This is a genomic window from Streptomyces sp. DvalAA-43, assembly GCF_900091725.1.
In the GTDB taxonomy this organism is placed as follows: domain Bacteria; phylum Actinomycetota; class Actinomycetes; order Streptomycetales; family Streptomycetaceae; genus Streptomyces; species Streptomyces pulveraceus.
The window spans coordinates 229638-286543 of sequence record NZ_FMBW01000030.1 but is presented as its reverse complement, the minus strand read 5'-3'; the positions used below and the strand labels follow the sequence as shown (position 1 = coordinate 286543).

Below are 56906 nucleotides of genomic sequence, written 5' to 3'. Positions count from 1 at the left end.
CATGAGCGACGAGACGCGGAGCGACACCTACGCCGAACTGGCCGCGCTGGGGCCGTACGGCGTCCATCCCGGCCATGCGCTGATCACCATGGTGGAACCGCACCCGGGCCATGAGTACGCGTACAACCGCTGGTACGAGGACGACCACTACTACGCGGGCGCGATGGCGATGCCCTGGATGTTCGCCGGGCGGCGCTGGGTGGCCACCCGGGAGCTCCAGGAGCTGCGCTACCCGGAGGCGTCCGCCGTCGCGCGGCCTGTCACGGCCGGCTGCTACCTGTCGACGTACTGGGTGACGGACGGGCGCTACGACGACCACATGAGGTGGACCGTCGGCATCAACAAGCGGCTCAACCGGGACGGCCGGGTCCACCAGGCCCGCACCCATGTGTTCACCGCGTTCCAGGACCACGAGGCGACGGTCTACCGGGACGGTGCCGCGGGGCCCCGGGACTTCCATGCCCTTGACCACCCCTACCGGGGGCTGGTCCTCGAAGTGATCGACGCCGAGGGGGCGGGGGCGCGGCCCGAACTGCTGGAGTGGCTGCGCTCGCGGCACCTGCCGAAGCGGCTGGCCGGTTCACCGGCGGCGATGGTGACCCTCTTCCGTCCCACGCCGCTGCCCGGTGACCGGATGAGCTATGTGAAGCAGGTCGAGGGCGTCGACACCCGGCTGACCCTGCTGTGGTTCCTCCAGGAGGACCCGAGGGAGTGCTGGGCCGAGCACTTCACCGGGCTCGACGCGGCGGTCGCGGAATCCGGCCTGGGGCGGGTGGAGCTGGTGGCGCCGTTCATTCCGACGGTGCCGGGTACCGATCTGTACGTCGATCAGCTGCGCTGAGCGCGCCGCTGTCCGCCGGATTCGGGCACCGAGCCCCCTCGGCCAGGACGGCGGACCAGTCGAGAGGGCTGACGACGGCACTGGAATCGGCACCGCGATGCGAGCGGGAAAACGTCGGTCAGGCGCTGACGGCGTCCTGGCCGACATCGCGTACGAATGCGTTCCATGCGGCGGGGACGAAGGTGATCGAAGGGCCCTCGGGAGCCTTCGAGTCACGCACCGCAATTGCCTGCGCAAGAGGGGACTTGACTTCGACGCAGGCGCCGTTGCCCCCGGAATACGAGGACTTCGTCCACTTGTCCGTAGCACCCTGACGAATGGCCATGTTCACTCCGGTTCAAAGAGTCGCGTGAATGACACCAACAGCGTTCCGGTTGGCGTGATCGACGCTACTCGTCAAGTCCCTTGAGCGAAGGGGGCGTTCACTCGACCGAGTGGCATATACCAATCTGATCTTCCGCTTGGGGCAGACGGCGGTGTACCTTACCGCCGCCTGCCTTGTGACATCACTTCATTTTCCACAATCCGGACTTTGCGGACCGGGCCGCGTGGGGTGCTCGGCCGGCGCTCAGCCGAAGCTCGGTCCGTGCTCAGCCGTTGCTGAGCCGGGTGTATTCCTTCACGATCTCGGTGATGAACTGCCGGGTCTGCTCCACATTCAGCGCCTGTGCCCGCAGGTGCTCGTACATGACGCTGTACCGCTGCACATCGTGGGCTTTCTCCAGATAGAGGTCGCTGGTGACGCCCTCGATATAGACGACGCTGGAGTCGGCGGCGTCCGGGAATTCCAGAATGGCGTACTGCCCGTTGATACCGGGGTGCGCGCCCATCTCGAACGGCAGCACCTGCACGGTCACATGCGGCAGGAGGGACAGCTCGACCAACTGCTCCAGCTGTTCGATCATCACCTGCTTGCTGCCGACCATCCGGCGCAGCGCCGACTCGTCGATGACCGCCCACAGCCGTAGCGGATGCTCCGGATCGGTGATCCGGTCCTGGCGGCGGGCCCGGACGCTGACGCGCTTGTCGATGTCGCCCGGCGGGGCCTCCGGCAGCGCTCCGTTGATCAGGGCCTCGGCGTAGCTCCGGGTCTGCAGCAGGCCGGGGACCACCTGGGGTTCGTACACCCGCAGCGATTCGGCATCCGTCTCCAGCCCGATGTAGACGCTGTACGGGATGTCGCCGAAGGCGTGCCACCAGCCCTGCTGGCGCGAGTCCTTGGCCATCTGCATCAGTGAGTCGACGATCCGGTGATCCTCGACCTCGTACACCCCGCAGAGATCGCGGACGTCGCGCTGGCTGATGGACCGGCGGCCGTTCTCCAGGCGGCTGATCTTCGACTGCGAGACGAGCAGTCGCTCCGCCACCTCCTCGGCCGTCATGCCCTTGAGCTCGCGCAGGCGGCGCAATTCCTGGCCCAACCGGCGTCGTCTGACGGTGGGATTGACGTTGGTCGGCACGGAAACGGCACCTCCGGCTATGTAGCTGTGCGTATCTACTGCTGAGCAGATTGCCACCCCTGACCCCGGCCGCGCTGGAAAATGACCACACACGAGCGCGCGGGGCAGCCGTGGTTGACGGCTGCCCCGCGCGTGGTGCGGCTCCCGAACCGGGTCCTGGGGACGACGGTGCGGCGGTATTCGGTTGGTGCTGACGAGCTGCGGTGCTGTCGCATCGAGATGCTGGGGGTGCTGAGATGCTGCGGTGCTGGGGTGGTGCGTGCGGCCCCGGGCGTGGTGCGTGGTGCGCCTAGTGGGCCGCGGTGTGCGCCATGCTGCCGCGGCGTGATTGCGACTGCACTTGCGGTTGCAACGGAACTCCGGCCGCCTGATTGCGGCGCGGCTGTGCGACCGCCCCGTTCTGGACGTCCATCACGGCGTGCGCCACGAGTCCGCCCATCGGGTCGTGTCTGATCAGGTCCCGGAGCCGGGAGCGTGATGAACGCCCCTCGTTCCCGGGATACAGGTGCTTGCCGAGTCCGACCGCGTGGGCCAGCGCGGCGAGCGCCGCGGTCCGCGGGTCCGGCGGTACGCCGGTGCGGATCGCACTGTCCAGCCTGGTTCTGATGTCCCGGCTGATTGCCGTGTCCGTCGCCTGGTAGCGAGTCGTCGGCAGCACTCCGCACATCTGGCCCGCCACGGCATGCACCATGCCGCACCGCTCCAGGTGAGCGAGGTAGATCTGACGCAGCCCCAGTCGGGGCCCGCCGATCCAGTGGACCGCCCGAACCGGGCTGCCGCGTCGGCGCAGCAGTTCCAGTGCGGAGTCCAGAGTCGGATCTCCTGTCGGCCGTGGCATCACCACGGCGATACGATCCCCGTCAGGGGCTATCCGTCCTGCCAGAGCCAGCTCCACTAGCTGAGCTCCGGCGAGGCCGAGGTCGAGCGACTGCGGCTGCGCTGTGGTACCCGTGGTCGGGTCCAGAGCGAGCAGCAGAAGCTCCTCCGGAATTGTTCTGCGGCTCCTGCCCATCCATGCCTCCCCGCGTGGATGAATGACAGGGTGACCCCTCTCACATTGGTCTGTCGAGAGTGCCTGGGTGCTTTGTATGGGAACCAGTAGGTATGTCGTTCTCGTCTAGCAGCCGGGCCGGTGGTTCACACAGGACACTGGTAGATGGTTCGGACAGCGCGGGGGTGTCCCCCGTGCCGCATGGAGGAGGCATCGGTGGCGGGCGAGTCCCCCGACAAGTCGGAGCAGCAGAAGTCGTCGGGTACGGCTCGGAGCGAGAGTGATCCGCGGCTTGCCGTCTTCCGTGAACCGCCCGCCGATGACGCGGCCGACACCAAGACGGACACGGCCACGGCCGTCTTCCGCACGGCGCCGGCCACGACGGACGACGAGGGCATCAAGACGGACACGGCCACGGCTGTCTTCCGCACGATGCCGTCCGGCGACGGCGAGGGCGGCGAGGGTGGTGACGACGCCGAGGGTGGTGACGACGCGCGGCCGTCGGCGGAGACCGAGGGCTCTGGTGGCGCTGTGAGCGCCGAGGAGGCCGCGGAGACCGAGGGGGCCGGGAAGGGCTCCGGGCGTCCGGAGAAGGCACCTGAGGCCGCTGTGAGCGCCGATGCGCCCGACGCCGCGGATGCCGCAGCGGATGAGGAGGAGCCGGCGGAGCCCGCCGGGCCTGCTGAGGCTGCCGAAGGTGCCGGGGACGGCACCGGGGAAGGCGACGCGCGGTTGCGTGCGGCCGTTGCCGCCTGGGTGTCGAAGGACGACGACGCGGACGGTGACGACGCGGCGGACGATGCGAAGTCCGACGACGCGGAGAAGGCCGCCGACGCGGACGAGGACGCGGAAAAGGCTGCGGACGCAGCCGAGGACACGGACAAGCCGTCCGAAGACGAGCCGTCCGGCGACAAGGCCTCCTCCGACGAGAAGAAGGCCGAGAAGGCCGGGAAGGCCGGGAAGGCCGAGAAGTCCGACGAGGCCAAGGCCGCCGCAGGCGAGTCCGAGGACGCCAAGTCCGAGGACGCCAAGGCAAAGGAAGCCGAAGACGACGACGCCGCCGACGAGGCTGGCGACGCCGTTGACGATGACAAGCAGGGCATCGATCAGCCGACCGCCATCTTCAGGGCGCCCGCCGCCCGGGTCGACCAGCCGACGACCGCGCTGAAGATCACCCCGCCCGCCTCGAAGTCCAAGCCCGAATCAACGCCCAAGTCCACGGCAGAATCCGCGCCCGAGTCCGCCGCCGAACGGACCAGCAAGTTCGTACCGTTGCGCAGCGACGACGTACGGCCCGCGTCGGCTCCCGCGCCCCGTAAGCCCGAGACGCCCGCTGCCCCGGCCGCCTCCGCCCCGCTGTACACCGCCGAGCGGACCACGCAGCAGCCGATGCCGCCCAGGCCGCCGCTCGACCTGCTGGCCGAGCTGACGAACACCCCCCCGCCGCCGGAGACGCCGGTCCGCACCGCCGTCCGCAGGGTCAAGATCTGGACCCCGCTGGCCCTGCTCCTGCTGATCGTCTTTGCGATCGTGCAGACGGTGCGCCCGCTCCCGGACCCTGAGCTGGGGCTGTCGGTCGAGTCGGCGTACACCTTCGACGGTGACCGTCTGAACCTCTCCTGGCCGGAGCAGGGCCAGTCGGCGGTGAGCGTGGACGGCGTCGGCTCGATGGGCAGCGCGGGTGCGCAGAAGCCCGCGCCCATCGCCAGTGTCGCCAAGGTCATGACGGCGTACGTGGTCCTCAAGGACCACCCCCTCAAGGGGAAGGAAGAGGGCGAGAAGATCACCGTCGACCAGCAGGCGGAGGACGAGTCCAAGCACGAGGACGAGTCGACGGCGCCGATCAAGAAGGGGCAGCGGTTCACTCAGAAGCAGATGCTCCAACTGCTGATGATCCCCTCCGGCAACAACGCGGCGCGGCTGTTCGCCCGCTGGGACGCCCCGTCCGAGAAGGAGTTCGTGGCGAAGATGAATGCCGCGGCCAAGGACCTCGGCATGAAGAACACGACGTACACCGACCCGAGCGGTCTGGACAAGAACACCGTCTCCACCGCCGAGGACCAGCTCAAGCTGGCGCGGGCGGTCATGCAGAACGATGTGTTCCGGGAGATCGTCGACACCCCGCAGATCAAGATCCCGGGGGTCGACACGGTGATCTACAACAACAACACCATCCTGCTGGAGCCGGGGGTGAGCGGCATCAAGACCGGCTCGTCCACTCCGGCCGGCGGCAACCTGCTCTGGGCCGCGAACACCGTCGTCGACGGGCGCAAGCTGTGGATCTACGGCGCCGTCATGGGCCAGCAGGCGGGTACCGGCAAGCCGTACGACAGTCTGGTGATGTCGCTGAACAACAGCCTCAAGCTGATCAAGGATGCGCAGAAGGCCGTCACCTCCGCCCGGGTCGTGAAGAAGGGTGACGTCGTCGGGTACGTGGACGACGGGCTCGGCGGCCGGACCGCGCTGGTCGCGACCCGCGACCTGAAGGCGAAGGGCTGGCCGGGCCTGAAGGTCGAACTGTCCGTGTCGAACGACGGAAAGACGATCCCGCACGAGGCGTCGGCGGGCACCACGGTGGGTGTGGTCACCGTCGGAACCGGCCCCGGCAGGGCCAGCGCCCCGGTGGCCCTCCAGGAGGACCTGAAGGCTCCCGGATTCAGCAAGAAACTGACGCGAATCAGCTGATCAAACGGTTGGGCGACGGCTCGACGCCTGGAACGGCCTGTGCCACGCAACGCGACGAGCGTTGCGTGGCACAGGCGTTTTCGAGCGCCATCACGCCCATCGAGGCCGCGAGCGTTGCCGTACGCGCTTGCCATGTACGCATAAATACTCCCTGATCGTGTGACTAAAGGATCTTGGTGGAGTGTGGCAGTCCGCAGGAGATTCGCCCGTTCCATACGGGCATTTTCGGACAGTAAAACGGTGCGTGCTAGCGTCCCGGAGACAACGCGTGGATCCTGGAGCGCGTCTTCCGGCACATGAGGCCCGCGCGGTACGCCGTCGGTTCCGACAATGGTCCGGGTAGGGACGGGGAGATTCGCAGTGACCACTGCTGAGCCGAGACGGGCGGAGACGGCCGTGGGCCTCGTGGACTCCGAACAGGACACCGGGCGCCGGTCCGGGCCGGAGGCCGGTGGCTCCCCGGCCGGGATCAAGGACTGGTGCCGCCGCCACCCGGTCCTGCTGACGACGGCCGTGGCCGCCCTCACCCACCTGCTCTGGTTCTTCTTCTTCGCGAACAGCGGCGGCGACCTCGCGGCCCAGGACGCCTGGGCCGAGTTCGTCGGGCGGCACCCCGGTACGGCGTACAACCTCGCCTGGTACGGGGGCATGCACCCCGTCTCGTACAGCGTCGTCTCGCCGTATCTGATGTCGGTGCTCGGGGTGCGTACGACGATGATGGTCGCCGGGACCGTGTCGGCGGCGCTGACCGCGTTGATCCTGGTCCGGGTCCGGGCCGTCCGTAATCCGCTGGCCTGCTCGCTCGCCGGGGCGTTCGCGTATCTGTGCAACGCGCTGTCGGGGCGGGTGACGTTCGGGCTCGGCATGATGTTCGCGGTGGGTGCGACGGCCGCGGTGTTCTGCTGGCCCTACCTCCGGTGCGAGCACCGGCTCCACCGGAGCAGCTGTCGCTGCGCCCCCCGTAGGCGGTGGGCGAAGGCGGCCGTCGCCGCGCCGCTCGCCGGGCTCGCGACGGCGAGCAGCCCCGTGGCCGGGCTGTTCCTGGGCGTGGTCGCCGCCGCGCTGTTCCTGAACAAGCGGCGCCCCGGCGCGTACGCCATCGGGCTGGCCCCGGTCGCGGTGGTGGCGCTGTCCGCCTGGCTGTTCCCGTTCTCCGGTACGCAGCCCATGTCCATCGCGACGCTCTCGCTGCCGTTCATCTTCGCGGTCCTCGTCTTCGTCCTCGTACCGCGCGACTGGAAGACGGTCCGCACCGCGGCCGCCGTGTACGGCGTCGGGACGCTGCTGACCTATGTGATCGACTCGCAGATCGGCTCGAACATCACCCGGATGGCGATGCTGTTCGCCGGGGTGGTGCTCCTTGCCGCGCTGCCGTACACCGCACCGCGCTCCCGGCGCTGGTACGCGCTGGTCATCGCGTTCGCCGGGCTGAACTTCTGGATCGGTTTCAAGGGCGTCGACGACATCGTCCGCACCGCCCCCACCGCCTCCTGGGCGCGTGAGCTGGCCCCGCTCGTCAATGAGCTGCAACAGGTCGGCGCCGAGCGGGGCAGGGTCGAGGTCGTGCCCGCGAGCAGCCACCGGGAGGCGTCCGCGCTCGCGCCGTACGTCAACCTGGCCCGGGGCTGGAACCGGCAGGCGGACATGGAGCGCAATCCGCTCTTCTACGACGACACCCTGAACAGCGCCAACTACCGCCAGTGGCTCGACCGCTGGGCGGTGCACTACGTGGTGCTGCCCAAGGGGACGCCGGACTCCAACGGCGCGGTGCAGGAGGCGCAGCTCGTCGACGAGGGGCTGCCGTACCTGAAGCCGGTGTGGTCCGACGCCAACTGGCGGCTCTTCGAGGTGGACGGCCCGGTGCCGCTGGCCGATCCGCCGGCCACGGTGGACCGGGCCGGCGCGGGCGAGCTGACCATCCATGTGAAGACACCGGGCCGCGTCCTGATCCGCATCCCGTACTCGCGCTGGCTCGCCCTGGTCGACGCCGAGGGCAAGAGCGTCGAGCGGCCGCAGGAGACCGAGGAGTCCAAGCGGCGCACGGACGAGGACACCCCACGGACCTTCGTCAACGACAACGGCTGTCTGCTCAAGGTCGACGAGGACGCGGACGGCGACGAGTGGACGGAACTGCTCGCGCCGAGGCCGGGTGTCTACCGGCTGGCCGCCCCGTACCAGCTGTCACCCGGCACGCCGTGCCCGGAGGAACTGCGCTGACGCCACCCCGGCGGGGTCGCCTGCCGGGGTCGCTCGCCGGTGCCGGTGCCGTTCGCTGCGGGCGTCCCGCAGCGAACGGCACCGGTGCTGACGGCGTTGGCGCCGTCAGCGGTGTTACAGGCGCTTCGCGCTGCGCAGCGTCGCCGCGTAGTAGCCGTTGCCGTCGAGACGGGACGTGCCGCCCTTGTCGCCGATGGTCGGGCCATTGGCTTCCTCGCGGCTGGAGATGAAGATCTTGTGGCCGTCGGTGTCGTGCCCGAGGAACATGCCGACGTGGTCGAGACGCTCCTTGGTGCGCTGGTCGAGCTTGAAGAAGACCAGGTCACCGGGTTGCAGCACATCGATGTTCTTCGGCCGGTCGGCCGGTGTGATGCCCTTGAGGGCGATCACGTCCGTGCCGCGGTGCGAGCGGGCCATCCCGTTGGCGGTACGCGGCAGGCCGTCGCCGGACGCGTCGGTGGCCATGAGCGGGTAGCGGGCCCGGTAGCCGAACACCGTGCGGATGAAGCCCGAGCAGTCCATGGAGCGGGCGCGCTCGGTACGGGGCTGCATCGTCGTGCCGTTGCGGAAGGTGTACGGGATGCCGAGGTAGTCGAAGAAGTCGGACTCCTCCAGCCGCAGGTCGTTGCCCTCGCTGCCGTTCGGGTTGAGCGGACCGAAGTTGGCGTCACCGGCGTAGGAGACCCCCTCGTCGTCCTTCTTGACCGGGGCGTCGGCGACGTACTGGAAGGCGGTGGCGAAGAGGTCGTCCTCCTCGCTGCCGAAGAACTCCTTGAACCAGTCCTTGAACCACTTCTCGTTCTCGGAGCCCTTCTTCCACTGGTACGGCATCAGCCGCACCCAGTCCTCGGTGACGACCTTGGACGCGGTGGTGCTGGGCTCGGTGAAGGTGCGGCTGGGGCCGGTGAGGGTGGCGGTGCGGGCGCCGTCGGTGAAGCTGGCGAGGATCTCGCCGTCGGTGCCGCGCAGCAGGGTGCGGGACGGGTTGCGCAGCCGCTCCCAGCGCTGTTTGCCGCTCTTCAGGTTCGACGACTTCAGCGCCGGGTTGTCGGTGACGGCCTGCACGGCGGGGGCCTTCGCCTGTTCGTCCTTGCGCAGCTCGACGGTGAGGTAGGCGCTGCCCGCGAGCAGAGCGGTCACCGTGACGGCGTGCAGCGCCTGACGGGGGCGGCGCTTGGTCTTGGGACTCATGAGTCAGTCAGCTCCGGAGGGTCGGGTCAGACGGTCGGCAGCGCGCCGAGCAGGATGCCTGCGGTGAGAACGACATAGGCCATGAGCGTCACCGAGCCGGTCGCCAGCAGGGTCGCGCCCTTGGGCTGGCGGACGAGCTGGTACGCGATCAGGCCGGGGACGATGAAGCCCAGGGTCTGGTTGGTGTACATCAGCGGGAACTCGATCGACAGCACGATCATCAGCGTCGCCTGGAAGATGACACCGGTGAGGACGACCGTGGAGAACAGCCGCTTGCCGTAGAGGATCACGACCTTCTGGAGGCCGAGCACCGCCACGTACGTCAGAACGGTCACGCCGACCACCATGGCCGCGCGCTGGAGGTCCTCGACGAGGGTGAGCGCCAGCCAGCCCGGGGTGATCATCCCGCCGGGGGAGAGGTTGGTCGTCAGATAGCAGACCAGCGAGAACATCAGCCCCAGGGCGATGCCAATGGCGGCAATCTCAGGGGTGAGGACGGAGGGGATCAACGGGGTTCTCCTGGGTATTCCTGCTGGGCCGGGGCGGGCGGCCGGACCGGCTCGAACATGCCGCGGACATGGGGTGCGGGCGGTTCGGCCGGGTCTTCCGGACTCTGGTGCTGCGGGGTCTGCTGCCGCGGGGGCGCCTGGTGATCCTGCGGCTGTGGGTGCCCGTGCTGGGGCTGGGGCGAGTGAGGCTGCTGGTGTGACTGCGGCTGCACGGGGGCGGCCAGGTGCGCGGTCTGCTGGTACCGCGCCTCGTACGCCTCGGGGTAGGGCTGGTACGGGTCGAGGCGCGGGGTGTAGCGGGGGAGCGCCAGGGTCTCGTCGTGCCGCGGCTGCTGCTGCTGGGCCGGGACCAGCGGGAGGGCAGCGGTGGCCGGGCCGTCGTCGGCCGGGTTGCCGGCCGGGGCGTCGGTGTGTACGGGCGCCTGCGAGGTGGCCTGCGCGGGAGCACCGGTCGACGCCCCGCCCGACGGGCCGTCCGGGATCTCGTCCGGCGTCTCGTCGGCGGGCAGTTCGGCGAGGTGCTCCAGGAGCAGTTCGCCCTGCCCGTGGATGTTGCCGATCGCGACCAGCGAGGACTCCGGCCCGAGGTGCCCGAGCAGCTCGTTCATGAACTCCTCGGGGTCGCGCTTGTCGCCGCCGAGGTCGACCGCGGTGTGGCGCCACTCCGAGGGGATCGCGTCGATGGCGCTCTTCGCCGGGTGACCGATCACGAACACCTTCTCCGGCTGGAGATCGGGGATGATCTGCCCCATCTGGCCGTTGCGCTCGACCCGGTCCGGGCGGCAGTTGATCACGACGTTCAGCGGGCGCTCGATCGCGCCGAGGTCGAGCAGCTGGTTGATGTTCATCAGCGTCGACTCGGGGTCGTTCGCCGCGAAGACGTTGGCGAAGCGCAGCCGCTTGTCGTCGTGGGTGCGGTACCGCTCGACCGAGAGGACACCCGGGTCCGGCGGGGCGTCGTACATGCCCTGGAGCGCGGTCTCCCGGTCCACGCCGAGGAGCTCGGCGACCGTCAGCGCGATCGCCACGTTCTCCTTGAAGGTGAACCAGCTGAAGCCGCGCAGCTCCTCGTCGCTCACCGTCTCCGGGTCGGCGTAGATCAGCTTGCAGTCCCGGGCGTCGGCCTCCTCCTGGAGGATGTGGAAGCGGTCCTGCTCGGCGGTGACACAGATGCCGCCCTCCGGCATGGAGCGGCACAGCGAGCGGGCCACGTCGTCGAGCGTGGGGCCCATCTCGGCGAGGTGGTCCTCACGTACGTTGCACAGCACGCCGATCGTCGACCGGATCAGCTTGGACTGGTTGATCTCCTGGAGCGCCGGCATGACCGCCATGCACTCGATGACCAGCGCGTCCGGGTTGTAGGAGGCCGCGCGCCGCACGATGCCGATCTGCTCGACGACGTTGGCGATGCCGAACTTGCGGTAGACCGGCTCCTCGGTGGCGTCGGGGTGGATGAAGCGGGCCGCGGTGCCGGTCGTCTTGGCCACGGTGACCAGGTCGCCGCCGCGCAGGGCGCCCGCGCAGAGGCGGGTGATGGAGCTCTTGCCGCGGATGCCGTTGATCAGCACCCGGGTGGGTATGCGCTCCAGATTGGTGAAGTGGCGCCGCTGTTCGACGATGCCGGAGACCAGGAGGATCACACAGCACACGACGAGCACGCCGTAGAGGAAGAGCACGGCCGTTCAGTTCCTTCCGACCAGGGGAGCGCTGTCGCGTTTGCGCTGCTCCTGGAGCTGCTGCCGGACAATTTCCAGACTGCGGGTGACCGCGCCGACCTCGTCGTGGTGGTGCGGGAAGAGCACGGTGCGCCGGTCGCCGTCGGCCAGCGATTCGGCCTGACCGGCCAGTTCGCGCAGCGGACGTACGACGACGATGTACAGCCAGCCGAGGCAGGCCACGGCGGCGGTGATGCCGAGCAGACCGGCGAGCACGGTGCGGTTCTGCAGGCTGTACTCGGGGATGGCGAGGCCGGAGGCGGGCTGCCAGCTGACCACCGTCCAGCGGAGCTGCTTCGCGGCGCCGCCACCGGCGAAGGGCGAGGCGGCGGAGATCTGCACGCCGTCGCCGTCGCGGTAGACGACCGAGCCCGCGGGGGCGTTCATGCCGACCCGCTGGTTCGTGCCGGAGACCAGCTCGTCCAGCCGCTTCGGCAGGGAGTCGAAGGCGAGGTAGCCGGAGTTGCCGCCGATGACCCGGTGCTCGCTGTCGACCACCCGGATCTGGCCGAGCCCGGGGCGCTTGAGCAGCCCGTTGATGAAGTCGATCCGGAACTCGCCGATCACCATGGCGCCGTTCCGGCCCGGGATCTCCGCGTACCCGGCGACGGAGGGCTCCTTGCCGGACTTGTTCAGCACGGTGATGGGCTGGGTGAGCGGCTTGTCCTTGGAGCCGCCGGGCAGCGCGTGCGGCTTCTCGCCGGAGCGGGCCTGGACGGTGCCGTCGGCGGAGCGTACGTAGATCGAGCGGTAGCGCTGGTGCTCGATGCGGGTGCGCTCCAGGACCTTCTCCATGTCGTCGGGGGAGGTGCGGTTGCCGATCAGCGAGGCGACGGACACCAGGTCGGCGTGGCCCTCGTTGAGCGCGCGCCGGACCCGGTCGGAGATGGTGTGGGTGCGCTCGCGCTGGTCGCTGACGACCTGCTCGGGTACGGCCACGGTCGAGTCGGCGCGGTTGAAGAGCAGCAGCATCGGTGCGGACCAGGCCAGCAGGAGGACGCCGCAGATGACGATGAGCGCGCGGCTGCCGAGCCGGCTCCGGCGCCCCGGGCGCCCGGCGTCGGACGCGGCGGCCCCGGCATCGGCCGGTTCGCCGAGGAGCTGGCGGCGCAGACGCTCCAGGGCGCGCCCGATGCGGGCCGTCTCACCGAATCTGGGGACGGAGACCGGGCGGGTCAGATCGCCCCGGGTCAGCCGCCGGCTCTCCAGGAACAGCTTCAGGAGCGGCCGCTGCACGGTGCCGAGCAGCAGCGCCACCGCGAGTGCGCCGATGAGCAGCAGGGCGGCGGCGGAGACCAGGCCGAAGAAGGGGCCCGCGACGCGGGTGGGGTCCTCGGCGACGTCGACCATGGCGACGACGGTGAGCCCGAGGGAGGTGGCGACGGTGCCTTCGCCGGGCTGCGGGCCGGCGAGCGCGGCGTACCCGGCGACGGCGCGGTCACCGCGGAAGGTGTTGCCGCGCAGGCTGCCGCTGACCCCGGGGAAGCCGCCGGAGCCGGGCTCCTTGGCCTTGAGCGGGTGCTGTGCGGTCTTGGTCGCGGCCGTCTTGGCGAAGGCGGTCAGCTGCTTGGCGGAGCGCTTGGCGTCCTCGCGCTGCTTGTCGGTCTTGACCTGCTCCGGCTCCTGGACGCCGTCGCGGCTGAGGATGTGCCCCGTGGTGTCGACGACGGCGATCGAGCGGAACTGGCCGCGGCTGACGCCGGGGAAGCGGAGGCTGTTGGAGGCGATCAGCAACTGCTGCGGCCGGTCCGGCCAGGACAGCAGGGCGAAGGCGAGCAGCCTGCTCTCGCCGTTCTGGAGCCGCACGATGCGCGGGCTGAGCCCGTCCTTCTCGGCGAGCTTGCCGGTGTCGATGGCGGTGACGGGGACGTTCTCGCCGCGGGCGGCGAGCATCCGGCCGGACTCGATCTCGACCACGGCGGTGCCCGTCCACTTCTGGTAGACGCTGCCGATCTTGTCGAGTACGGCGTCGGGCGTGGCCGGGTCACCCGCGTTGAAGAGGCCCGCGGTGCGGGTCAGGTCGGTGACGCTCTCGTCGATCGAGGCGCGCATCGTGACGGCGCCGTCCTCGGCGAAGTGCTGCTGAGAGGTCAGCACCGCCTTCGGTACGGAGTCCTGGCTCGCCTTGCCCAGCCCGAGGGCGGTGATGCCCGCCAGGGAGAGCAGGAGCGCGGAGAGCACCGCGATGGGGGGACGTATGCCACCCAGAAGCGACATATCGGCCCGCCGGCGGACCTTGTGCCGGCGCTTCGAGGACGAAGCGGCCATCGTGTTCCCCTTTGACTGTCTGCTCGGTTCCGGCGTGCTGAACGAGGCACAGCCGTTTGCTGGACATAAAAGCTTTGCGGAAGGTTGTACGGAGCGTGGTGAGTGTGAGCTTTCCGACTTCCGGCATCCGGACGGAACCACTGCCGTCTCCGGCCCCTCCCCGAGCCGTCCGGGCAGCCCGGCAGCCGGGCGTCCCGGCCGGGCCGGAGGTGGTGGAAGCGGTGGAGGTGGCGGTGCGGGCGCCGTCGGTGAAGCGGGCGGAGTGTGCGGCTCGGGCGGAGAGTGCGGTCGGGTCCGGCAGGTCGCCGGTCCGCAGGGGTCAGCCGATGGGACCCGGCCCCGTAGCCGCTCCCGTACGCGCTTCCGTACTCACTCCCGTGCACACCCCGGGACCGGGGTTCACTCCCGGTCTTGATCCCGGTCTGGTCCCCGGCCCTGATCCCGGACCCGATCCCGGTCTGGTTCCCGGGCTCACTCCGGCAGGCCCTTCAGGGGTTTCAGTCCGTCCTTGACGGCGCCCCGGTTGAGCAGCGTGCCCTGGGTCCGCTCGAAGGCCATCCGGTATCTGGCCCGTTCCGTGGGCGGCAGCTTGTCGGCGTCCTCCAGCGAGGTCGCCAGGTCCACCAGCCGGTGGTCCTTCACCGCCGCATCGGGATCCTGTGTGCCGTTGCCGTCGGCATCCGGCGGAATCGTCAGCAGCGTCGGTACGTACCGGGCGTCCACGTCCCAGGTGTCACCGCGTTTGTGGAACTCGAACCAGCCGATGACGCCTTCCTCGGTCAGTCCCGAGGGCACGTCGTGCCGCGCCACCTGATTGCCCAGGCCGTACGCGATCCACGTGTTGCCGATCTTCTCCATCGGCTGCACCACATGGGCGTGGTGGCCGATCACCAGGTTGATCCCGGTCTCCCGTGCCAGCCTGCGGGCCAGCTTCAGCTGCCCGTTGCTCGGGTCCGGATGGTGCTCGCGGCCCCAGTGGATGCTGAGGATCACCACCTCGGCACCGGCCTTGCGGGCGGCCTTCTCTGCGGCGGCGATCCGCTTGAAGTCGGTCTCGTTGGTCAGCCACGGCTTGTCGGCCGGGACCTTCCGCCCGTTGAAGCCGAAGGCGTAGGACAGCTGGGCGACCTTCACGCCCTTGACGTCCATGATCAGCGGCTTGGCGGCCTCGGCGCTGCTGCGCGCGGACCCGGTGTGCTTGAGCCCGGCCCCGTCGAGTGCGTCGAGCGTGTTCCGTACGCCGGAGGCGCCGTGGTCGAGGGTGTGGTTCGAGGCCGTCGAGCAGGTGTCGTAGCCGACGTCCTTGAGCGCCGTGGTGATCTGCGGCGGCACGATGAAGTCGGGGAAGCCCTCGAACGGTCCCTGCGGCTTGCCCGCGACCGGCTCGAAGTGGCAGATCGCCAGATCGGCCTTGCTGATCACGGGCTTGACCCCGGCCATCAGCGCATGGAAGTCGATCTTCTTCCCGGTCTTGTCCCCGGCCGCCGCGGCGTCCTTGCGTCCCTGCTCGGTCAGCTGGGGGTGGATCAGGACGTCGCCTGCCGCGGCGACGGTGAAGGAAGGCCCCTCCTTCGCATCCGCGGAGTCGCTGCCACCACCCGTGACCGAGCAGCCGGTGAGGGCCGCGAGGAGGAGCACGGGCGCGGTGGCGCGAGCGACGGAGACGGAAGATGAATGGCGGGACACCCCTGATATTTTTATATGTCTATGGCAGGGAATTCGACCTCGAAGGTAACGATCAAGCGAACACTGATCGGTATCGCCGTGATGGTCATCACTCTCGGGGCACTCGTGGCCCTTTTTGTACCGTTCGGGGGCCGAGGGCCGGGTGCGGGGGACGACCGCCCCGGAGGTTCCGTGGCGGGTGGCCGCGACGGCGTGGATCTGGCCCGCCGCATCACCGACTTCACCCACGACACGGTCGCGCGCAGCGACTACCTACCACCCCTGCGAGCCCAGCGCCGTACCGCCGCCGAAGCCGTGGGCCTCTTCCTCGACGGCCGGCGGGCCGAGGCCGGGCGCCGCCTCGACGGCATCGACTTCGGCATCAGCACCTTCACCGACACGGTGACCGGCCGCCGGTTCGCGGAGATCTCCGACCGGGCGGCGGAGGGCCACCGGGGCTGGGGCCGGATCTACATCGACCTGAGCGCCACGACCCGCTGGTCGGTCCAGGTGCCGCACCCGGTGGCCGACTCCGGCAGCGAGCAGCTCGGCATCGGAGTGCTGCGGGCCCGGCGGGGCGGCGTACTCGTCATGGCCGGCGCCCACCGCAACGCCGACCGGAAGGGCCGCGCCGACGTGGCCCACCGCAGGGACACGGTGTTCGACGCCGTCTGCGACGAACTGGCCGCCCGCCACCTCCCCGGCCTCCAGGTCCACGGCTTCGCCGACAGCACCGAACCGGGCTACGACGTGATCGCCTCCCTTGGCTCGGCGGACAAGGGCCTGCCCACCGCCCGCCGCACCGCGACGGCACTGCGCCACGAGGGCTTCGCCGTCTGCCGCGCCTGGGCCCGCCGCTGCGCGCTGGAGGGCCGCGGCAACGTACAGGGCAGAGAGGCGGAGGACCAGGGCGTGCCGTTCCTGCACATGGAGTTCAGCCGGACCGTCCGCGACGACGCGTCCCGGGTGCGCCGCGCGGCGGCGGCGATGGCGGCGTCCCTGCCTTCCTGAGCGGGGGCCGCAACCGCCTCCGTCCGCGTGATCGCGCCGCCGGAGCCGGAATGGATCAGGATCAGGGACTGGGTATCTCCTCGATCCGTCTGCGGTCGAGCAGATACTGGGGCAGATGGGCCGGATGCGGCTGGACCGACGGGAGAGGGAACCCGTGGCCGAAGGCGAGGCACGCCATCGCCAGTGGTCCCAGGGCCAGTTGGGCGCCCGGCGCCGCCGACCCGCCCCCGCCGCAGAGGCCCAAGTGCGGTCGCCAGCCCGGCGGTTGGCGCAGGGACGGGACGGGCAGCTGCCCAGCAGACCAGCGAGCCGAGTCGCCGAATCGAATAATCAACAACGTGGTGGACCCTTGGCCAACGTCGTACGCTCCCCCTTGATCGATCAATGAAATCCGTGGGGGGATATTCATGCGTACAACCATGCGCCTCGCCGTGCTCGGCACCGGCGTCGCACTGGCCGTCGCCGCGACCGGGGTCACCGCCGCCCAGGCGGAGGACGGCGGATCGGGCGACATCACGATCGACAAGGTCGTCATCAACGGCGGCAAGCCTGTCGTGGTCGGTACCACCAACGTGGTGTCCGCCAAGGTCTCGGTGACCGCATCGGACGATTCCGGCATCGCCAAGACCACGTACATCAGCGCCTTCGGCCCGAATCCGAACTACGCGCAGATCTGGGACGACGAGATCAAGTGCGTCAAGGCGAGCGCCACCACGTCGACCTGCACGGGCACGCTGACGTTCGACCCAAAGGCATCGGTCGGCTTCGTCGGCAACAACGCGGCGGCCACCTGGAAGCTCGGCACGCTGGTCTCCGCCAATGACCTCGACTACATCCACCGCGACGCGGCCACCACGTTCAAGGTGCAGCGCTACTCGAAGCTGACGGTCAACGCCTCGCCGGAGCCGGTGAAGAAGGGCAAGACCATCACGGTCACCGGCAAGCTCTCCCGGGCCAACTGGGAGGACAACAAGTACCACGGCTACACGAACCAGTCGGTGAAGCTGCAGTTCCGCAAGAAGGGCAGCAACACCTACACCACGGTGAAGACCATCAAGTCCAACTCGACGGGCGACCTCAAGTCGACCGTCACCGCCACCACCGACGGCTACTTCCGCTACAGCTTCGCGGGCACGGCCACGACCCCGGCAGTCAACGCGGCGGGCGACTTCGTCGACGTCCGATAGCCACTGGCCACCGGCCACGCACGGAGCCTCCTCACCGGGGCGGCGTCTCTGCCGGAGAACCGGAGCCGCCCCTTCGAGGGAATGCGGCCTCCATGGGGACTGGATGTGGACTCCATGGGCTTCCGGCAGCGAAGAGCCCTCCCGTCCGAAGGAACGGGAGGGCTCTCGACACCTCTGACCTACTGCGTGGTCAGAGCCCCCGGCAGGATTCGGGCCTCTTGCGGTGGGCGACATGCTGCCTACGGCTCAATGGCGGGTTGCCGCGTCGCAGTCGCTCAGCATGTGCGTGCAGGTGTCCGAGTGCCTTGGTGATGGTGGAAAGAGGTCCCGGTGGCCGGAATGCGCGTGGTGATCGTCGGCGGTGGTATCGGCGGTCTGGCCGCGGCGGTGGCGCTGCGGGCCAAGGGCGTCCATGCGGATGTGTACGAACAGGCCCACCGGCTCGGCGAGGTCGGGGCGGGTTTCATGCTCGCGCCCAACAGCCTGCGGGTGCTTGAGCGGCTCGGTCTCTACGACAAGGTCACCCGGATCGGGGCTTCCATCACCGGATTCGCGGTCTGCGATGCGGACGGCACGGAGGTGTCCTCGTTGTCGCTCGGTGGAGACGACGGGTACACCATGTTCGGCATGCACCGCGCGGACATGGTGGACCTGCTGGTCTCCAGCCTTCCGGGCGACGCATTGCACATCAATCACCGGTGTGTGGCGTTCAGACAGGACGACGACCGCGCCGTGGTGACGTTCGAGAACGGGGAGAGCGCCGAGGGCGATGTCGTGGTCGGCGCCGACGGCATCCATTCGGTGCTGCAGCAGTATGTCGTGGAGCCACGCGACCCGGTGTTCTCCGGCCTTACGGCATACCGCGGCGTGATGCCCGCGGAGCGGGTGCCCGACTGGCCCGATGGTGCCGTGCGGTTCTGGAACGACGGCACCAAGAATCTGCTGGTCTACCCCGTGCGCAGGGGTGAGCTGCTGAATTTCGTGGCATTTACCGCGGCCGATGAGCAGACGCGTGAGTCCTGGTCGGCGCCGGGCGACCCACAGCGGTTGGCCGTCGATTTCGGCGACGGCTGGGATCTGCTGGCACGCAAGGTCGTCTCGCAGGTCGACGCGACCTTCCGGTGGGGTATCTACGACCGGGAAACACTGCGGCAATGGTCGCAGGGGCGGCTGGCGCTGCTCGGCGACGCGGCCCATTCGATGCTGCCCTACATGGGGCAGGGCGCCAACCAGGCCATCGAGGACGGGATGGGGCTGGCCACGCTGCTGGAAGGGGTGAGCACCGCCGACGTGCCCCATGTCCTGGTCCGCTACCAGACGCTGCGGCGCGATCGTGCGGCCCGGTTCCAGCAGGGCTCCCGGTTCAACGTTGAACTCATGGCCGCGGACAAAGCCCCGATCCTCGGCACGCCCTGGATGTACGACTACGACGTCGAGGCCGAGGCCCGCACCCTGCGCTGAGGGCGGAGCAGGTGAGACGGGCCGGCACTTCGCCGGACGGGGGCTTCGGGCCGCGCTCGCCCCGACTGGTTGGTGGTGAGGTGGTATTCGGACTTCACGCTGATTGAGGTGCGCCTCGCAAGTGCCGCGGTGGCGCTGGGCGGGGTGGCCGGCCGGGAGGGTGCAGAGGCCCATCGCAGGTTCAGGTCAGCGCTGCGCGGCGGCCGTACCTGTCGGAGCCGAGTAGGTCGTACTGGGCAAGGGAGTTGGCGATGGCGGTACGGAGGTTCGCAGTGTTCTGGGCATGCAAGACAACAACTGCGTCTCATCAGACCGGATTTGAAGGTCGGCAGACAATGCCGAGCCGACTCCATGCGCCCGTTCATGGCCGAACCAACCTGTGGTGTCCGAGCCTGGGCTTCTTTGGCCACCAGATACCTTGAAGGGTTCCGATGCCTCGACCCGTAGCTGTTGTGGACGTGAGAGTCGGCTCGAACCGCTGCTCATGCGCCTCGGCGATGATCTCCCGAGCGGGCCTGCGCGGGGTGGTTGCGTGCCGCTCGGCAAGATCGGCTAGTGCTGCGTCGTGGCGAGCCTCGCGTTCCTCGTCCAGTGCGGCTTTCATCGGCCCGAAGCCATCGGCGAGCACCCACAGGAAGTCGGGCAGGTCGCCCTCGACTCCTTCGGTGATGAGCGGGATGGCGTTGTCGCGGCCGACCTTGCAGATCGGTGCCATCCCTCCGCGGATCGACATGGAAGAACGTGTGGCCGGCGTTGCAGCTCCGCAACGGCTCGCGGTCGGCGAGATGGTCGGGTGCCTGGGAGGCGAGGGCGCGGCACCGCCGTAGATCGTGGGTGACATGTGGGTGTACTCGCGGGACGGCAGTCCGTAGCGGTCGGCGGAGGCCCGCATCTGGTCGGCCTCGTGGGCGTTGTGCCGCGTGATGATCAGCGCCAGGCCAAGGGGGAGGTCGGCTTCGTGGGCGGCGGTCAGGCCCTGGAGGAACATCCGGTACGCGCCCTTGCGGCGGGTCGGTCCGTCGTAGGACTTGGCGGTGGCGCCGTACAGGCTGAGGGTGATCCGGCTCGGGCGCCGACGTGTGAGCGGGGCCAGGTGCTTCGGGGCGGCGAGGCGGGAGCCGTTGGTGAGGATCTCGACGAGCACGCCGAGGTCGTGGGCCATCCGGTACGCATCCGGGAATAGCTTGTCAATCACCGGCCGCCGGAAGCCCTCCCGCCCACTCGGGCGGAAGGGCTTCTGACCTGGTGCTTTGCTGTGCCCCCGGCAGGATTCGAACCTGCGACACCCGCTTTAGGAGAGCGGTGCTCTATCCCCTGAGCTACGAAGGCGGGGATCTGTCGATAAGCGTGTCTAAAACGGTGCCGCGCACGGAGCGGTTTCTTGACGTGCTTTGGACAGATTGGTGATCGACCGATGAGGGCCTGCTCGCCGCCGCCAGTGTAGCGGGTGGCGCGCTCGATGTACGGGGGGTAGGGGGCGCTGAGGGCTTCGTGGGCGAGGCGCTGGAGAACTGGTGCGGGTGTGACCTGCTGTCCTGGGCTGACGCGACGATCGGCGCCATGGCCTCGGCCGCGTTGTCCGTACGGAACGCGTGGCGGGGAAGGAGGGTGGTCATGTGCGCCTTACGTGGGGAACTCACCGCACCAGTTGCGTCCCAGGAGGGTGGCAGGCAGGTACTCGGACTCGACTTCGATAGGGATGCCCGCGTCGTGGGCGAAGCAGGCCATGGCGAGCGGCGCGAGCGCGACGAGGCCCGAGATCAGGCCGGCCCGGGTCTCATCGGTCCAGTACTCCTTGTGCCACTGGAGGGCGGCGGCGAGAGCGCGGTTGAAGCCGGCGTGGTCGTTGCGGATGACCCGGTGGAACATCTCCATCGGCGGGTAGAGGAGCTTGCCCACCGTCTCCTGGTCGGCGATGGTGTCCGAGTCCGCGCCGTCGACCGCGGCCACCAGCTTCGAGCCGAGGCCGTCGCCGCCGAGCCAGTAGGTCTGGAGGGCGTCGATCCAGGCGTACTCGAACTCGTCGTAGTGTGGACCGTTCTCCCGCAGCAGAGACAGGGGCACTCGGCACAGGGCCGTGATCCTTTCCCGTTCCCGGCACACCACGGCGAGGTAGAAGGCCGTGAGCCAGGTGCCCGGGGTCACGTACTGCTGCGTACCGGTGGCTTGGAGAGTGCGGTCTTTGTGCGCGATGCGGCACTGGACGTGGCTCTCGGTCGTGGTCGCGACGGCGAAGACGGCGGAGCCGATCTGCATCGAGTTCACCCAGGCGTCCCAGGTGGGGAAGATCGATCCTCGCGGGTCCAGCAGGCAGTGCCCTTTGGCCAGCATGAGCGAGGTGTCGAAGGCCTCGCCCAGACCTGTGGAGTCCGCCTCCAGACCGTCGATCCACCCGTCGACGCTCTCCTGGAGAACAGCGAGGCCCGCTTCCGCGTTCCCCGTGGGAAAGGGGTGGCGGGGAATGATCGAGACCAACGCGTTTCTCCTTAGAAGAGTTTGAAGTAATGGAGCACGGCCCCAGCATACTGACCGGTGTTCTCAGAGGCCTGGACGAGGACGTAACGCAGGGTCTTGTACTTGATGGCGTTTTCGAGCTCGATGATGTATTTGGCCTCCCCCGGTGAAGTCATGACGCGATCCTTCATATCGGCAACGATCGTGCGGACGTACTCAAGGGATCCCTGCTTCACCATGAAGTCGCGGTCGAGTCGACCGTTGCCGCGGCGCCACTCCAGCGTCCCATTGGGGCTCTTCGCCTCAACGATGATGAGGTTGCCGTTCTTGTCACGCCAGAGCTGGTCGAACCTCTTCGAACCGTTGGCCGTCTCAGGGAGGTCGGTGATCTCATGGGCACCTTCGAACTCATTCTGCAGAAGCATGTGGTGCCTCGCGGCGTCTTCTCCGAGGTCCTCACCCAGCTTGGAGTTGTTGGCGATGCCCTCGCCGACCGTCTGGTTGTAGTGCTCCTGTGCGTGGGCCAGGTCGTACGCGTTCTCAAGGCTCGGATTCTTCTCAAAGACCTTCTCGGCCGCGCTCAGGTCCATGCCTGCCATGCGCTTGGCCGCAACCTTGTCGAGGTGCGTGAGTTCGTCGGGGACGACAGTGGCCCTGTCCCTCTCCAAGGGGGTGAGGTGGAACCCGCCCGGGTGTGCGTGCGGGATGTCGGATGCAGCGATCCACGTGCCGGGAACCTTCTCGGTCAGCTTCGGCAGGGGTTGGCCGTCGACCAGCGCGTCGGCATTGTTGCGATAGCCGGGACCCCACTTGTCGTAATGCTCCGCCCGCCAGACCGGGTCCTCGTTGGCCAGCCGGACGTGCTCGCGGGTGATGGCCATGCTTTCCTCAGGCGTTCGGTCCTTGACCGGAACCTCACGCGCAGCCTCGTACTCCGCGCGGTGGGCCGCGCGGGTCACCTCGTCAGGGGCTGCCGAGGCCGGAGGTGCGTGGTGGCCGACGCCCGTGCCGCCCGGTCCGTCCGGCTGGTGGCCGCCCGCGGGCGGGGGCTCGTGGTGGCCGCCACCGGTGGGTGGGCCGTCCGTGTGACCGGTGCCGCCCAGGCCATCTGTGTGGCCAACGGTCGATGGGGTGTTCGTGTGGCTGCCCGTGGAGGGGGTGTCGCCGTGGCCGCCCCGGGGAGCGTTGAGGTCGTTGGAGGGCCCGTGCCCCGCGTGGCCGCCATCGGTGGTGTCCGGGCGGGCGCCCGGTGTCTGGTCACCCACGCGGACCGGGTCGGAGATGTCGCTGCCCAGCCGGATCGCGCCGCCGCCGCGCCCGCCGACGCCTGCCAACTCGTGCTCCGGGGCCTTGACCGTGGCCGGGGAGTCCACCTTCGGGGCGTCGACGCGCGGGATGTCCGCGCCCGCGTCCGGCTTGCCCGTCGGGGCGTCCTTCGCGTGCTGGGTGATCGCGCCGTCTGCGTCGTAGATATTGCCTTTGGGGTCCATGAACCGCGACGGACCGTCCACCGGAAGCTTCACCGTGTCCGGCGGAAGAGCGGTGGTGCCCTCGGGGAGCTTGATGTTGCCGTCGGGGAGCTTGATCGCCCCGTCCGGAATCGCCGAGCCCGACGGGAGGTGGATTGCCCCGTCGGGGAGGTGGACGGCACCTTCGGGGAGAGCGATCGCACCGTCCACGTTGATGCTCGGGGTCTCGAACCTGCCCAGGCCCTTCAGCCCGGCCATCACGTCGCTGATCTTCGAGAGTCCCGCGCCCGCGCCCTTGAAGACGTAGGTCATGGGGTCGACGATCCGGCCAGCCTTGCCTGCGAAGGAGAGGGCCTTGGCCGCCATGCCGGCCTTGCCCGCGCCTGCCGCTGCGCCGCCGGTGCCGCCGGTGAAGACAGTGGTCAGGACGTTGAAGGTGACCGCCCCGGCAGCCCTGGAGGGGTTGCTGCCCCATTGGTCCCAGGCAATCAGTGCCTTGCCGGTCTCCTTCATCGCGGTGCGTGAGTCCCTTACCCAGGAAGGGAGTTTGTCGTCGGGGAGTGCCCAGAAGGCGGCGTTCACACCGGGGATGATCGCGATCGCTATTCCGGTGGCGAGTTTGGCCAGGCCGGTCCACGCCTGTTTCGCGGCGTCCCAGCCGTCGACGCCGACCAGGGTGCCCAGGCCCTTGATGGTGCCCCAGACGCCGTCGACGACAAAGCCCTTGCCGAAGTCGTAGGCGTGCTCCCACACCTGCCACCATGGGGTCGATTCCTCGACCGCGTCTCCCCAGGGCAGGCTCTTCGCCTGTTTGAGGGCTTCGGCGTCGTAGCCGTACATGCCCTCCTTGGTGGAACCGTCGTTCGTCTTGAGTGCCTTGCCTCCGACCAGGGCGACGATCTTGGCGTGGCAGGTCCGTTCCACCTCCTGGAAGGCGGCCCAGACCTCGGCTATCTCATTGCGACGGTGGTTGTTCTCCTCGACCAGGTCGCCGTCCTCGCGCCACTTGTCGTCGCCGTCGACCTTGACGCGGAAGGCGACGGCGTCCCGCTTGAGTTCCTTGAGCTTCTCGACCAATGGGTAGGCGTCGTCCGAGTAGGTGCCCAGGGCGCCGGCGATGACGCACAGGTCCGAGCTCAGATCGAGTCCGGTGTCCGCGACCGGCTTGGTCGTGGCGAACAGTTGCTCCGCTTCGGGGGCTTTGTAGAAGGAACGCAGTCCGCCGAAGCTGGTGTGTACGTCACCTGCGGCCGTCGCGATCTCCGCGCCGTCGGTGGACAATGCCGTCACTTTTGTGTCGAGCAGGGCCAGGTCACCGGTGAAGACCGGTATCCCGACCGGGTCGACCGGAGCGTTGCCGCTCATCTGTGTCCCCCGGTGTCCTTGAGGAGGTCCAGGCGTATGGCCTTTGCCGCGTTCTGCGCGTGCTCGGCGGCTTCCAGGTCGCCTTCGCAGTACGCGTTCGTGGCTTCGACCGCTCCCAGGACGGCCGCCTCGATGCGCTCGGCCATCGCCTTGAAATCCTTCTGGCGCTCTCCCAGGTACTCGCCCAGCGCCGCGGCCACCGGCCCCGTCGCCTTTTGCGACAACGGCGCCTGTCCCGGTGCCACCGGGCCCTGCAGAGGTGTGGTGGCCTGTGCCCCCGGCACGGCCGTACCTGCCGCCTGCGCAGCCTCCGACATGGTCGCCATCAGCGCGGTCAGGGCCTTCTCCAAGTCTCCGGCATGCGTGCCGGTGACCTTCAACTGGCCCTGCACCCCCTGCGGTCTGATGTCCCATGCCACCATGCGAGAGCCCCCTCCGCGCGCCGATCCGTCTCAGCGTTGTCACTCAGCCGGTACCGGTGCCGCAGCCTCCGGCTCAGACCACCCCGGCAGGTTGAACAACCGTTCGCATGTTCATCTTTATCAACCCGAGCGTCGCTGGTGCAATCAGTAAATTCCGATCGGCCACACCCGAGGCCGCGAAGTCGACGGGACCCCTGGTGGACGAAGGCGTTCCGCCAAGATCAAGCCGGCCCACCGAGCGAATCCCACTGAGCCTTCAGCCCGCCATCACCACGATCACGCGTTCCCTCATGGTTGCCTTCGGGCTGTTCGCCCCAGGGCCACCTCGGCGAACTGACGCCGTATGTCACCCTCAAACGGTTCGCGCGGTTCTGGAGGAGACCGGCCGCCTCCAGCGGCGGCTGCGGGCACTGCCCGCCCGAGTCGCCGTCTGCTTCGTCCTCGCACTTGTGTTGCTTCCCGAGCTCTCCCACGCCACCTGGCGTCAGCCCACCGCTTCCCTGGGCCCGGCGAGGCCGCCGAGAGTCTCCGAGGCCGCTCCGCAGCACCTGCGCCGCCGCCTGTCCCCAGCTTCGTTCCAGCTCCTGTTCCACACCGTTTGGAGAATCGGAAACCCGTTTCGAGCCCCTGAGAGGGAGTCGCCCTGATCTGGGGAGTCATCGTTCTGGACACATCCCGCGAAGACGGGGACTTGAGGAGCACCCTGGCAAAACCAGTGAGTGGATCTTCGACGGGATGCACAAGCCCGCTGGGCGGGCGTGGTGCCCTGCACTCTGCGATCTCGCTCGGGCGGACAGCGGGAAGAACGGATGACCGACCAGGGGCGGTTGAGCGGATGCGGATCGATGGAGGGGCTGCCATAGTGCGGTAGCCGCGTGAAACGGCCACAGTACCGCCCTGACCTGCTGCTTGTGCGTGCAGGGTCTGTGAGCGCTGGACTGGCCGAGGGGTGGGCTACGGGGCCTGCTGCACGTCTTAAGATCCACTTCAGCTCATGACCGGAAAGGGTCTGCGAGGGATGGGGTCAGGGATGTCGGACCGGACCGGTCAGTTACGAGGTGCCGTGGCGGCCGGCAGCCGTCGGATCGTGGATTCCGCGACATTCGGGGCCGTGGTCTTCTGCCTCATCGTGGGCAACGCCACCCTGCTCGGCGTCGAGACCTATGCCGGTGCCGTGCACGACTGGCACGCCCCGCTCAAGACGGCGGAGCACCTGTTCCTTGCGGTGTTCACCGTGGAGATCCTGCTTCGCGCCGCGGCGTACGCCGACCGGCCCGGAGACTTCTTCCGTGACCCGTGGAACGTATTCGACCTCGCGGTGGTCGCGCTGGCGTTCATGCCCTTCGCGCGCGAGAACGCCACCATTCTGCGCCTGCTGCGCCTGGCGCGTGTGGTGCGCGCGGCCCGCTTTCTGCCCCAGCTGAGGATCGTCATCGTGGCCGTGGGCAAGAGCCTGCCGGGCACCGTGAGTTTCGTTCTGGTCGGGGCACTCCTGCTCTACATCTACGCCATGATCGGCTGGGTGTTCTTCTCATCGGCCGACCCGGAGCACTACGGCTCACTCGGCCGGGCGGCTCTCACCCTCTTCCTCCTGATCACCCTCGACGGCCTCGGCGACGCGGTACGGGCCGGTCTGGAGATCTCCCGCTGGACCATCGTATATTTCGCCTCCTTCGTTCTGTTCGGCTCGTTCCTTCTGGTGAACCTACTGATCGGGGTGGTCATCAACTCGCTCCAGGAGGCCCGGGAGTTGGAGACCGGGCGGAGCGGCGAGGTCCCGGCGCCCCGCACCGCGTCGGCGAGCGCGGAGGCCGAACTGCGTGAGCAGTTGGCCGCTGCGCGCCGGGCTCTGGACGACATCGAAGCGGGGCTCGCGCGTAACAGCCGCATGTAGCGGCAGGGCCGGGGGCCGGGGTCGGGAAGGCGTAGTCGGTCAGTCCCGGGAGTTGCCGAACAGCAGGCGGTACCCGATGAGCAGCACGAGGGAGCCGCCGATGGCCGCGCCCCAGGTGGGCAGGTCGAAGAACTGCTTCGCCACCGGGCGGTCCAGGAACCGGGCGGAGATCCAGCCGCCCACGAAGGCGCCCGTGATGCCGATGAGCGTCGTACCGATCAAGCCTCCCGGGTCGCGGCCGGGAAGCAGGATCTTGGCGATCGCGCCCGCGAGGAGGCCGAGGATGATCCAGCTGACGATGCCCATGTCGTTGTCTCCTTGTGCGGCCGTGTCCGGGAGCGTCTCCCGTTCGGCCGGCCGTCGTATGTTGCTCGGTTGCGCAAGCTATGGATATTTCTAGGACGCGGGCGCGGTGTCGGTGGTTGCGTGTTCCCCGGGGTGGGGGCGGTGACGGAATCTTCATTTAAGATATTGCGCAACTGTGGAACTCAAGGTCTCCGGACCGCGTTTGAGTACGACGAGCGCCGAACGGCGTACGCCGGAGCGACTGCGGAGGAAGTTCATGGGTGTGCCCCTGACCAAGGGCGGAAACGTCTCATTGAGCAAACAGGCTCCCGGCCTGGCTGCCGTGACGGTCGGGCTGGGATGGCAGGTGGGGGCCGGCTGCGAGCTGGACGCCAGCGCGCTGCTGTGCAACCGGGCGGGGAAGGTCCTGTCCGACCAGCACTTCGTCTTCTTCAACAACCTGAGCAGTCCGGACGGGTCGGTCCGCCATTCCGGAAGCGGAAGCAGTGGTGTTGTCGGGGATCAGGAACAGGTTCTTGTCGATCTCGCCAGGGTTCCGGGCGATGTCGCCAAGATCGTCTTTCCGGTGTCCATCTACGAGGGTGCGGCCCGCGGCCAGAACTTCGGGCAGTTGCGCGGTGCTCACATCCGTGTGACCGACCAGGAAGGGGGCGCCGAGCTCGCGCGCTACGACCTGGTGGCCGGGAGTCTGTCGGTGGAAACCGCGATGGTCTTCGGTGAGTTGTACCGGCGCGGTGCGGAGTGGAAGTTCCGCGCGGTGGGGCAGGGGTATGTCTCCGGGCTCGCGGGCATCGCCACCGACTACGGCGTCGACGTCCTGCGCGAGGCGCCGGGGGCGAAGTCCCCTGCTCCGGCCTCCGTTGTCGCGGATGGCGGGGGCGTTAATACGTACGCGCCGACTGTGCCTCCGGTACCGACTGCGCCTCCGGTACCGAGCGCGCCTCCTGTGCCGACGCCGACCGTTGTCGTTCCGCAGTCGCCGATGGGTGCCAATTCATCACAACCGACAGGGAGTTCTCCCATGACCTGCTTCTTCGATCCCAGCCATGGCCCCGGTACGACGCCCGTGACGTGGTCCCCGCAGTGGGGTGTGCCCCGGCAGATCCAGGTATGCGGCGGCTGCGCCCAACGGGTGCAGACCACCCTTCCGCCGTACTACACACCGCCCCAGCCCAGCTATCCGCAGCAGGGGTACCCGCAGCAGGGCTATTCGCAGCAGGGGTATCCGGCCCCGCACGCGGACCACCAGGACCAGCAGGGCGGTCGCAGATTCGGTACGGGGGCGCTCATCGGTGCCGGTGCGGCCGGGCTGGTCGGAGGTGCGCTGCTCAATGAGGCGTTCAGCGACGACGAGCCGGATGTGATCGTGAACAACTATTACGAGGACTGAGGACTGAGGACTGCGGGCTGACCTGCCGGTCCGAGTCGCGTGCGCCCGCACGGGCGCCCGGTGCCGGACACCTAGACTGGGCCGGGGCACGGGACGGTGGCCAGGACGCGGGACGGGACGGGAGCGGGTTGTGGCGGCAGACGTTGGTGGGCCGGAGGATCCGTCCGCCGAGGTGCTGGCCGAGGCAGCCGCCGCGTTCGGGTTGCTGGCGTCCTCGGCGCGGCTGCACATCATGTGGGCGCTGGCGCAGGGCGAGAGCGATGTCACCCACCTCGCGGCCCGGGTGGGCGGCGCCCTGCCCGCGGTCAGCCAGCACCTGACGAAACTGCGGCTCGCCGGTCTCGTACGCTCCCGCCGCGACGGCCGGCGCCAGGTCTACTACGTCGACGATCCCGATGTCGTGACCGTGGTCCGGCTCATGGTCGGTCAGCTGGCCGCACGTGCCGAGACGGCGTCGGGACCGGTGGGCCGGCTGCGCGGGGCCGGTGCCTGACAGCTTCGGGATCGTGGGAGCGGGCCCGGAGATGTTGTCCGGGCCCGTAGTCGTGTCGGCGCCGGACATCGCACTCCACGCCATCGCACTCCACGCCGTCGCGCTGAAGGTGGCGGGGCGCGAATTCCGGTGTGACGGGGAGGGGTGTGAAGGACCATGAGGGCCCAGGCACACTCTTATGTGTCGCGCCCGTCGTCAAAAAGGATGATTCATACATGATTACGCTCACGAAGGAAGACGGCCCGGCGGATCTGGACGGAGTGACCCATCTGTCCATCGGAGTGTCCTGGGACCCCACCGCCGGCAGCAGCGGCGGGGTGATGGGGATACTCCGCCGCAAGTCCGGAACCGACCTCGACCTGATCGCCGTCGCGATGCAGGGCGGAGACCCGGTGCGCCTCGCCGGTCTCGACTCCCTCGACCCGATGGGCAATGGTTCGCTGGTGCACAGCGGCGACAACCAGACCGGGCGCGGAGACGGGGACGACGAGACGGTGACCGTCGAGTTCGCGCGGATTCCGTCCCAGATCACGTCGATCGTGTTCGTCGCCGCCGCCTACAAGAAGGGCAGCTCCTTCCAGAAGGCACGCAACATCAGCTTCAAGGTGTACGACGCCACCGGGGGCAGCACCCAGCAGGTCGCCGACATCTGGCCGAGCCTGCTCACCCAGGACAACGGGTGCGCCGTGGCCAAGGCCGTGCGCGTGGGCGACAGCTGGAAGCTCGAAGTGATCAATACGACCGGGAAGATCAAGCAGGGCAGCGAGCACGCCCTGATGCGCTTCGCCGTCAGCAAGTAGCCGGGAGACGGCCGGCCCTGAGGCGGGAGACGACCTGCCCAGGGGCGGGAGACTGCTGGCCCTGGGGCGGGAGACGACCTGCCCAGGCTGCGCGACGACCTGCCCCGGGCCGGGCGGCGACCTGCCCCCGGCCGGGCCCGCGCCCGCTCGGTGGGCGCGACCACCTGTCGGGCTGCCCTACCCGTACGACAGGTTGGAGCACAGGTCGTCATCGGCCGAGCGGGCGTCGTCGGCCACGGCCTTGGGCACCCCGGTCGCCTTGGCCGAGGGGCCCTCGGCCGGGTAGGACCGGCCCAGGATCACGCTGATGCCCGTGCCGGTGCCCGACTGCAGCCGGGCACCGGGGAAGAGTCCGGCGACGCTCTCGGCCCGGCTCTTCTGCCCCGGCCCGTACTCGATCACGGTGTCGGCGTGGTCCTGGGTGCTCGCGTTCCCCGTACCGGTGACGGTGAATCCGTGGTCGGTGAGAGCGGTTGCGGCACGTGCGGCGAGCCCCTTGGTGGTGGTGCCGTTGTAGACGGCGACGTCGATACCGTCCCCGGAGACGGGCTCCTCGGCGCTCGGTGAGGCGGAGGCCGTCGCCGCGCCCTTCTTGCCGCTGGCGTCCTTGCCGTCGATGGTCCGGTCGGCCTTCAGCGCGGCCCAGAGCTCGTCGGCGTCCGGCTGGACGATCGCCACGCGAGCACCCTCGTACCGCCAGGGGATGGTGACGAACTTGGTGTTGTGCAGGTCGATGTCTCTCAGGGACATCGCGAAGGAGATCAGTTTGTCGGCCGAGCCGAGACCGGGGTCGACCGTCATCGACTTGGTGGCGGCATCGGCGAGCGGCAGCAGCTTGGTGGGGGTGAGGCCGTCGCTCTTCACCCGTGCGATCAGGCTGGCCACGAAAGCCTGTTGGCGCTTGATACGGCCTATGTCGGAGCCGTCGCCGATGCCGTGCCGGATACGTACGTAGTCCAGGGCCTTCTGACCGGCGACCGTCTGCTCCCCCTTGCGGAAGAGGAGCTTTCCCCGAGTGGTGCGGTTGGGGTTGAGGTCCTTCTGGTGGATGTCCTGCGGCAGGCACACCTTCACACCGCCGACCACGTCCGTCAGCTCTGCGAAGCCCTTGAAGTCGACGACCACCGTGTGGTCCACGCGCAGCCCGGTGAGTTCCTCGACGGTGTTCTGGGTGCAGGCGGGACTGCCCTTGGCCGTCTGGCCCACGGAGTAGGCCGCGTTGAACATGGTGTTGGTCCGGGTCTTGGTCCAGGAGCCGTCCGGCAGTTTGCAGGGCGGGATGGTGACCAGGGTGTCGCGCGGAATGGACACGGCGACGGCGTGCCGGCCGTCGGCGTAGACATGGAGCAGGAAGGCGGTGTCGGAGCGGCCGATGTCGTCCTTGTCCCCGCCGCCCAGCGCGCTGTTGCCGCCGGTGCGCGCGTCCGATCCGATGACGAGGACGTTCGCGCCCTTCGCCGCCTCGGGGCGTTCTCCGGAGATGCCGTCCGCGCTGAACGTGTCGATGTTTCCGTTCAGTTCGAGGAAGATCCAGCCGAGCCCGGCTGCGCCGAGCACGAGTATGGACAGGGCTATGGCGAGGGCTATTCGCAGCCGGCTGCGTTTGCGGCGTCGTCCTGCGCGGACGTCGCGCCGTCCTTCGGGGACGTTGCGCCGTCCGCCCTCGCGCGGCGCCGGTGCCGTGCGCCTGCGCCGCGGTGGAGCCGCCGGGTGGCTGGTTGTCATGCGTACGCCCTCATCCGTCTGCCTCATACGAAGGGGACGTCTGGCCCCACTGCAAGGTTGTACAGTTGCGCAATGTAGCAAGCGTTACAGGTGGTGTGGTGCGCCCGGTACCCACCTCTGCCGGATGAAGAGAATGGGGTGGGCGGGATGCTCCGCAACGGACTGGAACCCTGGCACCTGCTGATCGTCGCGATCGTGGTGATCGTGCTGTTCGGCTCGAAGAAACTGCCGGAGGCCGCCAGGTCCCTGGGCAAGTCGATGCGCATCCTCAAGAGCGAGGCCAAGGCCATGAAGCAGGACGGCGCCGCGGAGCCCGCTGCCGCTCCCGCTCCCGCCGAGGATGCCCCGGTGCAGGAGACGCCGCGGACCATCCGGGCGGCACCGGGCGATGTCGCGTCGGCCCGTTCCGTGGCGGAGAGCGACGCCGCCCGCTGAGTAGCGCGTATCGCTCCATCAGGGGCTGGCCCCGTCGAAGCCGTACCGCAGCGGCTCGCTCTTCACTCGCAGGTCGCGACGGTAGATGTGCAGCGCCTCCGCGCGCATCCCGTTCGACGGGGCTTCCAGCTCACAGGGGCAGGTCACCTGGATCGTTCGCGGCCGGTCGGCGACCCGCATCCGCACGCCGTCCGCGGGGCCCCCGAAAAGTACCGCCGCTTCCCACCCCGTCGGGGTTCCTGTGTCCATGACGACAGTTTAATCATTGCGCAACCATTGAAGTGACGTGAGTTGGGTCACGGCGGGGTGCGGTGTCATGTGGCGTCGAAGTGGTTGATCGGTGCTCGGGCTGTTGCTTCTGTCCCGGATTCCTTCGTCAGGTTGACCCGTGTCGGTGAGGCCGCGCGCTCGGGAGGGGGGTCGCCCGCCGACCGGAGCGCATCGACAGCCTCCGTCAACTCCTCCGTCGGGTCGAGGGAGTTGCGGATCTCGTCGAGTCCGAGTCCGAGTCCGAGTCCGGGCCCGAGGCCGAGCCCGAGTGCGAGGCCGTTGCTTCCGCCTTCGTCGTCGCCTTCGCCTTCGTCGTCGAGTACGTGCTTGCGTACGAATGTCTTCGGGTGCAGGTCCTCGAACTCGAAGTCGGCGAACTCCGGGCCCAGTTCGGAGCGGATCTCCTGCTTCGCGTTATCGGAGAACTCGCGGAACTTACGGATGAGCGCCGCCGCGTTCTGGATGAACTCGGGCAGTCTGTCCGGCCCGAACAGGAGGATGGCGAGTACCGCCAGCGTCGCCAGTTCCAGGGGTCCCACATCGGAGAACATCCGACACCTCTCGCCTTCGCGGTCGCGTGACCGGTCGCCGCCGGGGCGGCCCCGGCATCAATACTTTAGAGGTTGCGCAAGTGTAATGACTATTGCGACAGGCTCCGGAGAGAGGGAGACCCGGCGGCCGTGCGGCCGGTGACGACGGCGAAGTGCGGCACCCCGCCGAAGGGGAGCCGCACTCGGATCACGCCGGTCTAGGTGAGGTCTGAGCCCCGGGGTGCGGTCGACGGGGCGTGGTTGGTCCTCATGGTCCTGTCGATCCAGCCCACGTAAGCAGGCGCGCTGGTGTAGAGGCCGGGGCCTCCCGAGCACGGCACGCCCGGGGCGCCGGGCCCCGAGGTGACGCCGATCAGCTCCCAGCGGCCGCCCCGGCCCTTCACGACCTGCGGCCCGCCGGAGTCACCGAAGCACGCCATGGCCTTGGGCACGGTGGTGATGGTGCACAGCCGGGTCCGGTCCGCGTAGCCGGGCGCGCACTCGGATGCGGCGCCCCTGCGGGTGTTCAACTCCTGGAGCCGGTCGGGGAACGCGAACTCGGTGTCGACGGTGGTGCCGAAGCCGAGCAGCCGGGTCGGTGTGCCGGGCTTCCCGGCCCGCCCGGCGATCTGGACGGGTTTCTGGGTGACGGGGCGGTCCAGGCGTATCAGCGCGATGTCGTCCTTGTTGGCGGCCTTGTTGTTGCCGTTCACATAGCCGGGGTGGACGAAGGTCCGGTCGATCTTCCGGACGGTGCCGCCGGACTTGCGGTGGTCGCTGCCGACGCGCACGATGCCGTCCAGTTCGAGGCCGTCGCCCTTCACGCAGTGGGCCGCCGTCAGTACCCACTGCCGGTCGATCAGCGATGCCCCGCAGGTCCCGTCGTTCAGACCGTGCGTGGGGGCCGACTCCGGGATGGTCGCCATGAACGGGTAGCTCTCGGTGGAGTCCGATCCGTTGACGATGGCTCCGGCGCTGCCGGCCATGACGGTGGCGCAGGCCGCGGCGGCGAGAGCGCCGACGGCGGCGGTGCGGGCGGCGCGGGCGGTTCGGTGGTGCGGCGGCTTGAGGCTGAACACAGAGAGTTCCCTTTTTGCTTGGTGGGTCCGTTGCTTGGTGGATCCGTATGCATTCAGCCTCGTTGTCCGAGAAGTGCCGGGCCATCCGGGCAACGGGCCGGTCGACGCTGTGGCTACCCCCCCGTTCCGTACGGGGGAGAGCGCGCGGACCGGAGCGGGACCGTCCGGCCGAGAGGGGGGCGGGTGCGCGGCCACGCGCTGGTAAGGGGGTTGTTCGTCGGGCGAGTTGGGGGTGGGCGTACCGTTCTGAATGACCAGCAAGAAACGTTGTACTGACCAGCAAGAAACGTTGTTCAGCATGCACGGGGGTGTTTCCGCATTCCCGCGTGTCGCGTCCGCACCGCACCGCGGGTCCCGGATCCTCCTCGGAGCGCCGGGCGTCGCCGCACGGGTGACCGGGGTGCGACGGCGTGCCGCGGGGGCGGGGCCCCCGGCCCGGACACCGGGTGGCGCGTGACCACCGCCGCCCCGAAGGACCCCCCATGAAACGCCCGCTTGTTCCCTTCCTGGCCGCCCTGGCCTGCGCCGCCGTTCTCATCGGCGCGCTCGTGATCAGTGGAAACGACCCCGGTACGCCCCAGGGCTATCACCGCAGCAAGGACGGCACGCTCCTGATAGACGTCGCGCACCGTCCCGCCGCGCCGGACTTCACCGGGTTCGACGTCGACGGGCGCCCGCTGCGTCTCTCCGACTACGCGGGCAAGACCGTCGTGGTCAACGCGTGGGCCTCCTGGTGCGAGCCCTGCCGCAAGGAGACGCCGGTCCTGGTGAGCTTCCACCAGAGGATGAAGGAGCAGGACGTCGTGGTCCTGGGGCTGAACCGGGACGGATCGCCCGGCGCGGCGCGTGGCTTCGCCCAGAAGTTCCAGATGCCCTACCCGAGCATTGTCGACCCGCGCGGAAAGCAGCTCCTCACACTGCCCAAGGGGCTGCTGACCACCCAGGGGCTGCCCGTGACCCTGATCGTGGACGAGCGTGGCCGGATCGCCTCGACGGCGTCCGGGGCCCTCGGCGCGGGGCGGCTGGACGAGCTCGTCGGCGCCGCTCGGGCCGGATATCCGGCCGCGCGCTGACCGGGCCCCGGCCGCGCGCTGACCCGGCCCCGGGGGCGGCGGGGCAGGTGCCTTGACGGGGGGCGGGGGCGGGCATAGCGTCGCGCGTGTACTGAGCAAGCGCTCAGATGCTGAGCGTCGCGCATGTACGGAGCAAACACTCAGCTGCTGAGAGAGATCGCTCGTGCCGCACACCGACCCGACCGGCCCGACCCCCGCCGCCCCCGGCCCCGACCCGGCGGCCGTGGCCGCGGCCGCCCTGCGTATCGAAGCCGCGCTGACCGCCCCCGGAGCCCCGTTCGCCGTGGTGCGGACGGAGGACGGGGCGCACATCGGCCCGCTCGTGTACGCGGACGGGCCCAGGACGCTCCGCGAGTTCGTCGAGACCACCTGGGCCTTCGGGGACCGCCCCTTCCTGATCTCGGCGGAGCGCTGCTACTCGTACGCCGAGTTCTTCGCCGCCGCGTCCGCCCTGGCCTGCCGGATGACCGGGACGTACGGGCTCCGCCGGGGCGACCGGGCCGTCGTCGCGATGCGCAACCACCCCGAGTGGCAGATCGCCTTCTGGGCGGCGCAGCTGGCCGGCCTGGTCGCCGTACCGCTCAACGCCTGGTGGACCGAGGACGAGTTCACCTACGCGCTGGACGACTCGGAGCCGAGGATTCTCCTGGTGGACGGCGAGCGGCTGCCCAGGGTCGCCGGGTGGGCGGCGCGGAACGGGGCGCGCGTGGTCGTCTTCCACGGGGAGGAGGCGGTACCGGACGGGCTCCAGGGGGAGGGATCGGTACCGGGTGTCTTCCACGAGGAGGGTGCGGCACCGGGCGGCGTCGAGCGGTACGAGGACCTGCCCGCGCCCGATCCGCTCGCCGCGCCCCCCGAGGTCGAGATCCGGCCCGAGGACGACGCGACGATCCTCTACACTTCCGGCACCACCGGCCGGCCCAAGGGCGCGGTCGCCACCCATCTCGCCCAGGCGGGGGCGGCGCTCAACCCGAGGTTCCACGCGGCGGCCTCCGCGCTCGGCCGCGGGATCATCCCGGGGCAGGGGCCCGCCCCGGTGTCGCTGCTGACGTTCCCGTTCTTCCATGTCGCCGCGTTCACCGGCTTCTACGCGGCGATGGCGGCCGGGGGCACCCTCGTCCTGATGCGGAAGTGGGACGCGCAGGAGGCGCTGCGGCTGATCCGCGAGCACGGCGTCACCCACTACGCGGGCGTCCCGGCGACCGCGCTCCAACTGCTTGCCGCGGCCGAGCAGGCGGGCGACGCCCTGGAGAGCCTGCGGATGCTGAACACCGGGGGCGCCGCCGCCCCGCCCGATCTGGTCGCCCGGCTGACCTCCCGGTACGGCGACCGCATCGAACCCCGCAACGGCTACGGCCTGACCGAGACCAGTGGCGGAGTCCTGGCGAATTTCGGTGCCGAGTACCGGCTCCACCCGGGCAGCGTCGGCCGTCCGACCCCCACCACCGAGGTGCGGATCGCCGGGTCCGCGGGCGAGGCGCTGCCCGAGGGCGAGGTCGGGGAGTTGTGGCTGCGCGGCCAGTCCCTGATCCGCGGCTACTGGCGCGACGAGGCGGCGACCGCGCGGGCGTTCACGGACGGGTGGTTCCGGACCGGTGATCTCGCGGTGGTCCGCGAGGGGCGGGTCGATGTCGTCGACCGGATCAAGGACATGGTGATCCGCGGCGGCGAGAACGTGTACTGCGTGGAGGTCGAGGCCGTGCTGCACGACCACCCGGACGTCGAGGACGCGGCGGTGCTGGGGGTGGCGCACCCGGTCCTGGGCGAGGAGGTCGCCGCCGTCGTGCGGCTGCGGGCCGGTGCCACCGTCACGGCCGAGGAGCTGAGGGCGCACGTCGGGCGCAGCCTGGCCGCGTTCAAGGTCCCGGCCCATGTGCTCGTACGGGACGAGCCGCTGCCCCGGAATCCGACCGGGAAGATCCTCAAGCGGGAGCTGCGCGGGCCTGTCGAGGCGGAGGTCCGGGGACGGCCGGGGAGCCGGGGCGCGGCCGGGGGCGGGGCGCCTGGTCAGGGGCGGGTTATGCGGACCCGGTAGTTTCCCTTGTCGTCCTTGTCGACCACGGATATCTGTATCTTGCTGGTCCGGTCGGTGAAGGTCTGGCCGGGCTGGAAGGTGGCGTCGGACAGCTCGGTGTGGACGTTGGGCAGCCGGGTGCAGCCGGCGCTGCCCTTGGTGCTGTCCGCGACGGAGACCGGGCCCTGCCCGGTGTCGACGTCCGAGCTCACCTTGTAGATCAGCACGCCCGGCCGGCAGACCGCCTGGTCGTTGCCGGCCCGGGTCCGTACCTCCACCGCGTAGCCGGAGTCGCTGCTCAGCGGTACGAACGCCAGCTTGGTGCCGCCCCGGGTGGCCAGCGGTCCGAGCAGATGGTCGCTGGTGCCGGAGCGCGCGGCGCAGCTGATCTGCTTGTTGTCCAGCCAGCCGAGCTTCCACTTGTGCCAGCCCAGCAGGTCGTTATTGGCCCCCCAGTCCTCGGACATGATGTCCCAGTGCCCGACCGAGCCGCCGCCCTCCATCGTGTAGAGGTCGGGGAGGCCGAAGACATGGCCGTTCTCGTGCGGCAGGACGCGGTATCCGGTCTTCTTGAACGAGCCCGAGCCGTCGTCCTGGTGGCTGTAGATGAAGGACGTGTTGGCGAGCGGGACGCCGTCCGCCCGCGGGGCGTCGTCGTTGCCGGAGAAGGTCACGGACAGGACGGTGTCCAGGGCGGAGGGCCCGGCGTTCGGGGTGACCAGGATGTTGATCAGGTCGTACTTGGCGAAGTCCACCTTCGGATCGGCGGCGGCGACGATGTCGTCGACGAGGTGGTGGTAGCCCGGTTCGTACGGTGAGCCGCGCTGTATCCCGTACTTCGCGAACGGCAGTGGCATCCGCAGCCAGGACTTCAGGGGGGCGTCGGGGACGTAGGTGAGCCGTCCGTACGAGGCGGTCCGGAACCAGGCGGTGGTCTGCGGGAAGAATTCGGCGTACCGGGTCATCGCCGAACCGACGCCCGGTGCGTCCGGGAAGTCGATCATCAGGTTGAGGGCGCGGATCCGGCCCGTGGAGCGGGCGTAGCCCGCCGGTGTCGGCACCCCCTCCGACATCTGTACGCCCATGGTCGCCGGTATCCGGCACGGGGCTATGCCTGCCGCACGCGCGGTGGCCACCGGGCCGGCCGAGGCCCGGCTGCCTGTCGGGAGCGTGCTGCTTGCCGTGGCCATCGCGGCTATGACCAGGGCTGTTGCGGAGGCGAGCGCGATCGGGTGGCGTTGGTTGCGTATCCGGTGGCGGGGCTTTTGCATACAGGCGCCTCGGGGTCCGCGGCAGTCGGCCGGCCCTGACTGCGCTCTGCGGATCAGCCTGTTGCGGGTGGTGCGCGGGCGCTCGTTGAGTGCGCCGTTCGGCTGGTTTCCCGCCACGAATATGTGACCCAGGTCACATAGAAGGAGGGAAATAACCGGGGACTGTTTCCCCGTTTGCATCGGTGTCCCCGCGAAACGGGGAGGCGGTCCCCGGTTACGGGGAAGGGTCGCCCAGGGGACACCGTGGAGCGTCCAGGGGGCATCAAGGAGTGCCCAGGGGACACCATGGAGAACGAAGACCATCGCAGTGGACGCGGAAGTGGAAGGGGAGAGCCGTCGTGGAGACCGTCAGCCGCGCCGCCACCGGAGTGACGCGGTCCCGGACGCCCCGTCCGAGGGCCGACGCGCTGCGCAACCGGGAGCGGATCGTGACGGCCGCGCGCGAGATGTTCGTCGAGTTCGGGCCCGACGTTCCGCTCGACGAGGTCGCCCGGCGCGCCGCCGTCGGCAACGCCACGCTCTACCGGAACTTCCCCGACCGGGCCGCGCTGGTCCACGAGGTCGTGCTCGCGGTCACCTCCCGGACCACCGACCGCGCGGAGGAGGCGGCGGCCGAAGAGTCCGACCCCTTCGCCGCGCTCAGCCGCTTCGTGCACGCGGCGGCCGACGAGCGGATCGGGGCGCTGTGCCCGATGCTCTCCGGCGGCTTCGACAAGGACCATCCCGAACTGCTCGCCGAGCGCCGACGCCTCGAAGAGGCCGTCGAAGGGCTCGTGTCGCGCGCCATGTCCGCGGGGCGGCTGCGCACCGACATCGCCGTCGGTGACGTACTCGTCGCCCTCTCCCAGCTCACCCGGCCACTGCCCGGCACCGGCTGTCTGGACATCGACCGGTTCACCCACCGCCATCTACAGCTGTTCCTGGACGGACTTGAGGCCCCGGCCCGGTCCGAACTGCCCGGAACGGCGGCGACCTTGGAGGACCTGCGGCGCCGGCCGTGATGTCCGCGCCGGGCCCCTGAAGCAGGAGCCCGGCGGCGCGCCCGCCACGCCTTGACCATCCCCCTTCACCCCCTCACACCCTCGCTTCACCTTCCCTTTCACCGCCTGCCCATCGCCTGCCCTTTCGCCGTCCGTCGTTCCTGCGACGGTCCGGTTCACGACCCCTCGCGTACCTGCGCGTCCTTAGGTGGATACACCCATGTCAAAAACAGCCGATATCCGACTCCCGGACCCCAGCCGCTGGAAAGCCCTGGCGTTCATAGCCCTCGCGCAGCTGATGGTGGTGCTCGACGCCACGATCGTGAACATCGCGCTGCCGCACGCCCAGACGGCCCTGGGCATCTCCGATGCCAACAAGCAGTGGGTCATCACGGCGTACGCCCTCGCCTTCGGCGGGCTCCTCCTCTTCGGCGGCCGGATCGCCGACCTCTGGGGCCGTAAGCGGACCTTCGTCGTCGGCCTGATCGGCTTCGCGCTGGCCTCCGCGCTCGGGGGCGCGGCGCAGAACCAGGGCATGCTCTTCGGCTCCCGCGCGCTCCAGGGCGTCTTCGGCGCGCTGCTCGCCCCGGCGGCCCTGTCGCTGCTCGCCGTGATGTTCACCGATGCCAGGGAGCGCGCCAAGGCGTTCGGCATCTACGGTGCGATCGCCGGTGGCGGTGGCGCCGTCGGCCTGATCCTCGGCGGTTTCCTGACCCAGACGCTCAACTGGCGCTGGACGTTCTTCGTCAACATCCCGTTCGCCATCATCGCGGCCGCGGGCGCGTACTTCGTGATCCGCGAGCCGTCCGGCAGCCGCAACCGCGCGTCGCTCGACATCCCGGGCGTCGTCCTGTCCGCGCTGGGTCTGGTCTCGCTGGTGTACGGATTCACCCGCGCCGAGTCCGCGGGCTGGTCGGACGGGCTGACCATCGGCATGTTCGTCGCGTCCGGTGTGCTGCTGCTGTCCTTCGCCCTGACCGAGGCCAGGGTCAAGTCGCCGCTGCTGCCGCTGCGCGTGGTGCTGGACCGCAACCGCGGTGGTGTCTACCTCTCGCTGGGTCTGGCCGTCATCGCGATGTTCGGGCTGTTCCTCTTCCTGACGTACTACCTCCAGGTCGTGCGGGGCTACTCGCCGATCAGGACCGGCTTCGCCTTCCTCCCGATGATCGCGGGCATGATCACCGGTTCGACGCAGATCGGTGCCCGGCTGATGACCCGGGTCCCGGCGCGCAAGCTGATGGGCCCCGGCTTCCTGGTCGCCGCCGTCGGCATGCTGCTGCTGACCCAGCTGGAGATCGGCTCCTCCTACGCCGGGCTCATCCTGCCCGCGCAGCTGCTGCTGGGGCTGGGCATGGGTACGGCGTTCATGCCGGCCATGTCGCTGGCCACGCACGGCGTCGAGCCCAGGGACTCCGGTGTCGCGTCCGCGATGGTCAACACCTCGCAGCAGGTGGGCGGCGCGATCGGTACGGCGCTGCTGAACACCATCGCCGCATCGGCCGCGACGGCGTACGCCTCCTCGCACGCCGCACTCGGCGCCAAGAACCCGGAGCTGCTGAAGCTCCAGTCGATGGTGCACGGCTTCACCGGTGCTATCTGGTGGGCCGTCGGCATCCTGGTGGTGGCCTCCGCGATCGCGGTGACCTTCATCAACGCCGGGCGTCCTTCGGCGGGCCCGGTGGGCGGAGGCTCCGGTTCGGGTGACACCGAGGGCGTCGAGGACGAGTTCAAGATCCCGGTCGTCGCCCACTGAACGCCGAGAACGCCGAGAACGCCGACGCGTGACGTTCGCACGGAGATGACGTGAACGCGGCTGTGCCCCGGTTCCGTTCGTAGCTCGTAGCTCAGGAGCTCGGACGGAACCGGGGCACAGCCGTATCGGTACGCGCGTGGCGCACGGCTCAGCTCGGTACGCTCGCGGCTCAGCGCAGCCAGGGCAGATCCGCGTCCGTGCCCTCCGGCTGCAGTCCGGTGGCGACGACCTGCATGATCTCGCCCAGCGAGCGCACCTGCTCGGGCGTGAGCCGGTCGAACATCGCCTGGCGTACGGCGTCGACATGGCCCGGCGCGGACCGGCGCAGCATCTCGAAGCCGTCGTCGGTGAGGACCGCGTTCTGGCCCCGCTTGTCGGACGGGCAGTCCTCGCGGCGCACCCAGCCGCTCTTCTCCAGCCGCGCGACGGCGTGCGAGAGCCGCGAGCGGGTGATCTTGGCGTCCTTGGCCAGCTCCGTCATCCGCATCCGGCGGCGGGGGGCCTGTGAGAGCTGGACGAGCAGACCGTAATAGATGTGTGGCATGCCGGCATCGCGCTGCAACTGGCGGTCGAGGTGGTCCTCCATGAGCGTGGTGGCGTGGAGATACGCACGCCAGACGCTCTGCTCTTCGTCGGAGAGCCAGTGGGGCTCGCCGGTGGATGCCGTGGTCATGTACTCCACTGTACGACCTTTTCTTGAAAGTTGAACTAGATAGAGCTAAGGTCTCCGAAGCAAGGAAGCTTGAACATTAAAGAATCCTTCCTTCTCAAAAAGACGCCAGTAGAAGACTTACCCGGATCAGCAGCGGATGGGGAGTGCCATGACAGTCACCGCGGAGCGCATGCCCGCCCTCTATCTTTCCCACGGCGCCCCGCCGCTGGCCGACGACCCGGTCTGGCCCGGCGAACTGGCCGCCTGGTCCGCCGGACTGCCCCGCCCCCGCGCGATCCTGATGGTCTCCGCGCACTGGGAGGAGGCCCCGCTGGCCCTCGGCGCCACGGAGACGGTCCCGCTGGTCTACGACTTCTGGGGCTTCCCCGAGCATTACTACCAGGTGCGGTACGCCGCCCCGGGCGCCCCCGGGCTGGCGGAGAGCGTACGCAAGCTGCTGCGCGGCGCCGGTACGCCGGTCCAGGACATCCCGGACCGCGGGCTCGACCACGGGGCGTACGTCCCGCTCGTGGAGATGTTCCCGGGCGCCGACATCCCCGTACTCCAGATCTCCATGCCGACCCTGGACCCGCAGAAGCTCATGGACATCGGGCGCAAGCTCGCGCCGCTGCGCGACGAGGGCGTGCTGATCGTCGGCAGCGGCTTCTTCACCCACAACCTGGCCGCCCTGCGGCATCCGGGCGGCGGTGTCCCCGGCTGGTCGGCGGAGTTCGACGACTGGGGGAGCCGGGCGCTCCAGGCGCAGGACATCGACGCGCTGCTGGACTTCGAGCACAAGTCCCCGGCCGGCCGGCTGGCCCACCCGCGCACCGAGCACTTCGCGCCGCTCTTCGTGACGCTCGGCGCCTCGGAGGGCGAGCTGGACCGGGGACGCAGTGTCATCGACGGGTTCTGGATGGGACTCGCGAAGCGGTCGGTGCAGTTCGGCTGAGCCCGTCGGGGCCCTCTAGGCCCTGTCTTCAAACTGCCGTCTGCCGTGCGGCGCCCGGCCGGACGACCGCAGTTTGAAGACAGGGCCTAGAGGGCCGGCGGGTTCAGCTCGATCGAGCGGAGCGCGGCGGCGAGGGCCGTCTCGTCGCCGACGTCCAGCGCGGTGTCGGTGAACTTGATGGTGTGGTCGTCGCCGTGCGCCGCCGCCCGCGCGAACAGCTCGTCGGCGGAGGCGGTGACCGGTGTGTACGGGGCGGCCTCGGCCGGGCCGTACGCGGCGGTGACCGCGGCGCTCGCCGCCCACGCGGCACCCAGGCTGGGCGCCCACAGTGCGCGGGGGAGCGCGGGCAGGGCGCGCAGTACGGCGTTGGGCGCGGTCGCGGCGTGCACCAGCATGATCGGTTCGCCGTGCCCGTGCGTGGCGAACCGGTGGGTCGCGGCCCGCACCAGCTCCTCCAGCCGGGCCCGCGCCTCGTCCGCGTCGTCCGTGAACCGCTGCGGCCACACCGGGAACGCGGTGAGCTGCGCCAGCCGTTCCCGGATCCCGCCGCTCTGCTCGGGCACCGGCGGTACGGCGTCCAGCGCGGCCGCGGCGCTGGACGCGGGCGCGAGCGGGGCCAGTACGGGCAGCGGCTGGTGGCGGGCGGCCCAGTAGCCGAGGCCGTGGGCCAGCTCGGCGACCCTGGGCGCGGTCGCCTCGCCGGAGAGCAGAGTGCGCACGGAGTGGCCGACCCGGATCACGGGGTGGGTGGCGCCCGCCGCGATGCCGGGGAGCAGCCGCGGCCACCACTCGGTCAGGACGTCCCGCCAGGGGCGCTCGGCGGTCTCCCGCTCGAAGTACGCCGTCCAGTCCGCGATCCGGCGCGGGTCGCCGAGGGCCTCGCGCCAGTTCTCCGCCGTCACCCGGACCGCGGTGTCCGGCATGTCCTCCAGCTTGTGGCTGTAGTGGTCGAGCCAGCGGTGGACGGCCGGTGCCTGGCCGTGCCGGACCAGCGCCTCGACGGCCATCGGACCGTGATTGCTCAGCCAGCCGTGGCGTTCGGGGCCCGAGGAGTGGAGGCGTTCCAGCGCCTCGTCGAGCGTGCCGGTGGTGTCGTCCGCGGTGTTCTTCGTCTCGTCCATACAGGAGCACGCTAGGCGCGGTGCCCGCGCGGCGTAACGGACCACGGACCCAGACCGGGACCGGCCGGAGTCCTAGGGCTGCGGCCCCGGCTGCGGCCCGGCCGCGAGTCCGGCCGGGGTTTCGTACGCGGGCCCGGGGTCCTTCGTCCGGGTCGGGCCGGGCGGGAATCGCCGCTGGTGGCGCCCCCCGGGAATCGCGGCGGGGCCGACAACCCGGACATCCTGAGCAACCCGGAGACGGTGCGGATCGTCTTCAGGGTGGGAACGCAACCACGGCAGCCGCCGTTCGGGAGTGAAAGGGGCGTGCCGGATGTGAGCCGGGTGTGAGCGCGGTCTCACGCACCTAATGGTGGGAGATGTCCGCGAGCGCCACCACATCACCCTCGGCGCCCGGCCTGACCTGCACTTCTGTGTGGCTCCCCACCATGCGCCCTGCCCTCGCGGCGGCACAGGGTACTGCATGATCGCGAAAATGAATGCCAGGCGTGGGAATTCTGTCCGGATTCCAGTCGTTGTTTCCATCGGATGCAGGGCACCCGGAAGGGTGTCGCGACCTACTCAGCAAGGGAGCACGCATGGCAACCCGTGCCGTCGCCCGTCGTTCGTCCACCACTGGTGGGACCAGCCGGGCAAGCAGTGTTCGCGCCTCGGGCGGAGAGATCGCCGATCGCGACCTGGTCGGCATGTACCTGGACGAGATCGCGCGCACGCCGCTGCTCGATGCCGCCAAGGAAGTCGAGCTGTCGCAGACCATCGAGGCGGGTGTCTACGCCCGGCAGATACTCGACGGCACGGCGGACAGCGAAGCCGGCGGGGCCACGCGCGAGGAGCTGGAGGCGCTGGTCGCCGAGGGTGAGCGCGCCAAGGACGTATTCATCCGGTCCAACCTCCGGCTCGTCGTCGCCGTCGCCCGCCGCTATCCGCGGGCCGGGCTCCCCCTGCTCGACCTGATCCAGGAGGGCAACGCGGGCCTGGTGCGCGCGGTCGAGAAGTTCGACTACGCGAAGGGCTTCAAGTTCTCCACGTACGCGACGTGGTGGATCCGTCAGGCCATCACCCGCTCCATAGCCGACCAGTCCCGCACGATCCGGCTCCCCGTCCACCTGGTGGAGGAGCTCGGCCGGATCCGCCGGGTGCAGCGCGAGTTCAACCGTGAGCACGGCCGCGATCCGGAGCACGCGGAGATAGCGGCCGAGCTGGACTCCACGCCGGAGCGCGTGGGCGATGTCCTGGACTGGGCGCGTGATCCGGTCAGCCTCAACATGTCCGTGGACGACGAGGGCGAGACCCAGTTCGGCGATCTGCTGGAGGACACCTCCGCGGTGTCGCCCGAGCAGTCGGTGATGACGCTGCTGCGCAGCGAGGAGCTCGAAGACCTGATCGGCAAGCTCGACAACCGCACCGCGTCGATCATCCGTATGAGGTACGGCATCGAGGACGGCCGCGAGCGTACGCTCACCGAGGTCGGCAAGCAGCACGGGCTCACCCGGGAGCGGATCCGGCAGATCGAGAAGCACGCGCTGCTGGAATTGAAGCGAATGGCCCACGACACGGGTTTTGACGCTGCGGCGTGAGCCTCCGTCCAGTAACCTCCGAAATGGGTCGCTTCGCGTGACCCCCTGAGCTGAGTCCCGGCGCCCACCCCCCCTGGCGCCGGGGCTCATTCTTTTGCGCCCCCTGTTGTCGTGTCCCCAGTTGTCCCTTCTGCTGTACCGCTGCTGTGCCGTCCCGAGGTCAGCGTGCCGCCGCGCGGGTCAGCCGGGCGCCCAGATCGCCCAGGTAGTCCACCAGCTGCGGCGGGCCGTGCGCGGTGAACTCGCAGTCCACCAGCGCCAGCCGGAGCGCCACCCACTCCAGCGAGTCCGCGAGCACCGTCCGCAGCCGGCAACCGTTCTCGCCGGTCCGCTCCAACGGGCCGAGCGACGCCGGAAGCCGCGCGGAGACGAATTCCGCCGGGGCCGCGAAGCTCACGTCGACCGCCAGTTCCGGCCGCTGCCGACGCGCGATGGAACCGGCGAGGAACTCCGCCGCGTCCCCCGTGGGCAGCTCGCGCGGCGCGAACCGGGCCCCGGTCGCGAACGGCTCGCTCACCCGGTCGACCCGGAACGTACGCCAGCCCTCCCGCCCCAGGTCGTACGCGACGAGGTACCAGCGCCACCCCGTGCTCACCAGCCGGTACGGCTCGGCCTCCCGCTTCGTCTCGGCGCCGTCGCCCGCGCGGTACGCGAACCGCAGCCGCTCCTGCCCGGTGACCGCCGACGCCATCACGGTCAGCGTCCGCGGGTCGATGGTCGAGCCGTCGCCCCGGGTCAGCGGCATCGTCGCGTTCTGCAGGGTCGAGACCCGGTGCCGCAGCCGTGACGGCAGCACCTGTTCCAGCTTCGCCAGCGCCCGTACGGACGCCTCGTCCACCCCCTCGATGGCATGCCCGGCCCCCGCCCGCAGCCCCACCGCGATGGCCACCGCCTCCTCGTCGTCGAGGAGCAGCGGCGGCATCGCGGTGCCCGCGACGAGCCGGTAGCCGCCGACGGATCCGCGCGAGGCCTCGACCGGATAACCGAGCTCACGGAGCCGGTCGATGTCGCGGCGGATGGTGCGCGGGCTGACATCGAGCCGCTCCGCGAGCTCGCTGCCCGGCCACTCGCGGGGCGTCTGGAGGAGCGACAGCAGACTCAGCAGTCGTGCCGGGGTGTCGGTCATGGCCTCAGCCTTCCTCCGGGGTGTCGGTCGTGGCCCCGGGCCTTCCTCCGGGGTGTCGGTCGTCTCACCAGGATGCCCAACCATTGGGACATGACCTGACCTAATGAATGTTTAGCTTTCTCATATGACTTCTTCCTCATCTCTGCCGTCCACGGCATCCGGGCCCGCGGTGTCCTCGGACCCGTCGGACCGGCGACGCTGGTTCGCGCTCGCCATCGTGATGACCGCGGCCTTCATGGACCTGGTCGACGTCACGATCGTCAATATCGCCATCCCGAGCATCCAGGAGGACACCGGCGCCTCGTTCAGCTCGATCCAGTGGATCACCGCCGGCTACGCCCTGGCCTTCGCGGCCGGGCTGATCACCGGCGGCCGACTGGGCGACATCTACGGCCGCAAGCGGCTGTTCCTCATCGGCATCGGCGGCTTCACCCTGGCCTCCGCGCTCTGCGGCTTCGCCGCCAACCCGGAGATGCTGGTCGCCTCCCGCATCCTCCAGGGCGGTACCGCCGCGCTGATGGTCCCGCAGGTGCTGTCGATCGTGCACGCCACCTTCCCGGCGCACGAGCGCGGCAAGGTCTTCGGCCTCTTCGGCGCGATCGTCGGCCTCGGCGCGGTCTCGGGGCCGCTGCTGGGCGCACTGCTCACCGAGTGGAACATCGCCGGTCTCGAATGGCGGCCGATCTTCCTGATCAACCTGCCGGTCGGCATCGCGGGCCTGATCCTCGGCCGTAAGTTCATCACCGAGTCCAAGGCCCCGAAGGCGCTCCGGCTCGACCTCGTCGGTGTCGCCCTGGTGACGCTGGGGCTGCTGATGCTGATCTACCCGCTGACCCGTGGCCACGAGCTGGGCTGGCCGCTGTGGGGCCACCTGTCGATGGCCGGCAGCCTGCTGGTGTTCCTGGTCCTGGTGCTGTTCGAGCGGGCCAAGGCGCGCAAGGACGGTTCGCCGCTGGTCGAGCTGTCGCTGTTCCGGGTCAAGAGCTTCGCGGCGGGCATCGCCGTGCAGCTGACCTTCGGCATCGGGCTCGGCATCTTCTTCCTGGTCTGGACGCTCTACATGCAGATGGGCCTCGACTGGAGCGCGCTGCGGGCCGGCACGACCGGTATCCCGTTCTCGGTCGCCGTCTCGCTCGCCGCCGGGATCTCCGTGCAGAAGCTGGTGCCCCGGTTCGGTCGCAAGGTCCTCCAGACCGGTGCGCTGCTGATGGTCGCCGGCCTGCTGATCTACATCTGGGAGTCCGACCGGTACGGCATGGGCATCACGCCCTGGCAGATGATCCTGCCCCTGGTGGTCATGGGCCTCGGGATGGGCCTGATCGTGGCGCCGCTGACCGACGCGGTGCTCTCCGAGGTGCCCAAGGAGCACTCCGGTTCGGCCTCCGGACTGATCAACACCGTGCAGCAGATGGGCAACGCGCTCGGACTCGGGCTGGTCTCGGTCGTCTTCCTCGGCGCGATCGGTGACCGGCTGGCGCCGCAGGACGTGGGCCCGGCCTTCGCGGAGGCGTTCCGGCACTCGCTGTGGTGGGTGGCCGGGGTGCTCGCGGTGATCTTCCTGGTGATGTTCGCGCTGCCCGCGCGGCCGCGGCAGCACGTGGAGGGCGGCGACGAGGCCGTGGACGCGCCGGAGGGCTCCGAGGGCCCGGCGGCGGGTGCCGTGGACACGGCGGACCGCTCCGGGGACGTGGACGGCTCCGAGGGCGTCAAGGAGCCCGCGCTGACGTCCTGACCGACCTCCACCGGGGGAGGAGAACGGTGCCCGCACCCCTCGGGGTGCGGGCACCGCTGCGTCGGCGGCTTCCGTTCGCGCTTCCGCTTGCGCGTCGGCTTCCGCTTCCGCTTCCGCCTCGGCTTCGGACCGGGGCCCCGGGTCAGCAGATGCGCGTACGGCTCTCCATCGCCCTGCGCGCCGTGTCCTCGTCGCCGTACACCTCGCACATGTGGCGGCCGTCCGGCGTGGCCGTGTGCTCGACCTCCCACAGGCTCGTCTCACTGCCGTCGAGGAGCAGGAAGGCGTGCTCGTACAGGGTGAATCCGGCGTCCCGTCCGTCCACCTGGCACTGCCGTCCGAAGACCTGGGTGATGTGGTGGGCGAAGGCGGCGCGCAGCAGCCGGGCGGTCTCCTCGCCGGGACCGTCGCTGTTCTCCGCGCGGCGCAGGACGCGGCGGGCGTGGTCGGCGGAGTTGTCCGGGGCGTACATCCTGGGCAGCGGGGCCGGGGGAGCCGCCATCAGGACCGTGAGTATCTCCAGGTCGGCCCCCGGACCGTCGTCCCCGAACACCGGGACCTCGCCGAAGCCGCCGGTCAGCCTGGCGGCGGCGACATGGGCATCGGCCTCGTCGTCGTACAGCTCGTGGTGCATGAGGTCGGGCTCCGTCCGGAACCGCGGGTCCGTCGCGCTCCGCGGACCGCCGTGCGTCACCTCCCACAGGGTGAGCGGGGTGCCGTCGGACAGCAGATACGTGTGCCGGTAGGTCTCGCGGTGGAGTACGGAACTGTGGTGCGAGGAGTGCAGGGAACTGCTGTGGGCGAGCGCGGTACCGAGTCTCTCGACCGTACTGTCGGGCAGGTCGAAAGAGTTGAGTGCCCGTCGCAGGAGTCTCTCGAGGTGCTGCTCGGTTGTCTCGTACGGATCGCTCAAGGTGCTGTCTCCAGGCCGTTGCCGCGTGTTACTTGCTGCGTGCATAACGTAGTCCCTGGGTCCGACATCGTGACCGGGGTTCGGGAAAACGTATGGCGCACGCAGATGGTTCCTGGCGGTTCGTCCGAGCTTCCTCAGCCGGCAGGCGAGTCGGGGGCCGGGGGGCCGTCCGCCTGCGGCCGCGAGGGGCGCGGTCGTACGCCGTAGAGATCGCTGTACGAGGGGTAGTGGCCGCCGCCGGGGCGGCGGTCGACGCTCTGAGCTGCCCGGACGGCCTTCACGATGGCGCGTGTGAGCGCGTCCGCGCCGGCCGCCAGCAGTTCGTTGAGCGCGATCGGATTCTGCGGATCCAGCGGCCGGGCGCCGGTGGACAGCGCGAAAACGGTGTCCCCGTCGGTGAGCAGATGCACGGGCCGGACGGCGCGCGCCAGCCCGTCGTGCGCCGTGCCCGCGAGCTTCTGCGCCTGGGCCCGGGTGAGGCCGGCGTCCGTGGCGACGACGGCGAGCGTGGTGTTGAGCGGGGGCCGCGCGTGCGCCTCCCGCAGCTCGGCGAGGCGCCGCTCCGCCGCTCGGAGGGCCTCGGGCGCCGGGTGCACCGGCGGTTCGGCGGCGCCGTACTCCCCGTAGAGCACCCCGGTACGCGGATCGACCACCGAGCCCGCCGCGTTCACCACGGCGAGCGCGCCCACCGTGATCCCGGAGGCCAGCCGGATGCTCGCCGTGCCCACGCCGCCCTTGAGCTGCCCGGCGACCGCGCCCGTACCGGCGCCCACGCAGCCCTCCGCCACCGGCGCCCCCGGCTCCGAGGCCGCCGCGTCCTCCACCGCCGCGCGGCCCGTCGAGGCGTCGGGGCGGGCCCGCCAGTCACCGCCCCGGCCCAGGTCGAAGACGCAGGCGGCGGGGACCACGGGCACCACCTGAGCCGGATCGGGGCCGACCCGCACCCCGCGCCCCTGCTCCTCCAGCCAGGCCATCACCCCGGACGCGGCGTCCAGGCCGTACGCGCTGCCGCCCGTCAGGACGACGGCGTCGATGCGCTGGACCAGATTGCGCGGATCGAGCGCGTCCGTCTCCCGCGTTCCGGGGCCGCCGCCCCGTACGTCGACGGCCGCGACCGCGCCGCCCTCGGGGGCGAGGACCACGGTGGTGCCGCTCAGCGCCCCCTCGCCCGGCACCTGCGCGTGGCCGACGCGCAGCCCCGCGACATCGGTCAGCGCGTCGAGCGGCCCGGGGGCGTCCGGCCCGGCGGCGGTGTCCTGTCCGGTGGTATTCGGCTCGGCGGTACTCGGTGAGGCGGTACTCGGTGAGGCGGGGCCCGTCGGCTTCCGGGATTCATCCGTCACTGCATGCTCCTCATCGCGTGAGCCGTCACCGGCCGTCCGTCGCGCTCACCCGGCCGCGGCGGGCCGCCGGGACAGCAGCACCCCCACGGTCACGGCCGCCGCGGCCACCAGACCGGCCGCGAACACCGCCCACCCGCCGGCGAACGTACAGGCCAGGATGGCCAGCGCGGCCACGGGGAGGGAGAGCTGCTCCATGAGGTCGCGCTTGAAGTGGCGGACGTGCAGCGCCCACACCGTCAGCAGGAAGAGCGCGGAGGGAATGGTCACCGCGGCGGCGGCCACCGTGGCCGAGACATGCGCCTTGCCCACGGCCGCCTCAACCGCGACCTCGATGCCCGCGCCGATGGCGGCCGCGGAACCGAGGATCAGGTAGTGCCCGTATCCCCAGATGAACGCTTCCCTGCTGCCGCGCAGGTAGTCCTGGATCGGCACGGCGAAATAGATCCACCAGGCGGAGAAGACGATCAGCAGCCCGCCCGCGGCGATCGGCAGCAGCTCGCCGAGTGCGTCGTGCTCGTACACCGCCTCCTGGACCGCCACCGTGGCCGCCGCGATCGTCTCGCCCAGGACGATGATCGTGAACAGCCCGTACCGCTCACTGATGTGGTGTGGATGCCAGCTCGTCGAGCGGTCGCGCTCGGCGAGCGCGGGAACGGACATCTCCGCGAGCGCCAGCACGACGAAGACGACGGCACGGGCTCCGCTCGCACCGTGCGGCAGCAGCAGCATCGCGATCCAGCCCAGCTGCACCACCGTGATCCCGACCGCGTACCGCAGCGCGACGCGCCGCTCGGCGCCCCGGGTGCAGTGCGCGGCGCGCAGCCACTGGCTGGTCAGCGCGAGCCGCATCACCACGTAACCGATGACGACGACCGTCCAGTCGCCCGAATCGAAGGCGCGCGGCACCCCGGCGGCGAGGATCAGCACACCGGTGATCTGGACGAGCGTGACGACGCGGTACAGCGGGTCGTCGGTGTCGTAGGCCGAGGCGAACCAGCTGAAGTTGACCCAGGCCCACCAGATCGCGAAGAAGACGGCCGCGTAGCCGCCGATCCCGGTGAGGGCGTGGCCTTCGGTGACGGCGTGGACCAGCCGCGCGCCGGCCTGGGCCACGGCGACGACGAAGCAGAGGTCGAAGAAGAGCTCCAGCGGTGTCGACGCGCGATGTTTCTCGGTACGGCTGCGAGCCGTCATGACGGGCATGGGAGCCAGCACATCAGACGGGATTCGGCTACGCCGTGCGGCACGCGCCCCGGATGGCCGAACGGGCTCACCCGCCTGAGGTGCAAAACAGGGCCAACCATGATGTACGACCCTACGGTGACGGGGTGACCGAGCCGCCAGAAGCCTCCGCCGCAGCCGAGCCGCCCGACCCCGCTGCACGAACCGGCTCCACCGGAGCAGAGCCCGGCACCCCGCCCTCCACTGGTCCCGGGACCACCGGAGCGCCCGGCGCTCAGCTCTCCGCCGAACCCCGGACCGCTGAACCCCGGACCGCCGAACCCCGGACCGCCGGGCCCCGGACCGCCGGGCCCCGGACCGCCGGGCCCCGGACCGCTGAACCCCGGACCGCCGGGCCCCGGACCGCCGGGCCCCGGACCGCCGGGCCCCGGACCGTCACCGCCCGTGCGACCGCGGCCGGTGTCATCGTCTCCGCCCTGCTGATCCTGGCGATCGTGCTCGGCAGCCGACTGCTGGAGAACTTCGACTCCGCACTCCTTCCGTACGCGGTCGCCACCGTCTTTCTCGCCTTCGGCGTCGCCTACCGCTACACGGTCTGGGTCTCCGCACCCGGCGCCCGGCGGCTGTTCAAACAGGGGTGGCGGAGCTTCTTCTCGGTGGCCAACTTCCGCAAGGCCCCCACCGCGCTGCCCCGGATGATCGCCACATATCTGGGCTTCCAGAAATTCCTCGGCGCCCGCTCGCATGCCCGCTGGGCCGCCCACCAGCTGATCTTCTGGGGCTGCATCCTCGCCTCCCTGATCACCTTCCCGCTGACCTGGGGCTGGTTCACCTTCACCTCGGGCAGTGGCTCGGGTCCCGGCTACGAGATGCGTATCTGGGGCTTCAAGATCATCGGTTTCGACTCCCTGGACTTCCTGGGCTGGCTGATGTTCCACGGCCTGGACATCGCCGCCGTGCTCGTCATCCCCGGCGCCTCGTACTTCCTGTGGCGCCGGATGAAGGACCGCGGTGCCGTCACCGGCCAGCGCTTCGCCTACGACCTGGTGCCGCTGATCGCTCTCATCGTCATCTCGGTGACCGGTCTGCTGCTCACCTTCTCGTCGATCTTCCTGCACGGCGGCGGATACGAGTTCCTGGCCGTGCTCCACATGGTGTCGGTGGTGTTCACCCTCATCTACATCCCGTTCGGGAAGTTCTTCCACATCGTCCAGCGCCCGGCCGCGGTCGGTATGCAGCTGTTCAAGTACACCGCCCGGCAGGACCAGGAGGTGCTCGGCTGCCGCCGTTGCGAGGAGCCCATCGACACCGGGCCGTACGTCGACAACCTCCGCGGCACCATGCGCGACCTCGGCCTCGACTTCGACGAGTGGGCCGAATACTGCCCGCGCTGCAAGCGGGTGCTGCGTGGCAGTGCCTATCTCTCCCAGGTGAAGAAGGGCTTCAAGTGACCGCGGATCCGCGTGCGGCCGACCCTCGTTCAACCGACTCCGGCGCGGCAGGCCCCCGTGCGGCAGGCCCCCGTGCGGCCGGCCCCCGCGCGGCCGGGTCGCGCACGGCCGTCCCTCTCGATCCCTCCCTCGCCCCGCCGGGCACCCGCGCCTTCCGGGACGCGGGCGGCATCCCCGCCGACCGGTGGCACGCCGACCAGGAGGGCGAGACGCTCGTCCCCACCCACTGCTGCTTCTGCGGGGTCCAGTGCGGGATGTATCTGCGCGTCGACCGCGGCGGCAAGGTCTTCGGCGTCGAACCCCGCAACCACGACATCAACCGGATGCGGCTGTGCCCCAAGGGAATCAACGCGTACCAGCAGGTCAACCACCCCGACCGGCTCACCGCCCCACTGATGCGCCGCTCCCGCGACGAGGACTTCCGCGAGGTCTCCTGGGACGAGGCGCTCGACTTCACCGTCGCCGAGATCAAACGCATCCAGCAGAGCTACGGGAACGATGCCTTCGGGCTCCTCGGCGGTGCCAGCCTCTTCTCCGAGAAGACCTATCTGGTCGGCAAATTCGCCCGGGTCGCCCTCAAGTCCCGGCACGTCGACTACAACGGCCGCCTCTGCATGGTCAGCGCCGCGGGCGCCAACAAGCTGGCCTTCGGCATCGACCGGGCCGGCAACCCCTTCTCCGACATCCTGCTCACCGACTGCCTGCTGATCGCGGGCTCCAACGTCGGCGAGTGCTTCCCCGTGATGACCCAGTACGTGTGGGGGGCCCGGGACCGTGGTGCGAGCCTGATCGTCATCGACCCGCGCGAGACGGCCATCGCCCGGACCGCCGATATCCACGTCGCCCTCAGACCCGGCACCGATTCGGCCTTCTTCAACTCCGTGCTGCACGTGGTCGTCGAGGAGGGACTGACCGACGCGTCCTATCTCGCCGCCCACGCCACCGGCTGGGAGGAGGTGAAGGCCAAGGTCGCCGAGTACCCGCCGGTCAGGGCCGCCGAGATCTGCGGCATCCCCGCCGAACAGATCGTCCAGGTCGCCCGCACCTTCGCCCGTGCGCCCAAGGCCATGGCCTGGCACGCCCGGGGCATCGAGCACCACTCGCAGGGCGTCGAGAACTGCCTCAGCGTGATCAACCTCTGCACCGCCACCGGTCACATCGGCAAGCCCGGCGCCGGGTACGGCACCATCACCGGCCAGGGCAACGGCCAGGGCGGGCGCGAGCACGGACAGAAGTCCGACCTCCTGCCCGGCGGCCGCTCGATCATGAACGAGGAGCACCGCAGACAGATCTGCGAGATCTGGGGCATCGAGGAGTCCGAACTCCCGCCCGCCGGCACCTCGATGATGGAAATGGTCTGGCAGATGCAGCGCCGCGAGATCCGCGGCCTGATCGGCATCTGCAACAACCCCTTCGTCTCCCTCCCCAACTACGGAGTGGTCAAGGAGGGGTACGACGCCACTGAGTTCCACGCGCAATTCGACTTCTTCCTTTCCGAGACCGCTGCCAACGCTCATGTCGTCTTCCCCGTCACTACCTGGGCCGAGGACGAAGGGGTGATGGCCAACGCCGAGGCCCGGGTGGTCAAGCACAACAAGGCGCAGGACCCGCCGCCCGGCGTACGGACCGACACCTGGGTGATGTGCGAACTCGCCAGGCGTCTCGGCGCGGGCGACAAATTCGCCTTCGCCGACTCCCGCGCGGTCTTCGACGAACTGCGGATCGCCTCCGCCGGTACCGTCAACGACTACTACGGCATCACCTACGAACGGCTGGAGGAGACTGGCGGGATCGCCTGGCCCTGCCCCTCCACCGACCACCCCGGCACCCCCCGGCTCTTCGAGGACGGCAGGACCTACCACCCCGACGGCAGGATCCATCTCCAGGTTGTCGACTGGCACCCACCGATGGACCCGTACGACGACGAGCACCCCATGTCGCTCACCACCGGGCGGACCGTCGCCCACTTCCTCTCCGGCAACCAGACCCGCCGCCTGGGTGCCCTCGTCGAACAGACCCCGCGCCCCTGGGCCGAGCTCCATCCCTCCCACGGCTTCCGCAACGGCGAACCGGTCCGCGTCGTCACCCGGCGCGGCAGCGAGGTGTTTCCCGCGCTGGTCACCGAGGCGATCCGCCCCGACACCGTCTTCATCCCGTACCACTGGCCCGTCCCCACCGCGGCCAACGCCCTCACCATCGATGCCCTCGACCCCCGTTCCAAGATCCCCGAGTACAAGGTGTGCGCCTGCCGCATCGAGCACGCCCGGGAGATCGACGAGGTCCCCGCACCTCCTGTCGCTCCCGGCCAGGTCGGCTACCCGGAGACCCAGGTCTCCCGCACCGACCCACTGCCGCCCACGGCCCCCCAGGGACGTGGCACCTCGGAGAGGAGCTGACCGCCGCATGATGGGCCGAACGATCTTCATCGACCCCGGACGCTGCATCGGCTGCCAGGCCTGCGTCTCCGCCTGCCGGGAGTGCGACTCGCACCGCGGCAAGTCGATGATCCACCTCGACTACACCGACGAGGGCCAGTCCGTTGCCTCCCTTCCCACGGTCTGCATGCACTGCGAGGACCCGGTCGCCCCGTGTGCCGAGGTCTGCCCCGCCGACGCGATCCTGGTGATCGCCGACGGTGTGGTGCAGCAGGCCGACACCACCCGCTGCATCGGCTGTGCCAACTGCGTCAACGCCTGCCCCTTCGGCGTCCCGAAGATCGACCTCCAGGCGAAGCTGCAGATGAAATGCAACCTCTGCTACGACCGCACCGCCTACGGCCTCGCCCCCATGTGCGCGACCGTCTGCCCGACCGGAGCGCTGTTCTACGGGACCGTCGAGGAGCTCCAGGCCGAGCGCCCCGGCGTCCAGGTCGCCGACACCTTCACCTTCGGCCGGAGCGAGGTGCGCACCGGCGTGGCCATGGTCGTCCCTGCCGACCGGGTCCGGTGGCCGGTGCCCGGCGGCCTTCCCGTCGTCGAGATCAACGGGAAGGACGTCCGCCGATGAGCGTCACCGACCAGCCGCCCTCCCCCCAGCCACCCGCCGGCGATCCGCGCGAAGCCCTGCACGACCGGATCGCCGCCGACTCCCTCACCACCCGGCGCGACTACCTCCGGATCGTGGCCACCGTCTCCGGCGGGCTCGCCGTCGGCGGGCTCGGTGTGGCAGGCGGAATCCTTCCGCGCCACGGCGACCCCGACGACGCCAAGGCGCCGTCGCCGAAGAGGATCGCCGATCAGCTCCTGCCCGGTGAGTCCCTCGCCTTCCACTACCCGGACGAGGAGGACCGCGCGGTCGCCGTCCGGCTGGACGACGGCACCCTCGTCGGCTACTCCGCGATCTGCACCCATCTCGCCTGTGCCGTGCTCTGGCGCAAGGACCGGGGCACCCAGGGCGAGCTGTACTGCCCCTGCCATGAGGGCATCTTCGACGCCCGCACCGGCGAGGTCACCGCCGGGCCGCCGCCCCGCGCGCTGCCCAAGGTGGTGCTCACCGAGCAGGTGGACGGCAGCATCTGGGCGGTCGGTACGACGCGCTCGGGCGAGAGCATCGAGCACGGCCTGTGCCGTCAGCTCTCCGAGGACCGCCCCGACCTCGCCTCCCGGATCGGCTGTCCCGCCGTCAAGGGCGGCGGCGCGGAGGCCCCCTCCCTCGGGCCCGAGACCCCCGGCAGCCGGTCATGACCGACGCCCGGCAGTCCCGGAACCAGGAGCCCCCGGAGCGCCCAGCGGCCTCGCGGCCCCCAGCGGTCTCGGAGTACCCGGAGCCCCCCGAGTACCACCCGGGGAGTGCTCGCCCCGAACTCAACCGGCCCGTCCATGAGCGCTATCCGCAGATCCGCGCCACCAGCGGCTACGGCGACCCCCGGATCCGCCACACCGGCCCCGGCCCCGGGGCGGGCACCGACCAGGAGCCCGAGCGGTCCTCGAAGCTGAC

47 protein-coding genes, 1 tRNA gene and 1 pseudogene (1 of these 49 only partly in view) are annotated in these 56906 nt (G+C 69.9%); 24 read left to right on the top strand and 25 right to left on the bottom strand.

The genetic code is table 11. The features are described 5' to 3' along the window. The first annotated feature begins 1 nt into the window (after position 1). Positions 2-841: a hypothetical protein gene (locus tag GA0115234_RS07285; protein ID WP_093540020.1), complete on the top strand. Its 840-nt coding sequence runs from the start codon at positions 2-4 to the stop codon at positions 839-841. A 118-nt stretch (positions 842-959) separates the two neighbouring features. On the opposite strand, the gene GA0115234_RS07280 is transcribed toward GA0115234_RS07285, so the two are convergent. The 3 genes from GA0115234_RS07280 to GA0115234_RS07270 form a co-directional block, all read right to left on the bottom strand. After that, complete coding sequence (locus tag GA0115234_RS07280; RefSeq protein ID WP_093540019.1) at positions 960-1166, bottom strand: DUF397 domain-containing protein; 207 nt, start codon at positions 1164-1166, stop codon at positions 960-962. A gap of 265 nt (positions 1167-1431) precedes the next feature. Continuing rightward, a complete protein-coding gene (locus tag GA0115234_RS07275; protein ID WP_093540018.1) occupies positions 1432-2301 on the bottom strand; it encodes a helix-turn-helix domain-containing protein in 870 nt (289 codons plus the stop codon). Between the two features lie 289 nt (positions 2302-2590). Further along, positions 2591-3313, bottom strand: coding sequence for a GOLPH3/VPS74 family protein (locus GA0115234_RS07270; protein ID WP_093540017.1), 723 nt, complete (start codon positions 3311-3313; stop codon positions 2591-2593). Between the two features lie 195 nt (positions 3314-3508). Here GA0115234_RS07270 and GA0115234_RS07265 point away from each other — a divergent pair, with 195 nt between their 5' ends. After that, positions 3509-5977, top strand: a complete 2469-nt coding sequence (locus GA0115234_RS07265) for a D-alanyl-D-alanine carboxypeptidase family protein (RefSeq protein WP_093540016.1) — start codon at positions 3509-3511, stop codon at positions 5975-5977. Between the two features lie 360 nt (positions 5978-6337). Further along, complete coding sequence (locus tag GA0115234_RS07260; protein WP_370803982.1) at positions 6338-8194, top strand: MFS transporter; 1857 nt, start codon at positions 6338-6340, stop codon at positions 8192-8194. 114 nt (positions 8195-8308) lie between these two features. Here the strand turns inward: GA0115234_RS07260 and GA0115234_RS07255 are convergent, their stop codons facing one another. From GA0115234_RS07255 to GA0115234_RS07230, 5 genes are all read right to left on the bottom strand, one after another. Beyond that, a complete protein-coding gene (locus tag GA0115234_RS07255) occupies positions 8309-9385 on the bottom strand; it encodes a C40 family peptidase (RefSeq protein ID WP_093540015.1) in 1077 nt (358 codons plus the stop codon). 26 nt (positions 9386-9411) lie between these two features. Continuing rightward, the gene (locus GA0115234_RS07250; protein ID WP_093540014.1) at positions 9412-9894 is read right to left on the bottom strand and encodes a poly-gamma-glutamate biosynthesis protein PgsC/CapC; all 483 of its coding nucleotides are present in this window, start codon (positions 9892-9894) and stop codon (positions 9412-9414) included. Then, on the bottom strand, positions 9891-11570 hold the full coding sequence (gene pgsB, locus GA0115234_RS07245) for a poly-gamma-glutamate synthase PgsB (RefSeq protein ID WP_093540013.1): 1680 nt from the start codon (positions 11568-11570) through the stop codon (positions 9891-9893). The genes GA0115234_RS07250 and pgsB overlap by 4 nt, the downstream gene beginning before the upstream one ends. Positions 11571-11576: 6 nt before the next feature. Next, positions 11577-13877, bottom strand: a complete 2301-nt coding sequence (locus GA0115234_RS07240) for a cache domain-containing protein (RefSeq protein ID WP_237541120.1) — start codon at positions 13875-13877, stop codon at positions 11577-11579. 471 nt (positions 13878-14348) lie between these two features. After that, entirely contained in the window at positions 14349-15563 is a 1215-nt protein-coding gene (locus GA0115234_RS07230; protein WP_256088656.1) for a CapA family protein, read from the bottom strand. Positions 15564-15734: 171 nt separating this feature from the next. On the opposite strand from GA0115234_RS07230, the gene GA0115234_RS07225 reads away from it, so the two are divergent. The 3 genes from GA0115234_RS07225 (at position 15735) to GA0115234_RS07215 (ending at position 19201) form a co-directional block, all read left to right on the top strand. Beyond that, positions 15735-16553: a hypothetical protein gene (locus tag GA0115234_RS07225; RefSeq protein WP_093540010.1), complete on the top strand. Its 819-nt coding sequence runs from the start codon at positions 15735-15737 to the stop codon at positions 16551-16553. 407 nt (positions 16554-16960) lie between these two features. Then, positions 16961-17740 carry a calcium-binding protein gene (locus GA0115234_RS07220; protein ID WP_093540009.1) on the top strand — a complete coding sequence of 260 codons (780 nt, stop codon included), beginning with the start codon at positions 16961-16963 and terminating at the stop codon, positions 17738-17740. 339 nt (positions 17741-18079) lie between these two features. Next, positions 18080-19201, top strand: a complete 1122-nt coding sequence (locus tag GA0115234_RS07215) for an FAD-dependent monooxygenase (RefSeq protein ID WP_093540008.1) — start codon at positions 18080-18082, stop codon at positions 19199-19201. A gap of 361 nt (positions 19202-19562) precedes the next feature. Here GA0115234_RS07215 and GA0115234_RS43265 read toward each other — a convergent pair whose 3' ends face one another. The 5 genes from GA0115234_RS43265 to GA0115234_RS07190 all read right to left on the bottom strand — a co-directional run bounded on the left by GA0115234_RS43265 (position 19563) and on the right by GA0115234_RS07190 (position 24911). Beyond that, positions 19563-20363: a hypothetical protein gene (locus GA0115234_RS43265; RefSeq protein WP_237541119.1), complete on the bottom strand. Its 801-nt coding sequence runs from the start codon at positions 20361-20363 to the stop codon at positions 19563-19565. 94 nt (positions 20364-20457) lie between these two features. Beyond that, positions 20458-20530, bottom strand: a tRNA-Arg gene (locus GA0115234_RS07205). A gap of 294 nt (positions 20531-20824) precedes the next feature. Then, on the bottom strand, positions 20825-21676 hold the full coding sequence (locus tag GA0115234_RS07200) for an immunity 49 family protein (protein ID WP_093540007.1): 852 nt from the start codon (positions 21674-21676) through the stop codon (positions 20825-20827). An 11-nt stretch (positions 21677-21687) separates the two neighbouring features. Next, positions 21688-24489, bottom strand: a complete 2802-nt coding sequence (locus GA0115234_RS07195) for a hypothetical protein (protein WP_093540006.1) — start codon at positions 24487-24489, stop codon at positions 21688-21690. Continuing rightward, positions 24486-24911 carry a DUF6507 family protein gene (locus tag GA0115234_RS07190; RefSeq protein ID WP_093540005.1) on the bottom strand — a complete coding sequence of 142 codons (426 nt, stop codon included), beginning with the start codon at positions 24909-24911 and terminating at the stop codon, positions 24486-24488. The genes GA0115234_RS07195 and GA0115234_RS07190 overlap by 4 nt, the downstream gene beginning before the upstream one ends. A gap of 107 nt (positions 24912-25018) precedes the next feature. Here GA0115234_RS07190 and GA0115234_RS44275 point away from each other — a divergent pair, with 107 nt between their 5' ends. Next, complete coding sequence (locus GA0115234_RS44275; protein ID WP_093540004.1) at positions 25019-25558, top strand: transposase domain-containing protein; 540 nt, start codon at positions 25019-25021, stop codon at positions 25556-25558. A 383-nt stretch (positions 25559-25941) separates the two neighbouring features. Then, complete coding sequence (locus GA0115234_RS07180; RefSeq protein WP_093540003.1) at positions 25942-26805, top strand: ion transporter; 864 nt, start codon at positions 25942-25944, stop codon at positions 26803-26805. Between the two features lie 39 nt (positions 26806-26844). Here the strand turns inward: GA0115234_RS07180 and GA0115234_RS07175 are convergent, their stop codons facing one another. Beyond that, on the bottom strand, positions 26845-27111 hold the full coding sequence (locus GA0115234_RS07175; protein WP_093540002.1) for a GlsB/YeaQ/YmgE family stress response membrane protein: 267 nt from the start codon (positions 27109-27111) through the stop codon (positions 26845-26847). Positions 27112-27367: 256 nt separating this feature from the next. Between GA0115234_RS07175 and GA0115234_RS43260 the strand changes: the two are divergent. From GA0115234_RS43260 to GA0115234_RS07160, 3 genes and pseudogenes are all read left to right on the top strand, one after another. Next, positions 27368-27928 (top strand): annotated as a pseudogene (locus GA0115234_RS43260) (TerD family protein); the annotation flags it as partial. Positions 27929-28631: 703 nt separating this feature from the next. Further along, positions 28632-28994 carry an ArsR/SmtB family transcription factor gene (locus tag GA0115234_RS07165; RefSeq protein ID WP_093540000.1) on the top strand — a complete coding sequence of 121 codons (363 nt, stop codon included), beginning with the start codon at positions 28632-28634 and terminating at the stop codon, positions 28992-28994. Positions 28995-29209: 215 nt separating this feature from the next. Further along, positions 29210-29794, top strand: coding sequence for a TerD family protein (locus tag GA0115234_RS07160; RefSeq protein ID WP_093539999.1), 585 nt, complete (start codon positions 29210-29212; stop codon positions 29792-29794). A gap of 177 nt (positions 29795-29971) precedes the next feature. Here GA0115234_RS07160 and GA0115234_RS07155 read toward each other — a convergent pair whose 3' ends face one another. Beyond that, positions 29972-31519, bottom strand: coding sequence for an LCP family protein (locus tag GA0115234_RS07155; RefSeq protein ID WP_093539998.1), 1548 nt, complete (start codon positions 31517-31519; stop codon positions 29972-29974). A gap of 147 nt (positions 31520-31666) precedes the next feature. Between GA0115234_RS07155 and tatA the strand changes: the two genes are divergently transcribed. Further along, positions 31667-31954 carry a Sec-independent protein translocase subunit TatA gene (gene tatA, locus GA0115234_RS07150; protein ID WP_093540157.1) on the top strand — a complete coding sequence of 96 codons (288 nt, stop codon included), beginning with the start codon at positions 31667-31669 and terminating at the stop codon, positions 31952-31954. 18 nt (positions 31955-31972) lie between these two features. Here tatA and GA0115234_RS07145 read toward each other — a convergent pair whose 3' ends face one another. From GA0115234_RS07145 to GA0115234_RS07135, 3 genes are all read right to left on the bottom strand, one after another. Continuing rightward, positions 31973-32203, bottom strand: a complete 231-nt coding sequence (locus GA0115234_RS07145) for a hypothetical protein (protein WP_093539997.1) — start codon at positions 32201-32203, stop codon at positions 31973-31975. A gap of 65 nt (positions 32204-32268) precedes the next feature. Beyond that, positions 32269-32775, bottom strand: coding sequence for a sec-independent translocase (locus GA0115234_RS07140; protein ID WP_093539996.1), 507 nt, complete (start codon positions 32773-32775; stop codon positions 32269-32271). 197 nt (positions 32776-32972) lie between these two features. Beyond that, entirely contained in the window at positions 32973-33833 is an 861-nt protein-coding gene (locus tag GA0115234_RS07135; protein WP_093539995.1) for a S1 family peptidase, read from the bottom strand. A 482-nt stretch (positions 33834-34315) separates the two neighbouring features. On the opposite strand from GA0115234_RS07135, the gene GA0115234_RS07130 reads away from it, so the two are divergent. Together GA0115234_RS07130 and GA0115234_RS07125 are read left to right on the top strand one after the other, a co-directional pair. Next, positions 34316-34906, top strand: coding sequence for a TlpA family protein disulfide reductase (locus GA0115234_RS07130; RefSeq protein WP_093539994.1), 591 nt, complete (start codon positions 34316-34318; stop codon positions 34904-34906). 163 nt (positions 34907-35069) lie between these two features. Then, entirely contained in the window at positions 35070-36941 is a 1872-nt protein-coding gene (locus GA0115234_RS07125) for a class I adenylate-forming enzyme family protein (RefSeq protein ID WP_093539993.1), read from the top strand. Here GA0115234_RS07125 and GA0115234_RS07120 read toward each other — a convergent pair. Beyond that, positions 36914-38191 (bottom strand): M6 family metalloprotease domain-containing protein, encoded by a 1278-nt coding sequence (locus GA0115234_RS07120; RefSeq protein WP_093539992.1) that lies wholly within the window; start codon positions 38189-38191, stop codon positions 36914-36916. The two genes, GA0115234_RS07125 and GA0115234_RS07120, sit on opposite strands and share 28 nt — an antisense overlap. A 338-nt stretch (positions 38192-38529) precedes the next feature. Between GA0115234_RS07120 and GA0115234_RS07115 the strand changes: the two genes are divergently transcribed. Then, the gene (locus GA0115234_RS07115; RefSeq protein ID WP_093539991.1) at positions 38530-39192 is read left to right on the top strand and encodes a TetR/AcrR family transcriptional regulator; all 663 of its coding nucleotides are present in this window, start codon (positions 38530-38532) and stop codon (positions 39190-39192) included. 199 nt (positions 39193-39391) lie between these two features. Further along, positions 39392-40924 (top strand): MFS transporter, encoded by a 1533-nt coding sequence (locus GA0115234_RS07110; protein ID WP_093539990.1) that lies wholly within the window; start codon positions 39392-39394, stop codon positions 40922-40924. Positions 40925-41093: 169 nt separating this feature from the next. Here GA0115234_RS07110 and GA0115234_RS07105 read toward each other — a convergent pair whose 3' ends face one another. Beyond that, positions 41094-41606 (bottom strand): MarR family winged helix-turn-helix transcriptional regulator, encoded by a 513-nt coding sequence (locus tag GA0115234_RS07105; protein ID WP_176729093.1) that lies wholly within the window; start codon positions 41604-41606, stop codon positions 41094-41096. Positions 41607-41745: 139 nt separating this feature from the next. Between GA0115234_RS07105 and GA0115234_RS07100 the strand changes: the two genes are divergently transcribed. Beyond that, positions 41746-42528, top strand: coding sequence for a dioxygenase family protein (locus GA0115234_RS07100; protein WP_093539989.1), 783 nt, complete (start codon positions 41746-41748; stop codon positions 42526-42528). Positions 42529-42614: 86 nt separating this feature from the next. On the opposite strand, the gene GA0115234_RS07095 is transcribed toward GA0115234_RS07100, so the two are convergent. Next, entirely contained in the window at positions 42615-43649 is a 1035-nt protein-coding gene (locus GA0115234_RS07095; RefSeq protein ID WP_093539988.1) for a questin oxidase family protein, read from the bottom strand. Between the two features lie 575 nt (positions 43650-44224). Here GA0115234_RS07095 and GA0115234_RS07090 point away from each other — a divergent pair. Then, the gene (locus GA0115234_RS07090) at positions 44225-45223 is read left to right on the top strand and encodes a sigma-70 family RNA polymerase sigma factor (RefSeq protein WP_093539987.1); all 999 of its coding nucleotides are present in this window, start codon (positions 44225-44227) and stop codon (positions 45221-45223) included. Positions 45224-45383: 160 nt separating this feature from the next. Here GA0115234_RS07090 and GA0115234_RS07085 read toward each other — a convergent pair whose 3' ends face one another. Beyond that, positions 45384-46349 (bottom strand): helix-turn-helix transcriptional regulator, encoded by a 966-nt coding sequence (locus tag GA0115234_RS07085; protein WP_093539986.1) that lies wholly within the window; start codon positions 46347-46349, stop codon positions 45384-45386. A gap of 124 nt (positions 46350-46473) precedes the next feature. Between GA0115234_RS07085 and GA0115234_RS07080 the strand changes: the two genes are divergently transcribed. Continuing rightward, positions 46474-48081, top strand: a complete 1608-nt coding sequence (locus GA0115234_RS07080) for an MFS transporter (protein ID WP_202553436.1) — start codon at positions 46474-46476, stop codon at positions 48079-48081. Between the two features lie 142 nt (positions 48082-48223). Here the strand turns inward: GA0115234_RS07080 and GA0115234_RS07075 are convergent, their stop codons facing one another. From GA0115234_RS07075 to GA0115234_RS07065, 3 genes are all read right to left on the bottom strand, one after another. Then, positions 48224-48994, bottom strand: coding sequence for a DUF6227 family protein (locus tag GA0115234_RS07075; protein ID WP_093539985.1), 771 nt, complete (start codon positions 48992-48994; stop codon positions 48224-48226). 134 nt (positions 48995-49128) lie between these two features. Continuing rightward, the gene (locus tag GA0115234_RS07070; protein ID WP_093540155.1) at positions 49129-50208 is read right to left on the bottom strand and encodes a P1 family peptidase; all 1080 of its coding nucleotides are present in this window, start codon (positions 50206-50208) and stop codon (positions 49129-49131) included. Positions 50209-50382: 174 nt separating this feature from the next. Next, entirely contained in the window at positions 50383-51540 is a 1158-nt protein-coding gene (locus tag GA0115234_RS07065) for a low temperature requirement protein A (RefSeq protein ID WP_093539984.1), read from the bottom strand. Positions 51541-51983: 443 nt separating this feature from the next. Here GA0115234_RS07065 and GA0115234_RS07060 point away from each other — a divergent pair, with 443 nt between their 5' ends. From GA0115234_RS07060 to GA0115234_RS07040, 5 genes are all read left to right on the top strand, one after another. Next, on the top strand, positions 51984-52970 hold the full coding sequence (locus GA0115234_RS07060) for an MFS transporter (protein WP_093540154.1): 987 nt from the start codon (positions 51984-51986) through the stop codon (positions 52968-52970). 170 nt (positions 52971-53140) lie between these two features. Continuing rightward, positions 53141-55366, top strand: a complete 2226-nt coding sequence (locus tag GA0115234_RS07055; protein ID WP_093540153.1) for a molybdopterin oxidoreductase family protein — start codon at positions 53141-53143, stop codon at positions 55364-55366. A gap of 7 nt (positions 55367-55373) precedes the next feature. Beyond that, positions 55374-55976, top strand: coding sequence for a 4Fe-4S dicluster domain-containing protein (locus GA0115234_RS07050; RefSeq protein ID WP_093539983.1), 603 nt, complete (start codon positions 55374-55376; stop codon positions 55974-55976). Further along, positions 55973-56653, top strand: a complete 681-nt coding sequence (locus tag GA0115234_RS07045) for a Rieske (2Fe-2S) protein (RefSeq protein ID WP_093539982.1) — start codon at positions 55973-55975, stop codon at positions 56651-56653. The genes GA0115234_RS07050 and GA0115234_RS07045 overlap by 4 nt, the downstream gene beginning before the upstream one ends. After that, on the top strand, positions 56650-56906 hold the 5' portion of the coding sequence (locus GA0115234_RS07040; protein ID WP_093539981.1) for a hypothetical protein. It continues 175 nt past the right edge of the window; 257 of the gene's 432 nt are visible here — the first part of the coding sequence; the start codon lies at positions 56650-56652; the stop codon falls past the right edge of the window. Before GA0115234_RS07045 ends, GA0115234_RS07040 begins: the two co-directional genes overlap by 4 nt.

Bases quoted from the DNA above. Each gene is read 5' to 3' on its own strand.
- GA0115234_RS07240 (WP_237541120.1), bottom strand. From the start codon at position 13,877: ATGGCCGCTTCGTCCTCGAAGCGCCGGCACAAGGTCCGCCGGCGGGCC.
- GA0115234_RS07280 (WP_093540019.1), bottom strand. From the start codon at position 1,166: ATGGCCATTCGTCAGGGTGCTACGGACAAGTGGACGAAGTCCTCGTAT.
- GA0115234_RS07270 (WP_093540017.1), bottom strand. From the start codon at position 3,313: ATGGGCAGGAGCCGCAGAACAATTCCGGAGGAGCTTCTGCTGCTCGCT.
- GA0115234_RS07085 (WP_093539986.1), bottom strand. From the start codon at position 46,349: ATGACCGACACCCCGGCACGACTGCTGAGTCTGCTGTCGCTCCTCCAG.
- GA0115234_RS07160 (WP_093539999.1), top strand. From the start codon at position 29,210: ATGATTACGCTCACGAAGGAAGACGGCCCGGCGGATCTGGACGGAGTG.
- GA0115234_RS07045 (WP_093539982.1), top strand. From the start codon at position 55,973: ATGAGCGTCACCGACCAGCCGCCCTCCCCCCAGCCACCCGCCGGCGAT.
- GA0115234_RS07220 (WP_093540009.1), top strand. From the start codon at position 16,961: ATGCGTACAACCATGCGCCTCGCCGTGCTCGGCACCGGCGTCGCACTG.
- GA0115234_RS07100 (WP_093539989.1), top strand. From the start codon at position 41,746: ATGACAGTCACCGCGGAGCGCATGCCCGCCCTCTATCTTTCCCACGGC.
- GA0115234_RS07155 (WP_093539998.1), bottom strand. From the start codon at position 31,519: ATGACAACCAGCCACCCGGCGGCTCCACCGCGGCGCAGGCGCACGGCA.
- GA0115234_RS07095 (WP_093539988.1), bottom strand. From the start codon at position 43,649: ATGGACGAGACGAAGAACACCGCGGACGACACCACCGGCACGCTCGAC.
- GA0115234_RS07080 (WP_202553436.1), top strand. From the start codon at position 46,474: ATGACTTCTTCCTCATCTCTGCCGTCCACGGCATCCGGGCCCGCGGTG.
- tatA (WP_093540157.1), top strand. From the start codon at position 31,667: ATGCTCCGCAACGGACTGGAACCCTGGCACCTGCTGATCGTCGCGATC.
- GA0115234_RS07175 (WP_093540002.1), bottom strand. From the start codon at position 27,111: ATGGGCATCGTCAGCTGGATCATCCTCGGCCTCCTCGCGGGCGCGATC.
- GA0115234_RS07130 (WP_093539994.1), top strand. From the start codon at position 34,316: ATGAAACGCCCGCTTGTTCCCTTCCTGGCCGCCCTGGCCTGCGCCGCC.
- GA0115234_RS07145 (WP_093539997.1), bottom strand. From the start codon at position 32,203: ATGGACACAGGAACCCCGACGGGGTGGGAAGCGGCGGTACTTTTCGGG.
- GA0115234_RS07215 (WP_093540008.1), top strand. From the start codon at position 18,080: ATGCGCGTGGTGATCGTCGGCGGTGGTATCGGCGGTCTGGCCGCGGCG.
- GA0115234_RS07180 (WP_093540003.1), top strand. From the start codon at position 25,942: ATGTCGGACCGGACCGGTCAGTTACGAGGTGCCGTGGCGGCCGGCAGC.
- GA0115234_RS07140 (WP_093539996.1), bottom strand. From the start codon at position 32,775: ATGTTCTCCGATGTGGGACCCCTGGAACTGGCGACGCTGGCGGTACTC.
- GA0115234_RS07065 (WP_093539984.1), bottom strand. From the start codon at position 51,540: ATGCCCGTCATGACGGCTCGCAGCCGTACCGAGAAACATCGCGCGTCG.
- GA0115234_RS43265 (WP_237541119.1), bottom strand. From the start codon at position 20,363: ATGGCCCACGACCTCGGCGTGCTCGTCGAGATCCTCACCAACGGCTCC.
- GA0115234_RS07050 (WP_093539983.1), top strand. From the start codon at position 55,374: ATGATGGGCCGAACGATCTTCATCGACCCCGGACGCTGCATCGGCTGC.
- GA0115234_RS07190 (WP_093540005.1), bottom strand. From the start codon at position 24,911: ATGGTGGCATGGGACATCAGACCGCAGGGGGTGCAGGGCCAGTTGAAG.
- GA0115234_RS44275 (WP_093540004.1), top strand. From the start codon at position 25,019: ATGTTCATCTTTATCAACCCGAGCGTCGCTGGTGCAATCAGTAAATTC.
- GA0115234_RS07195 (WP_093540006.1), bottom strand. From the start codon at position 24,489: ATGAGCGGCAACGCTCCGGTCGACCCGGTCGGGATACCGGTCTTCACC.
- GA0115234_RS07255 (WP_093540015.1), bottom strand. From the start codon at position 9,385: ATGAGTCCCAAGACCAAGCGCCGCCCCCGTCAGGCGCTGCACGCCGTC.
- GA0115234_RS07120 (WP_093539992.1), bottom strand. From the start codon at position 38,191: ATGCAAAAGCCCCGCCACCGGATACGCAACCAACGCCACCCGATCGCG.
- GA0115234_RS07090 (WP_093539987.1), top strand. From the start codon at position 44,225: ATGGCAACCCGTGCCGTCGCCCGTCGTTCGTCCACCACTGGTGGGACC.
- GA0115234_RS07110 (WP_093539990.1), top strand. From the start codon at position 39,392: ATGTCAAAAACAGCCGATATCCGACTCCCGGACCCCAGCCGCTGGAAA.
- GA0115234_RS07285 (WP_093540020.1), top strand. From the start codon at position 2: ATGAGCGACGAGACGCGGAGCGACACCTACGCCGAACTGGCCGCGCTG.